Origin of the sequence: Lactobacillus leichmannii, assembly GCF_024701915.1 — a bacterium.
GTDB lineage: Bacteria > Bacillota > Bacilli > Lactobacillales > Lactobacillaceae > Lactobacillus > Lactobacillus delbrueckii.
In genome coordinates this window covers 1-57319 of the sequence record NZ_QOCY01000042.1, presented here as the reverse complement: position 1 = coordinate 57319, position 57319 = coordinate 1, and the positions used below count along the sequence as shown (strand labels likewise).

Below are 57319 nucleotides of genomic sequence, written 5' to 3'. Positions count from 1 at the left end.
ACTGCTGCTTGCGTTTTCGTAAACGGCCTTAGCCCCGCTTTCCATCGTGAGATTCATATTCGTGCCAGTGTCGCCGTCAGGAACTGGGAAAACATTTAGATCATTGACGAATTGCACGTTCTTGCTCATCCGGTGAGAGGCAATCCGCACCATGTCTCTAAATTCTTTACTGCTAATTTCACTTAAAACCAATATTGAATCCTCCACTTATCTAGTCGTCGAGAACCTTTACACCTTGAACAACGACGTTGACCGCCTTGGTGTCGATCCCCAGCTGGCTTCTTAAGTTATATTTGACACTGTCTTGTACATTACGACTTACTTCAGAAATTTTCAAGCCGTAGCCAACAATAATATAGACATCAACAGTTACTTGATTTTCGTCAGACTTAACAACGACGCCGCGCTTGTAGTTTGCCCGGCTCAAAATGCTGTCGACTCCGTCTCTGATGGCATTCTTGGATGCCATACCGACAACGCCATAGTTAGACGTAGCTGCACCACCAACAACAGTTGCAATTACACCGTTTGAAATATCAATCAAACCATACTTTGTCTTGATTTTAACAGCCATGTTTATCCTCCGTCTTATTTCCAATATACATCCTTATTTTATCATAACGAGATCAAAAGCTAACAGTTCCAACTTTATTTTCTGGAAAATACTTTTCAAAATAATAATTGAAAAAGGTCAAACTTTATGGTAAAGTCTAATAGTATGATATGACATGTAAAGGGGGTTTAGCAGCATGGCAAAAGATTTCGTAACCGGTAAGAAGACCACTTTTGGTAACACGCGTTCACACGCTTTGAACTCATCAAGTCGTTCTTGGAAGCCAAACCTTCAAAAAGTTCGCATTCTTGTAAACGGCAAGCCTAAGCGCGTTTGGGTTTCAACCAAGACTTTGAAGTCTGGTAAAGTTACCCGTGTCTAGTGACGAAACGAGTCCGGTAGATCAATGATCTGCCGGGTTTTATTTTTGACAAAAATTCATCAACAACAAAAACAGGCGGCTCATTGAGCTGCCTGTTTTGTTACTTCTCGGCTAAATTGACCACCCGGTCAAACATAGCTATTTCTTCATTTGAAATCTTGTGAGCTACTTCGATTACGGTGCCAGGGAAATTCTGTAGAATTGTCTGGTGAATTTGCTTGGACAAGCGGGGATCCAGGGCTGAGGTCGCTTCATCGGCCAATAATACCGGCCGCTTGGCCAGCAGAGCTCTGGCAATTTCCAGCCGCTGCCCCTGACCGCCGGACAAGTTTTTGCCTTCTTTTCCGACTTGGTAGTCCAGACCTTTTTCCTCAATCAAGCTGGTTAAACCGGCTTTTTGACAAACTGCCAGCAGGTCTTCCCGGCTGACTTCCCTGCCTAAAGAGATATTATATTCGATTGTATCGTCAAGAATATAAGGCTTCTGCTGGACAAAGGAGAAGTACTCGTGGTCCTTGCTCCAGTCACCATTGGCGTCTTCACCGTTGATCTCGTAATGTCCATCTGCCAGCTTGATCCGGCCAACCAAGACGTTAAGCAAGGTTGTCTTGCCCCAGCCAGACGGTGCTTCCAGCAAGACTTTTTCACCATTTTTAACAGTCAAATCGAGATTGTTTAAAAGCTTCCGGTCACCTCTTTGCACACTTGCATCGTCTAAAGAGAGTTCCTTAAATTCATCCCGGTCCGCAGCACTTTCTTTTGCTGTAAAATCTGCCACGGCAGTAAACTTTTCCCAGATCGGATTGCTGGTTTTAATGTCATTGACCGAAGAAAAGATACCGACAATAGGATTGATAAAGTTGTTGGCCAGCTGGGAGATCATCATGAAGGTCCCCAAAGTGATCTGCCCTTGAGTCACAAAGTAGATCCCCAGGCTGAAAGGAATGATCATGCTGCAGACGTAGGCAAAGGAAGTGATGACTTCTGTCGTCACCATTTCCGCCTTTTTCATCTTGGCCAGGGCCGTTTCCATTCTCTGGCTGTAGTGGAGCATTCTGCTGTAAATACTGTATTCAGCGTCATAGAGTCTGGCAAAAGCGGAAAAATTGATGGTGTCCGTCATTGCCTCAGTATATTTGCTGTTCTCCCCTTCCCAGGCAGAAGAAGCAGCTTCAATTTTGGGCCCGAAAACATTCTGCAAAAGGCCGGGAGCCAGGGAGGCGACCAGGAAAATCAAGGATAAAGCCCAGGAAGACAGCATGGCTGCCGCAAATGCCGCGATGAACTGCAGGCCATTGAAAATAATGTCCAGTTCAGCTTCCACCCGGTGACTTTCCACTTGCTTGAGGTCATTAGTCATAAAGGACAGGTCAAATTTGGGATCAGAATTATCTGAATACAACAAATATTTTGTTGCCTGCTCCTTGATCTTCAGGTTGACGTCTTTGATAATATTCGCCTGAATAATTTGGTAGATTAAGGCCAGGCAGGCAAAAAGGACAATACCCACAACTGCTTTAATAGTTAATTGTAATAAACTCCCCTTAGGATTTCCGGCAAAATTAATGAATTCCTGGAAGACATAAGCGATAAAAACCGCCTGCAGTGCCTTTGCGGCGGCGAAGACCGCAAAGACCAGCAACTTCCACTTGCTGGCATATTTTAACGTCATTTCTCTCCTCCTCGTAAAATAATAAAGCATTTCCAAATATGCTTAAAATAATACTACTGAAAAATTAAAATGTAAATATACTATTCTAATTTTTTAAAAAAGCTGTATACAAAAAGCGGCTCTGAAATAGAGTCGCTTTTCCAACACTTTTATTGTTTATACAATTACTTTTCGTTCTTCTTACGCCGGCCAAAGGCAAAGAGACTGGCACTGGCCAGCAGTGCCACAATCCCTGCCAAAAAGGCGGACTTATTCTGGCTTTCGCCGGTTTGCGGCAAAGTTGCGCTTGCTTTTTGCCAGTTGCCTTGGTTTCAGTCTTGCCAGCCGGAATTACGATAGTTTCGGTTTCCCCGGAGTCAGCCGGACTTTCACTTGGTTCGTCTTCGCTTGGAGTAGTCGGAGTTTCGCTCGGCTTGTTGTCGCTTGGAGTGGTTGGAGTTTCGCTCGGCTCGTTTGCTTCTTCCAAAGCTTCCAAAATAGCCAGGTGCTTCTTTGCTTCAGTAAGTGCCAAATCCGCTGCTTCCTTGTTTACGCTGGCCAGTTTGCTTTGTGCTGCCTTGTCTGCTGCAGAAGCTTCTTTATCGGCTTCCAATGCCTTTTGGGCATCAGCAGTCTTTTCCTGCTTAGCCGCAGCAAGAGTTTCATTTGCCGTAGTCAAAGCTGCTTGCTTAGCAGACAGGTTGCTTTCGGCGCTTGCGAGTTCTTGTTTGGCTTGAACAAGCTTAGCGTCAGCGGCCTTGAGCGCGTCAGCCTTTTCATCAGCCGTCTTTTGAGCGGCAGAAGTTGCTTCTTGCGCCTTAGTCAATTTTTCCTTTTCAAGGCGTCATTGGCCACTACCTTAGGTAAAGCCTGGTATTCCTGCTCAGCTTCGCTTTCGGCTGCCTTCTTTGCAGCTAAGTCTTTATTTGCGGCGTCGCTGGCAGCCTTAGCCTCGTTATCCGTGTCGGTCAGTTCCTTAACCTGGCCGTTTACCTGGTCAACTTCCTTTTTCTCTTGATTAACCTTATCTTGAGCTTGGCTTACCTTGCCTTCTTGGTCAGCCAAAGCTGCTTGAGCTTCATCATCAGCCGTCTTGGCTGCTTGCGCCTTCTGGCTGGCTGAGTCTGAGTCTGCCGTCGTTTCAGCTGCACTTGCTTCATCTTTTTTTCGCTTTATTTTCCATATGACTTACCTCTATAAACACACAATAGTTTGAGATAATATCCCTTAACTTTTATTATACAAATAAGCTATTTATCGATAAGCGATTTCACGGAGGAATATTTGCATTTCTTTGTAAAATCACGTCAAAGGCGCGAAAAAGTCCCGCTTTTCAGCGAGACTTTTTTATAATATTAATTAAACTATCTTTTGCAAATCAAGCCATTTGGTAGCGGTCTAAATCTTTAGAATAAACAACCGCTACTAAGCCTTTCTTCAAGGATAACCGGCAGCTATCCTTATCTGGCAAAAACTCATTAGAAGTAAAGGAGCGTAGATAGTCGCCGCTATAAGGAGCCAGGTCATACAAGGCCCCCTCAATCGTCAAATCTTCTACCGGCAGAAGGCAGGTCACCCCAAAGTAGCTATAGTCCTGCTGCTTAATCTCGTAGCTGCCAGCTTGCCGGTAAAAAATCAGATTCTGCTTGTCAATCAAGGTCAGCTGGTTGGCATACTTGCGCAGGTCCGGGTTCAAAATGCCAAAAGCATTGATCGCCGCGTGGTCAAGCCGGCCGCCAGTAGCCCCGTAAACCTTTAGCTGGTCAATCTTATAATCGCCAAAAGCAATCCCCAGCATCAATTCTGAATCAGTCCAGTCCTTCTTGGGCACCGAATAGCGGATATCCGCGACCGTCCCTTCTACCCAGGCCAGTTCATCAGCCTTCAGCGAGTCAAAATCCCCGATTGCCAAATCCGGCTTAAAACCTAATTCCAGCAAAAGCAGCGCTCCCCGGTCGACCCCAATCAAAAGGTCACCCTTAGCTTGCGCCTGCTTCAGCTGCTCCTTCAAATCAGCCGGCCATTCTTCCTTTGGCCCGCCAAGCAACACTGCCGCGTCCATCACAAAACACCCTACCCTAACTTATTTCATCACTTCAAATATTCCGGCATCCGGCCTTCCTCGATTTCCGTCCGCATGGCCAGATAGTCATCATAGCGGAAAGCTGCGATTTCACCTAGAGCCAGCTGGTCCTTGACCGCGCACTTCGGTTCGTGCAGGTGCTGGCAGCCCCGGAACTTGCAACCCGTACTCAAGGCCTTAAATTCCTTAAAATACGTACACAGTTCATTCAGCTTGATCGGGGTCAGATCAATTGCCGAAAAGCCTGGCGTGTCTGCTAAAAAGCCTTCCCCTAATTTGAAAAGGGTAACCGTCCGGGTTGTATGTTTTCCCCGGTTCAAGCTGGTTGAGATCGCGCCCGTCGCCTGGCCCGCGTCTTCCTTGATAAAGTTCAGCAAAGTTGACTTCCCCGCCCCTGACTGGCCAGCCAGAGTCCAGATCTCGCTTTCCCCGATCTGTTTGGGAAGTTCTGCTGCCAGGCTTTCCCTGTCCAGGTAAACCCGGTAGCCGATCTTTTGGTAGTAAGCCAGCTGGCTTTCAATTTCTGCCAATTTTTCCTTTTCCAGCAGGTCGCTCTTTGACAGGTAGATCGTTACCTCTACTCCCTGCCAGGCAAAAAAGACCAAGAAGCGGTCCAGAAGAGCGGTGGAGAAATCTGGTTCAACTGCCGAAATGACCAAAAGCACGTGATCGACATTAGCCACCGCCGGCCGGCCGATCCGGTTCTTCCGGGGCAGAATCTTCACCAAATAAGCCAAGCCCTGTTCATCCAGCTTGACCTGCACGCTGTCACCGACCTGGGGCTTCTCCCGGTTCTTGCGGAAAACGCCCCGGGCCCTGGTCCGCACGACTCCTGCCGGCGTTTGCACGTCGTAGTAGCCGGCAATTAAAGAAACTACCGTTCCTTGTACTATTTCTGCCATTTAATTCCCGCTTTCACTGTCATCTGCCGAAATCGTCTCATCAACTACAGTTTGGTCATCACGGACAATCTTAATCTTACCGTCACCCTTAGTAACAGAAAAGGTGATCGTAAAGTCCGTGTCCTTGGTGATGTAAAGGTCCCGGTAAATATTGCCGAGACTGTGGTTGTCATCCTGGATATAAATCCGGACATGGTTGCCCTGGCTGGAGGAAGAGCTGGAGCTTGACTCACTTGAGCTTGATGAGCTCTCTGCAGCCTGGTAGTCAACCGTGAAGGTCTTCTTGACCTCTTTCTTCTCAGCCCCCTTGGAGACCGTAATCGTCAAAGTATCACCCTCAGAGACCTCACTGCCAGCGGCAGGATCAGTGGAAATCACGTCACCGCTGTCCACGCTGTCCGAGTGGTCCTTCTCAACCTTGACGTTGAGCTTCTTGCTCTTGGCGTAAGACTGGGCGTCTTCCAGGCTCTTGCCCGTCAGATCGGCCAGTTTAAAAGTTGCCTTCTTGCTGCTGGAGGAGCTTGAAGGCTTAGGCTGGTCTTCTAAAGCCACGGCCACCACCAAAGTGATCGTTGTCTTAGAGGCATCTACCTTGCGGCCGGCCTTGACGCTTTGGGAAATGATCAAGCCTGGCAGGTACTCATTTGATGGCGCCTCCCGGCTCTTGACCTTGAAGCCCAGCTTGTTCAGCTTCTTTTTGGCGATCGACAAATAAAGGCCCTCAACATCGGGCACCTTGGTCAAGTTTGGTCCCTTAGACACCAGCAGGTTGACCTTTTTCCCCTTGTCAACGGGACTGTTGGCCTTCGGCGTGGTCGAAATCACCTTGCCTTTTTTAACATCGCTGGAGTAAGTCCGCTTAACAGCGCCTACTGCCAGGCCCGAGCTCTTCAAAGAAGTCTTGGCTGCCTTCTCCGTCATGTTCACGACGTCCGGCACCCGGACATTGTTATGGTCAACTGCCAAAAACATGAAGAGCAGGATGGCAAAAACCGGGAATAATGACCCAATCCACCACCACTTATATTTCTTGATACTAGCCCAGAAAGACCGCTTCTTTGGCTCTTCAGCCTTGCCTTCCTTGGCCTTCTCAGCCTGCATGACCTTGCCATTCAAGGCTGGCAGGATCTTAGTTTCATCATTATTGCCGTGGCTTGGCCGGTAAATTGCTTCGCCTGCCCTGCTCGGATCCAGACTAGAGTCCAGGTCTGCCTTCATTTCAGCCACGGAAGCATACCGGTCCCGCGGATCCTTGGCCGTCGCTTTTAAAACAACGTTTTCCAGGGCCTGGGGAATGGCCTTGTTTTGCTTTCTAAGGGACGGAATATCGTCTTCAGCATGCTTGAGGGCAATTGCCACCGGCGTTTCTCCATTAAAGGGTACATGGCCAGTCAAGGCCTCATACAGGATGATCCCCAAAGAATAGATGTCAGACTGCTTGGTGACCATCCCGCCCCGGGTCTGCTCAGGAGACATATAGTGCACCGAACCCAGGACCGAGTTGGTCTGGGTGATCGCGCTTTGGTTCAAGGCGACCGCGATACCGAAGTCAGCAATTTTGATGTTGCCTTTTTCATCCATCAAAATATTCTGCGGCTTCAAATCGCGGTGAATCACATTGTGCTTGTGGGCCAGTTCCATCGCTGACAAAATCTGGTCCATGATCTTGATGACCTGCGGGAGGGGAATCGGGCTGTTTTCCCGGATATAGTCCTTTAAGTCAGGTCCCTTCACGTATTCCATGACCATATATGGCAGGCCATGGTCGGTCCCCACGTCAAAAACGGAGACAATATTAGGATGGCTCAGTTCACTGGTGGCCAGGGCCTCTCTTTGAAAGCGGGCCAGAACCTGGGAGTCCTTCTGCAAATCAAGGCGAATAATTTTAACGGCGACCTGTCTCTTCAAAATTATGTCATCAGCCAGGTAGACGTTGGCCATTCCGCCTTCACCCAGGGTGTCGACGATCCGGTAACGGTCTCCAAGCAAATAACCTTTATTGATCACTCGCGCCATCCTCCTCATTTACGGCCAGGCAGACGGTGATATTGTCGCCGCCGCCCAGACGATTGGCTTCATTGACCAACTTGTTGCACCTCTCCTGCAGGTTCAGGCCCTTGGTCGCCAAAACCTGTTGAATCAAAGGATCCGATAGGGAATTGGTCAAGCCGTCAGTGCAGAGAAGGAGCACGTCGTCAGTCTTCATTTCAAGTTCATTATATTCCGGATCAATAGTGCTTGAAACGCCTAAGGCTTGCGTAATGATATTTTTCTGCGGGTGGGTCTTCGCCTGTTCTTTGGTGATCTGCCCCATCTTGACCAGTTCATTGACTAAAGAGTGGTCTTCAGTGATCTGGCGGAAATTCCCTTCAGAGTAGCTGTAGGCCCGGGAGTCACCCAGGTGGGCAAGCAAGACTTCCTGGTCAAAGAACATGGCCAGGACAATCGTCGTGCCCATCCCGTTCAAGTCCGGGAAGCGGTCTGCGGCCTTCAGAATCGTTTCGTTTTCTGAGCGCAGCTGGACGTCCAGCCATTTTCTGGCCAGATTCTTGTCGTGCAGGTCGGTGTTAGCGAAATTGTGGCCCAGGTGGCTGACTGCCATCGTGGAAGCAACGTCGCCGCCCTGGTGGCCCCCCATCCCATCACAGACGATGGCCATGGTTGCCCCAACGCGATTCTGAAAAATCTGAACGAAGTCTTGATTGCTCTCTCTAACTCTACCAATACTTGAAGCAAATGCCGTTTTAATCACAAGTACTAACCTCTTGTCGTAAACTTGGCAATGAAAAATCCATCACTATTGTAGCTGTCGGGCAGGATCTTCAGCATCCCCTTGGGCGCGGAGATCTTGGCCGTTTCAAATGGTTTCAATGCAAAATCTGGATGCGCGGCTAAAAATTTCCGCACGTTTTCTTCGTTTTCTTCTACAGAGATTGAGCAGGTGGAGTAGACTAACTCCCCGCCCTTTTTCAGCAAGCCGGATACTTCGTTCAAAATGTCCAGTTGGATTTCAGCCAAATGGCTGATGTCTTCCGCTGTTTTCGTGTAGCGGATTTCCGGCTTGCGGCGCAGCAGTCCCAGACCGGAACATGGTGCGTCTATCAATATCTTATCAAATTCTTGCCCGGAAAAATACTCCCTTGCCTTCCGCGCGTCCAAAGCTTTGACCTTGACCCGGTCAGCAACCCGCATTCTGGCGGCATTTTCCTTGACCAGACGCAATTTCTTTTCATGGATATCCAGAGCAGTCACTTGCCCGTCAGGCAATTGCTCAGCTATTTGAATGGTCTTGCCGCCTGGGGCGCTGCAGGCATCAAGGGCCTGCTCATTTCCCTTAAAGTCAAAGGCTTCTGCCACCAGGCTGGCTGCTTCGTCTTGCACCGTCACTTCACCATCTTTGAAAAAGTCGGTCATCACGATCCCGCCCCGGCTTAAGGCATAGCTGCGGCTGGCCAAAGGCGACTCCTGAGGGGCAAAATGGGCCCGGTCCAGGTCCCGGACGACCCGCTTTTCATCAGCCAAAGCCGAAATCCGGATTTCGTTTTTCGCCTTGCTGTTGAAGCTGGCCATGATTTTTTCTGCCCTGCTCTTGCCCCAGTTGGCTACGAAATAGTCGCTCAGCCAAAGGGGCATGCTGCACTTGACGCTGAGATAGTCTGGCGCGTCTTTTTCCGGCAGGACCTCTCCTCGCCGTAAAAGCGAGTGCAAAATCCCGTTAACCAGGCGGTAGCCGCTAGATTTTGGCCGGCCATAGGCCTTAGCCAGCTTGTTGGCCTCGTCTAAGACTGCCCGGTTTGGCACCTTGTCTAAAAAGAAGATCTGGTAGGCCGACATCAATAAAAGGGGCTTGATATATGGCTCTCTCAGCCGGGCCTTGACCAGGTCCTTGAGCTGGTATTCCAGGTAAAGCTGGTATTGGATGGTCCCATAGACCAGGTTGGTGGCCAGCCGGCTCTCTTCACCCGGCAGCTTAGCCGCCTTTAACGCGTGGTTTAAGCTGATATTTGAATATGAGCCCTGGTTAATCACCTTCATCAAGGTGGCCAAAGCCACGGTGCGGGCGTTAGTCTTCATCTACGATCTTTTCTCCTGCTGCAAACTTCTTCCCCTGCCCGTTCAAAAAGTCCTTGATGGCCATAGCCTTCTTGCCATTTGGCTGGACTTCAAGCAGGTTCAAGACCGTGTTGCCGGCAAAGCTGATAGCAAAGCGGCCCTGGTTGGTCAAAAGGTGGCCAGCTGGCAGACTGGTGTTGTCGTCAGCCACTTCTGCCTTCCAAACCTTTAAGCGCTGGCCCTTGATGACCAGGTAGGCGCCTGGGTCCGGATTGAGGGCCCGGATCAAGTCCTTGGCCTCCTTGGCCGTCAATTTCAAGGAAATTCTTTCTTCAGCCTTGCTGATGGTTGGGGAAAAGACTACCTGGCTTGGATCCTGCGGCTTTTTGACAATTTCGCCACTGGCAATCTTTGGCAGAGTTTCCAAAAGCAGGTCCCGGCCAAGCGGAGCCAGTTCTTCGAAGACTTCCCCGCTGGTCTCATCTGGTCTGATCGGCAGGCTGGCCTGGGCATACATGTCGCCGGCGTCCATTTCCTTGACCATTTCCATGATGGTGACCCCGGTTTCCGCATCCCCGTTTCTGACCGCATACTGGATCGGTGCCCCGCCCCGGTATTTCGGCAAAAGGGATCCGTGCACGTTAACAGCAGCGATCTTAGCGGACTTCAGGAATTTGGTCGGCAAAAACTGGCCAAAGGCCGCGGTGATGATGAAATCGGCGTCAAGCTGCAGCAATTCGTCAAGTTCAGCTGACTTGGACAGGCGGACTGGCTGGTATAAAGGCAAGTCGTTGGCCAAAGCCACTTCCTTGACCGGGGAGTAAACGACCTTTTGCTTGCGGCCAACCTTCTTGTCCGGCTGGGTGACCACGGCCAAAATATGATAACCGGCCTTGATCAGGCCTTCCAAAACTGTAGCGCCGAATTGCGGCGTTCCTAAAAAGATTACTGAATTCACGTTTTTATTCCTTTACATAATTCTCTCTGGCTCTGAATCGATCTCAACAGTCAGGCCGTACTTTTTCACTTCCTGGGCCTGGTCCTGGATCTGGTGCAGGAGCTCATTTAAGTGTTTTTCTCTTTTATATTTTACCAGTATTTGGTAATAATACTGGCTCTTTAAGCGGCTGATCGTTGCCGGAGCCGGACCTAAGATAATAGTCGGCGCCCGCAATTCCCTCTGCAATTGCCGTTTGATTTTAAAAGCCTCCCGGGCCGCGTTTTGCTCATTTTTGGCTGAAACGGAGACCAGGACCGTGTAAAAGTAAGGCGGGTAGTCGCCGGCATGGCGAACCTGCATTTCTTTAGCGTAAAAAAGCTCATAGTCCTGCTTTTGCGCCAGGTGGATAGCGTAGTGGTCCGGATTATAAGTCTGGATCATGACCTGCCCTTCCTTGTCGGCCCGCCCTGCCCGGCCAGCTACTTGCGTGAGCAGCTCAAAAGTCCGCTCAGAAGCGTTGTAGTCGGGCAGCCATAAACCAGTGTCGGCATTGATTACCCCAACCAAAGTTACATTAGGGAAGTCCAGGCCCTTGGCGATCATCTGCGTGCCCAGCAAGATGTCGGCTTCTTCTTGGCCAAAACTGGTCAAAATCTTGTCATAGCTGCCCTTCCTCCGGGTCGTGTCCACGTCCATGCGGAGGATTTTAGCTTGCGGAAAAAGCTCAGCCAGCTCTTCTTGCACCTTCTGCGTCCCCGTCCCCAAAAAGCGGATCTGCCGGTCCCGGCAGTTGGGACAAATTTCCGGAACAGCTTCTTGGTAGCCGCAATAGTGGCACTGCATAGTACAAGTGTCCTTATGCATGGTCAAGGACAAGTCGCAGTTAGGGCACTTTAAAACAAAGCCGCAATTGCGGCAGAGCATGAAGTTGGCAAAGCCCCGCCGGTTTAAAAGCAGGATTACCTGCTCTTTTTTCTCCAGCCGCTTTTGAATCGCCTCAGCCAATGGACAGGAGATGTCAAACTGGCTGCCGGCAAACTGCACGTGCTTTAAGTCAAGCAGGTCGACTCGCGGTAAAGGCTGGCTCTTGGCCCGCTTTTTTAAGCGCAAAAGCTGGTAGACCCCCTTTTGGGCCCGGGCCCGGCTGGCCAAAGACGGCGTCGCGCTACCCAAAATCAAGGGACAGTGGTGGTAGCGGGACCGCCAAATTGCCACGTCCCGGGCATGGTAGCGGGGATTGTTGTCCTGCTTGTAGGAGCCTTCATGCTCTTCATCGATAATGATGAGGCCTAAATTGTCCAAGGGGGCAAAAACCGCGCTTCTAGCGCCTACGACCACCTGGGCCTGCCCCCGGCGGATCCTGCGCCATTCGTCATAGCGCTCACCTTCCGACAAGGCCGAGTGTAAAACCGCCACCTGCTGGCCAAAGCGGGCCTGGACCTGCTTGACCATCTGGGGGGTCAGGGAAATTTCCGGCACCAGCATCAAGGCTGCCCTGCCCAAGGCCAGGGCCTGGCTGATCGCCTGCAGGTAGACTTCGGTTTTCCCGGACCCTGTCACTCCTTCTAAAAGAAAGGTCTGGCTGACCCGGCCCTTGATGTCCTGGCTGACCCGGCTCAAGGCCGCGGCCTGCTCGTCATTTAGGTCTAAAGGCCGGCTGGGAGCAACCGGCTTGGTTGGCCGCCGGTATTTTTCCTGGTCTTTTTCCTGCAGCCATTTCTTGCTAACCGCCGTTTTTAAAGTTGCTGAACTGATGCCCAGACTGGTCAATTCTTCCCGGCTTTTAGGATAAGCCGCAAAGTCCCCGGCCAAATCTGCCAGCAATTTTCTTTGCTGGCTGGCCGTTTTTCTAGTTTCTAAAAAAATCTCCTGGTAGTCAGCGGCCGATAGAAGCGGATAGTAGACTGAAACCAGCTTCTTTTTCGCCTTATTTTCAACCAGGTATTCTATCCTGGCCTCCCCCTTATTCAGGAGCTGCTTGACCAGCTTGATCAGACGCGGCTCTTCTAAGTTAGCCAAATCCACCGGGTCTCCCGCAAAAAGAGGCATTTGCTCTGCCCGCGGGCTGTTTGGCAGGAGGATTTTCCGGTAATTGGCCCGCATTACCCCCGGTAGCATGGTCTTGAGGATACTGATCCGGTAGGCAAAAATCTGCCGGGCCAGGTCGCTGGACAGGGCGACCAGCTCGGGAGTCAAAGGCGGCATTTCATCGACCACTAAGAGCAGGTCCTTTAACTGGCCGGTAAAGTCGCTGCTTTTTTTCACGGCGACGACAAAGCCCTGGACCTTGCGGCGGCCAAAAGGCACCACTACCCGGCTGCCAATTTCAACTTCCAGGTCATCAGGGATATGGTATTCAAAAACGCGGTCAGTCTGGTGGGCGGCCACATCGACAATAACTTCTGCGATCAAGTCCTTCTCCCTTCCTTTACGCTAAAAGAGGAGCGGGCTTCTGGTCCGCTCCTCTTCAAGGATTATTTGTCAGCTTCACCGTGAGGGTCAGCGTCAATCGTTACCTTGCCGGCAGCAATTTCTTCCAATGCCTGGCCGACCGGCTTCAAGTTGTGGTAGTTGTCCAAAGCGCCCGGCTTGCCGGCTTCCAGTTCACCAGCCCGCTTGGCAGCCAGAACTGACAGTGAGTATCTTGAATCAACTTCATCTAGCAGCTTGTCAATTGATGGATAGGTAATTCTCATCTTAGTCCTCCTTAACCATTTTCCGATAATCGCCGATCACGCGCTTGACGCTGACGTGTTCAGCGTCAACGATTGCTTTAATGTGGTTGACGGCGTTGGCGACAGTGTCGTTGACTACCGCATAATCATAGTCCTGCATCACCAGAATTTCCTTGCGCGCTTGGGCAATTCTGCCCCGGATCACGTCTTCGGATTCCGTGCCCCGGTGTTCCAGCCGGTCTCTTAAAGTGTGCAGGTCAGGCGGCGTCAAGAAAATAAAGACGCCTTCTGGCATTTGTTGGCGAACCGTTCTGGCCCCGTTGACATCGATTTCCAGCAAGACGTCCTTGCCGGCAGCCAACATTTCCTTGACCGGGCCCAAAGGGGTCCCGTAAAGGTTGCCGACGTATTCGTTGTATTCCAGCAGCTGATTGTCAGCAATCGCCTGCTTGAATTCTTCCCTGGTCACGAAGTAGTAGTCTTTCCCGTTCACTTCGCCTTCACGGGGCTTGCGGGTAGTCATTGAGACTGAGTATTCGAAGGGGAAGACCTTGTGTTCAACAATTGCGCTTTTGACGGTTCCCTTGCCCACCCCGGACGGGCCGGACAAAACCAACAGTAATCCTTTATCTGCCATGATAGCTCCTTTTTTGACTAGTAATTCTATTTTGGACCATAAGCGCCTTCTGATCAAGTCTTAAGGCCGAAAAAAGCTTTTTTAAAAAAGGGGCTTGCTTTTTCGAATACTTGTTCGTATAATATGTTTACAAACAGGCGTTCGAAAATGATTTACTTAAAGGAGTATTCACCATGTCCAAATTTCAAAACTTTGCCAGCCGAGCCGCTCAGCCCCTTAAGAAGGCCTTTCACTATCTCTTTGCTTATGACGAAGACCGGCTCACCCTCCGCGGCGACAGCCTGGCAGTTAACTTAGCTAAATTGCAGCTGGCCTTCTTGAAGAGGCAGTATCTCCTGGTCACCTTAAATGACGGCAGCTGGCGGGTTGGCAAGATCACCAAGCGGATTTCACCCAGCCGCTTCGTTTTCCGCGATGCCGACAACAAGATTTTTTACTTGCTTGACATTAATGACATTTTAACAGTTGAGCTGCCTTAAAGCAAAAAAGAGCCTGGCTTTTCCAGACTCTTTTTGCAGTTATGTTCTCTTACGCTTTTCGTTATTTCACGCTGGCGTACTTGAACTGCCAGCCGCCGAGGTTGTCGTTGTAGACATTATTGATTTCCGGTCTGATCAAGTAAGCAGTTGAGATAGTACTTATTCTTGACCATCTTCCAAGACAGGTTGGACCCCGTCCAGCCCTTTTACATATACGGCCAGTTATAAAGCATGTACTTTGAAGCCGTCCCGTAGTTGGACCCGTACTTCTTGACCGCCTTTTCTGCCTGCGGGAAGAAGAGGGCGAATCTGGGAGTATGTTTAAACTTAAATTAAAACAGCAATTATCCATTGTCGACGCTTTTCACCTGCAATTAAAGCAGAAATTGCGTATTCTTCCCATGCGCATGCAAAAAACTCTCCTGCCTTCTGGCAAGAGAGTTATTTTTTTGATAATTATTTTCTAATCTTGTTTCTGCTGACTGGCAATCAGGTCGGCCGCGTTTTGCTCAGCAGCTTCGCTGACATTAGCTCCGGCCATCATCTGGGCGATCATCTTGATGCTGCTGTCTTCATCAAGTTCCTTGACCTGTGTAAAGGTCTCACCGGCTGCAACCTGCTTGGCGATGGCAAAGCGGTGGTCGGCGCTGGCCGCTACCTGCGGGGAGTGGGTGATGGCGATAACCTGCTTTTGGCCGGCAATCGCGTGCATCTTCTTGCCGATGGCCGCTGCCACCCGGCCGGAAACCCCGGTGTCAATTTCATCAAAGACCATGGTGCCAACCGGCTCAACCCGGGAAAAGATAGCCTTTAGGGCCAGGATCAGCCGGGACTGTTCCCCGCCGGAAACGATCTTGACCAGTGGCATTAGCTCTTCGCCTGGGTTTGGCGCGATGTAGAAGGCCAGGTCATCAGTCCCCTTGACCGTGAAATTATCAGTCTTGGCGAAGCGGATGGAGAAACGGGCTTTGTCCATGTACAGGTCAGCCAGTTCATGCTTGATCGCTTCTTCCAGCTTCAAGGCGGTAGATTCTCTGGCCTGGTGGAGGTCAGCCGCCATGACTGACATTTTTTCCTCAACAGCGGCTATCTGCTTGACCAGTTCTTCTTCGTCAAGGCCACCAGTTTCAAACTGGCTGAGCTCCTTGGAGACTTTTGCATAGAAGTCAAAAACGTCTGCCAGGCTTGGTCCATACTTCTTCTTCAAGTTGTTCAAGAGGTCCAGGCGGTTTTGCACGTACTGGTAGCGTTCTTCATCAAATTCCAAGCTGTCCATGATGTCGCCCAGTTCTGAGCGGGCATCGCTCAGCGAATATACCCCGTCAGTAATGGACTGGGCCACATTCTTGAAGTCCTTGTCCAGGTCGGCCAAATCTTCTGCCGTTCCTTGGGCATCCCCCAGCAGGCTGGTTAAGCCATGCTCGTCATCGTCAAAAAGCTGGATCATGAAGTTGGCGGATTCAGCAATCTTCTGGTAATTGTTCAGCTTGTTGAACTCGTCTTCCAAGTTCTGGTCTTCCTGCTCATCCGTCAAATCCGCTTGGGTCAACTCTTCGACCTGGAACTGGAGGATGTCCTGGCGCTGGGCCAGTTCCCGGCTGTCCCGGCGCAGGTGCTCCAGGCGCTGGTTAAGGCTTTGCCAGGTCTGGTATTCAGCCTGGTACTTGCATAAAAGGGTCTTGAAGTCCTTGCCCGCGTATTCATCGACTAGGTCAATCTGCCGGCTTTGGTCCATCAGCATCTGCTGGTCGTTTTGGCCATGGATGTCGACCAGGTACTCACCAATTTTTGCCAAAGCGGTGATGGTGGTCAGTTGCCCGTTGATCCGGATGACGTTCCGGCCCTTGCTGGAAATCTCCCGGCTGATGATCAGGTCATCACCGTCCATCGGCAGGCCGTAGTCATCCGCGATTTGTTCAACTTCCCGCATTTCCTCATCTTGCAGGGTAAAAAGGCCCGTCACCACTGCCTTGCTCTGGCCAGACCGGACCATTTCTTTTTGGGCCCGGTGGCCCAGCAAAAGTGACAAAGCATCGATCAAGATGGACTTGCCGGCCCCGGTTTCCCCGATCAGGACTGTCATTTGCGGCTGAAACTTGATTTTCAGACTCTTAATGATAGCAAAATTCTGGATATCCAATTCGACAAGCATAAGCGTCTCACAGCATCCTTTCTACAGACCCTGGGCAGCCCGGTCAACCAGCTCGCTGACTGAGCTGGACCAGAGATTCTGCCCTGGATTTGCCTGGTCCTTCTTCAAGTGAAGCAAAAATTCAATATTCCCCTTGCCGCCCTTGATTGGTGAATAGTCAACGCCCAAAATGGAAAAGCCAATTTCCAGGGCCTTGGCCATAGTGTGCTCGATCACTGCCTGGTGAACCGCGTGGTCCCGGACGATCCCGTGCTTGCCGACATTTTCCGGACCGGCCTCAAACTGGGGCTTGATCAAACAGACGGCATCCCCCTGGTCTTTCAAGATTTCATACATCGGCGGCATGATCAAGTCCAGGGAGATAAACGACACGTCGGTCATGGCGAAGTCCGGCAGGCCTTCGGTAAAGTCGGCGGGAACCGAGTAGCGGAAGTTCTGCCGCTCCATCACCACCACCCGGGGGTCATCCCGCAGCTGCCAGGCCAGTTGGTTATAGCCCACGTCCAAGGCATAGACCAGCTTGGCCCCATTTTGCAGGGCTACGTCGGTAAAGCCACCAGTTGAAGCCCCGATATCCAGGCAGACCTTGTCTTTTAAGTCAATGTTCCAGACCTTGACCGCCTTTTCCAATTTGAAACCGCCCCGGGAAACATACTTGAGCTTATCCTTTTTAATGAAAAATTCCTCGTCAACGGGAAACTTCTCCCCGGCCTTATCGATCCGCTGGTGGTTGTGGTCAGTTACAAGACCCGCCATGATGGCTCTTTGGGCCTGAGTTCTGGAGTTAAAAATTCCCTTGGCGGCCAATAATACGTCCGCGCGTTCTTTACTTGCCATTACAGTACCTTCTGATATAAATCCAAAAAGCCCAGCAAAATTTCTGCCTTTTCCCCGGCCAGGTCAGCCTTGCCTTTTTCAATCAGCTGCTTGAGTTCATTTCTGGTTGCCTCTGCCCCCAGCATGGTCAAGCTGTTTTTCTTGCCCACTTCCTGGTCCTTATGGGTCGCCTTGCCCGCTTCTTCCTGGCTTTCAACGATGTCTACCAGGTCGTCATAGAGCTGGTAAGAGCGGCCAAAGTGCTTGGCGAAGGCCAGGTACTTTTGGGCCTGCTGGTCAGGGCAAGCAGCTAATGCCGTGGCCATCTGAACGCTGGCCAAAATCAAGCAGCCGGTCTTCAGCCATTCCATGTGGTCAATCACTTCTTCACTGCTGTCTTCATTGTTGGTGGTATCGATGTCCAGATATTGGCCAGCCACCATCCCCTTTGGACCCACAGCTTCAGTAATGATCTCGACCAGCTTCCAGTTATGTTCAGCCTGGGCGATCCACTGGATACCTAAAGGCTGGAGGGCATCCCCGGCCAAAATAGCTTCAGCTTCGCCCCATTTCTTGTGGCTGGTCAATTCCCCCCGCCGGTAATCGTCATTGTCCATGGCCGGCAGGTCATCGTGGATCAAAGAATAGGTATGGATCAGTTCAATCCCGCAGGCGGCCTGGACTTCTTTTTCGGTGATCTCAACGCCCAAGGCGTCTAAAGTTGCCAAAAAGAGCAAAGGCCGCAGGCGCTTGCCCCCAGCCATAACTGAATAAGCCATGATTTCAGCAAAACGGGGGTCATCGCTTTCTTTTGCCAGTTGTCCTTCTAAAAAATCATTGATGATTGGCGTGTACTTAGCTTGAAATTCTTTAAAAGTTGTCATGGCTTTATTCCTTTGGTGCTGAAGCATCGGTTGGATCAAGTTCCTTCTCGCTGCCATCAGACTCGATCAACTTGGCCACGGTGTTTTCGGCCTTGGTCAATTCCTGCTTCAATTCCCGGCTCAGCTTGACTCCGGTCTGGAACTGGGCCAATGATTCTTCCAGTGACAACTGGCCATTTTCCAGCTGGCCAACGATTTCCTGCAGCTCCTTGAGCTGGCTTTCAAAATTGTTCTTCTCAGTCATTCTTTCCTTCCTTAATCTCTTCAATCCGGCCGATGGCCTGGCCATCCTTTAAGTGCAGGCGAACCTGGTCGCCTGGAGCCAATTGCTGAACTGACTTGACCACGTTGCCGCTCGCGTCAGTCGTGTAGCTATAGCCCCGGGCCAGGGTCTTTAAAGGACTGTAGTCGTCCAGCTGCTGGACGGCCTGCCGGCAGGCAGCCTGCTTTTGTTCCAGAATCCGCTTGATCCCCATTTCCAGGCTCTTGGCCAGGTAGCTGTTTTCCTGCTTAAGCTGCTTGATTCTCCGGTCTGGGGCCTGGTGCTGGAGGCGCTGGGTCAAAAGGCTGAGCTTTTGCCCCTGGTCTTTGACAATTACTTCCATCATCTGGCTCAGCTGCTGGGACAATTGGTCGACCTGCTGCATCTTCTGCTCATAGAGGCGCTGGGGCTCTTTCATGATAAAAGAATTCTCCAGCTGGGCCAGGGCCTGGGCCCGGACCTGGATCACGGCCCGGATGTCGGTCAAAAGCCGGGTCTGCAGCTGGCCAATTTCAGCCAGGACCAGGGTCAGGGCCGGCGTCGCCATTTCAGCGGCTGCCGTTGGCGTAGCCGCCCGGCAGTCAGCTGCCAGGTCACAGAGGGTGGTATCTGTTTCGTGACCAACTGATGAAATCACCGGCATCTTCATAGCATAAACCTGGCGGACCACTTCTTCTTCGTTAAAAGGCCACAGGTCTTCTAAAGACCCGCCCCCCCGGCCGATAATGAGCACGTCATATTCATCTGCCCGGGCTTGGATCTGCTGCATAGCAGAAACCAAGCTGCCAGCTGCGCTTTCCCCTTGCACCTGGGCTGGGAAAAGGTCAATTTCAGCGTGCGGGAAGCGGCGGTTAGCCGTTACCATGATGTCGTGGATGACCGCCCCGGAGGCTGAAGTCACAACAGCGATCTTATCTGGAAAAAGGGGCAGAGGGCGCTTGTGCTCTTGGGCAAAGAGGCCTTCTTTAGCCAGCTTCTCCTGCAGCTGCCTAAAGCGTTCATACAAGGCACCAAGGCCGGCCGGTTCCATGCTTTTGGCATAAAACTGGTAGCTGCCCTGGGCTTCATAAGTTGACAAGCGGCCGGTCACGTAGACCTTCATCCCTTCTTCCGGCTCGAACTTAACCTTGTCAAAGTCTCCGCGGAACATCACCACATTGATTTTAGACTTGTCGTCTTTTAAAGAAAAGTACTGGTGACCACCTCTCCGGAAGCGGAAATTCGACAATTCCCCTTGGAGAAAAATTTGCCGCAGGTAGGGATCCCGGTCAAATTTCAGCTTAACATACCAATTTAATTCGCTGACAGTCAGGTACTTTTCGTCCGTCCCCTTAATCGAGTCCATGCTGTCTCCTCGTCAATTTGATGACTTCTTCCATTAAAAACTCTACCGTCAAAGGGCCAACCCCGCCAGGCACAGGCGTGATCCAGCTGGCCTTTTCTTTAACGGGGGCAAAATCAACGTCACCGACCAGGTGGCCGTCCACCCGGTTGATGCCTACATCAATCACGACCGCCCCTTCTTTAACCATGTCCGCCTTGATCATTTTCGCCTTGCCGACCGCGCAGACCAGGATGTCGGCCTGCTTGGTCAAGTCAGCCAAGTTCCGGCTGCGGGAGTGCAGGATTGAGACAGAAGCGTTTCTTTCCAGCATCAAGGCAGCCAGGGGCTTGCCGACAATGTTTGACCGGCCGACAATCACGGCGTTCTTGCCAGTCAAGTCAATTTGGTAGTGGTCCAAAAGGGCAATGATGCCGGCAGCCGTAGCTGGTTCGACAAAGTGCTTGCCCTGCCAGAGGCGGCCGATATTGGCCGGAGTCAGGCAGTCAACGTCCTTCTCCGGATCGATCCTTTCAATGACCCGGTCAGCATTGATCTGCGGGGGAACCGGTAACTGGACCATCAGGCTGGAAACTTCCGGGTCCGCGTTCAAGCTGTCGATCAACTTTAAGACATCCTCTTCGCTTTCATCAGCCGGCAATTGATAAACTACCTGCTTGATGCCCAGCTTCTCAGCCTTCCGCTTCTTGGAGGCGACATAGACCTTGCTGGCCGGATCATCGCCAATATTGATGACGCAGAGCTTGGGACTGACCCCATGCTCTTTTAAGGAAGCCACTTCACTGCCTAACTTTTCCCCTAATTCCCGGGCCAGCTTCTTCCCGTCTAAAATTTCTCCCAAAACTGCCTCCTTAAGAAAAAAAGCCGGCGAAACGCCGGCTTATAAAGATTATTCTTGCACAAAGTTTGCCAATATGCCATTGATGAAGGCCTTTGACTTCGGATCATCAAACTCGTCACACAAGTTCAAAGCCTCGTTGATGGCTGACCGATCTTCAATAACCGGGCTGTACAGCATTTCATACAGGGCTACTTCCAAAATTGCCAAGCTGGTCTTGCTCAGCCGTTCCAAGCGCCAGCCTTGCTTCAAGTTGGCGGAAAGCTTGTCACGCAGTTCAGCCTGCTTGTCGATCACGCCGCTGACCAGTTCCTGGCTGTAGGCCGGCAAAGTATCCAAGTCCAAAGCGGACTTGACATTGTTTTCCAATTCACTGGCCGTCACGCTGGGATCCTGGTTGTACAGATAAATGGCTTGCAGTGCAATTCTTCGACTATCGTGTTGATTCATTACTTATCTTCTTCTTGATCGGGGAATAATGGTTGATCAGCATCTTCAAAGTTCTTTTCATCTTCAGGGAAGACGAGACCAACGACATGAACATCAATGGACTTCAAATTCATATCCGTCATCTGAGTCAACTGCTGCTTCAGAGCTTCTTGAATCTTGCCCGCAACAGCTGGCACGTTGACGCCGTACTTGAGATATACGTAAACGTCAGCCGTCAGTTCGCCGTCTTCATCAACTGAGACGGCAACTCCCTTGCCCCGATCCTCGCGGCCAAAGACACGGCTCAAGCCTGACTTCAAGCCAGCGCGCATCCCGGCAACACCGTCGACCTTCTGAGCTGAAATGCCCAGAATGACTTCGAGTACCTGCAGGTCGATCTTGATTTGATCGCCCTCATCATTGCCGCTTAAAACGATTGTTGAATTATCAGCCATTTTTCCACCTCGAAAACTACTACTTAGAACGTGATACGTATGAACCGTCACTAGTGTTAATCGTCAGCACGTCACCAACATTGATAAAGAATGGCACAGTGACAACCAAACCGGTTTCCATCGTAGCTGGCTTACCACCACCTGATGAGGTATCGCCGCGGATGCCTGGTTCGGTTTCAACGACTTTCAGGTCAACCGTGTTTGGCAGGTCCAGACCCAAGGTTTCACCATTGTGGGAAATAATGTTCACAATCATGTTTTCCTTCAAGTACTTGGCTTCCTGGTCGATCTGAGCGTTTGGCACTTCCAATTGCTCGTAAGTTGCCGTGTCCATGAAGACATAGCTTGAACCGTCGTTGTAAAGGTATTGCATTTGCCGAGTTTGAATGTCAGCCGTTTCGACCTTGGCAGTTGAACGGAAAGTGTATTCTTGAACGGCGCCAGTCCGCAAGCTCTTCAGCTTTGAGCGAACGAAGGCACTGCCCTTACCTGGCTTAACGTGCTGGAATTCAACGATACGCCACAGGTCGTTGTTGTATTCGATCGTGAGGCCGTTCTTGAATTCGTTAACAGAAATCATTGTCATCTGGTAAATCCCCCGTTTCTACATCTTAAATTGTACCAATAAACACTAAATTTTACCATAAAAATAATCTTACAGGTGAATGAGTTCGTCCTTTGGTAAAGTGGACAAAACTTTCGGAGTGTCGCCATTAACCAGAATATCATCTTCGATCCGGACCCCGCCTTGCGGCAGGTAGATGCCTGGTTCAACCGTGTGCACGATCCCGTTTTCCAGGGTCGTCTGACTGAACAAAAATTCCGGCTGACACATTTCATGGATTTCCAGGCCGATTCCGTGTCCAATCCCATGGCCGAAGTATTGGCCGTAGCCGGCGTTATTGATGTAGCCCCGGGCTGCCTGGTCAACGTCCTTGCCAGTTGCCCCGGCAACAGCGGCGGCAATCCCCCGCTTTTGTGCTTCCAGAACGATCTTGTAGATCTTTTCCAGTTCATCTTCCACGCTGCCCAAAGCGTAGGTTCTGGTAATGTCGGCGGTGTAGCCGTTATATGAAGCGGCCGCGTCAATTACGACCAGTTCGTGCTCTTGCATCAAGCGGTCGCTGGCCACCCCGTGGGCCCAGGAAGAACGGGGACCAGAAGCGATAATTGAGTCATAGCCCGGGCCGTCGCCGCCGTAGAGCTTGAAGAGGTAGTCGAGCTTGGCGCCCACGTCTCTTTCCTTGGCACCTGGCTTAAGCATTGGCAGAACTTCTTCAAAGGCTCTTTCTGAGATTTCAACAGCCTTTTTTAGAGTGGCCAGTTCCAGGTCATCCTTGACATTGCGGACCCGTTCAACGATTTCAGCAGCCATCACCAGGTCAACATCTGGCAGCTGGGATTTGATCGCGTCATATTCATAAGCAGAAACAAATTCTGCTTCGACTAAGAGTTTCTTGACCCCCAGCTTCTTGACTTCTGCCGCGATTTCGGCCGCTTCGTGGCCATGCTTCATGACTACCTTCAGTTCACCCACTGCCTGGGCTTCGATTTGCGGGGCAAAGCGGGAGTCTGACAGAAGCACCCGGTCGCCGTTTTTGGCAATGATCAGCTGGGCTTCTTCACCGGTAAAATTGGTCAGGTAGCGGTAGTTTGCCCGGTTGAAAACCAAGAGGGCATCCGCGTCCTTGTCCTTGATCAAGTCGGCAGTTTCCTTGATCCGTCTGGTCAACAGACTTAACAATTCATTGTTCTTGCTCATAAGCACCATCCTTTTCTGCAGTTTTTAAGCTTTTATTCATGATGCTTTTATTATACAAAAGATCAAGGACTTAAACATGCTTTCCCTGGAAAAAGGGCAAGAAAAAAGCAGGCAGCTGGACTGTCTGCTCCTTTGCCGGCTTGATTATTCAGCGTCTTCTACTGGCAAAACAGAAACTTGCTTCTTGTACTTGCCAAGACGTTCGAACTTAACAACACCGTTAGTCAGTGCGAACAAAGTGTCGTCGCCACCGCGGCCAACGTTCTTGCCTGGGTGGATCTTAGTACCACGTTGACGGTAGATGATTGAGCCGGCGTGTACTTCTTGACCGTCGGCACGCTTTGCGCCCAAACGACGACCAGCTGAGTTACGACCGTTGGTAGTTGAACCACCACCCTTGTGGTGGGCGAGTAACTTTGCGTTTGAAAGAATGTTCATCATCATAGTGTTCACCTCTTACTAAGCTTCGATGCTCTTAACAGTAACCTTGGTGTAAGGTTGACGGTGACCGTACTTAGAATGTGAGTGCTTCTTTGGCTTGTACTTGAAAGTTACAACCTTCTTTTCCTTGCCTTGCTTGTCAACACTAGCAACTACCTTAGCACCTTCAACTAATGGAGTACCAACCTTAACGTCGTCACCATTAGCTACCAGGATAACTTGGTCAAAAACAACTTCTTCGCCAGCTTGTACGTCAAGCTTTTCAACGAAGATACTTTCGCCTTCGGCAACCTTGTATTGCTTGCCACCGGTCTTAATAACTGCGTACATTAGTACACCTCCGTATAAAATTACTTAGACTCGCCATCAAAGGTGCTGCCCAAAGCAGGCTTGTCAACCTTATCTGCGCGGTTGCAGAATCGAGGTATCACTCAAATTGCAACTCTGTTAGTATAGCACGCTTTGCCCGCCTTGCTCAAGTTTTTTTGCCAGGCAAATTCCTGTTTTTGCCAGATTTTTTGCGTTAAACTCAAAAGAGATAATTTAGTAAGGAAGAAATCGAGGGAAAAACATGCCAAAATTCTATGGATACAAGCGCTGCTCCACTTCCCGGAAGGCCCAGAAGTGGTTTGACGACAAGGGCATCAGCTATGACTTCCAGGACCTGGTGGAGACTCCGCCGGAAAAAGACCTGCTCTTGTCCTGGCTGACCAAGTACCAGGACCGCGGCCTGCGATACTTTTTCAACACCAGCGGCCAGCACTACCGGCAAATGGGCCTGAAAGACAAGTTGCCAAATATGACTATAGAGGAAGCCGCTGATCTCTTGTCTAAAGACGGCAAGCTGATCAAACGCCCCCTGGTCGTTGATGACCAGCACTTAACCTGCGGCTTTAAAGAAGAGGTCTACGAGCAGACCTGGAAATAAGCAAAAACAAGTTCCGGCTTCTGGAACTTGTTTTTTTGCTTTTATTCCCCCAAGGCCTGGGCCAGGTCGGCAATCAAGTCGTCCGCGTTTTCCAGGCCCACTGAGAGCCGCAAAAGCCGCGGCGTAATTCCCAGCCTGAGACGCTGGTCTTCTGCAACATCGTCATGGGTCTGGTAGTAAGGAATGGTCAAGAGGCTTTCTGCCCCGCCCAAGCTTTCCGCGAAAGTAATCAGCTTGATGCTCTTGAGAACCCGGTCGACTTCTTCGTCGCTGTCCAAATAGAAGGAGATCATCCCCGCCTTGCCCGGGTAGAGGACTTTTTCCACGTGCGGCGCCTGCTCCAGGAAAGAAACGATCTTTTTCGCGCTGGCCGTGTGCTGCTGCATTCTTAAAGGAAGAGTCTTCAAGCTTCTGGTCAAAAGCCAGCTGTCAAAGGCGGACATAGTGTCGCCAACCGTAATGGTGTACTGGAAGTAAAAGTCGGCCAAAACCGGATCCTTGACCACCACGATCCCGCCTAAAATGTCGTTGTGCCCGCCCAGGTACTTGGTGGCCGAGTGAATGACCACGTCTGCCCCTTGGGTCAGCGGCTTTTGGTAATATGGCGTGTAAAAAGTATTGTCAACGGCCACCAGGATATCAGGATTATAGTCATGAACAGCATCAGCCACGACCTGGATGTCTACGCTCTTCATCATCGGGTTGGACGGGGTTTCCAGCCAAACAAGCTTGGTCTTTGGCGTCAAAAGCCCCAGCAAATTTTCCAAAGTTTCCCCGTTCCAGAGCTTGAACTTGATCTGGAAGTGGTCTTCCAGGTGACGGAAGTAGCGGAAGTCGCCCCCATAAAGGTCGTCTAAGCTGACCACTTCATCCCCGGTCTTCAAAACACTTAAGACCAGCTGGACAGCAGCCATCCCGCTGGCTACAGCGAAACCTTGGCAGCCTCCTTCCAGTTTGGCCAGGGTCTCTTCCACGGTTTTCCGGTTAGGGGTTTCCACCCGGGAATAGGTAAAGCCCTGCAAGCGGTCAAAGTTGACCGCCTGGTCCAAGTCCGGGTGCCGGTAACAGGCCGACAAGTACAAGGGCTGGGCAACCGGATTGGCTCCGTCCTTTATGCTGCCGGCTTCCGCCACGATGGTCTCAAAAGACCGGGTATCTTTTTCTGCCATCTTTTTCCTCCATTTCCTTAAATCCATTATCTTTTAGCTTCGGCCAGGGCCTGGTCAATGTCAGCGATCAAGTCCGCCGCGTCTTCAATGCCCACGGCAAAGCGGATAAGGCCCGGCTTGATGCCGGCGGCCAGCTGCTCATCTTCTGACAGTTCGGCATGGCTCATCTTGCTTGGCAGTTCGACCAGGCTTTCAACCGCCCCTAAGCTTACTGCCAGGCTGAACAGATTTAGACTGTTGACAAAAACTACCGGGTCATAAATATCGTTGTCCAGTTCACAGGAGAAGACCCCGCCCGCCCCCTTGGCCTCTTTGCGCAGGTCATCATAGCCGGCTAGGTCCGGATCACCTGGATAGTAAATCTCGGCGATTCCGGCCTGCTTTTTCAAAAATCCAATAATCGCTTGAACATTTTCCATCTGCCGGTCTAAGCGCAGCGACAAGGTCTTGATCCCCCGGGCAAGTTCATTGGAATCTTCCGGCGACAAAATCCCCCCAATGGCATTTTGCACAAAGTAGACCCGGTCAGCCAGCTCCTCTCCCTTGGCAATAACGGCCCCGGCACTAACATCAGAGTGGCCGGCCAGGTACTTGGTGGCGCTATGAACGACCAGGTCTGCCCCGTATTCAAGCGGGCGCAAAAGATAGGGGCTGATGTCGGTAATAGCCAAGATGCCGTGCTCATGGGCTAATTGGGCAATCCCGGAAACTGGCGTCACCTGCAAAAGTGGATTAGTCACCGGCTCAAAGTAGATTGCCTTGGTATTCGGCTGGATGGCTTTTTCCACTGCCGCCAAATCCCGGGTGTCAACTGCCGTAAATTCCAAGCCCCGGTCTTTGAAGTACTGGTAGACGATCCGGAAGGTGCCCCCATAAATTTGGTCACCGATGACGATATGGTCCCCAGCTGCAAAAATTGCCAAAGCCGCGTGAATCGCCGCCATTCCGCTGGCAAAAACAAAGGCCCGGTCTCCCCCCTCCAAGCAGGCCAGCTGTTCTTCAACGGCATTTCTGGTCGGGTTGCCCGACCGGGAGTAGTCGTACTTTACTTGCGCCCCGATTTTTGGGTAGGCAAAAGTGGTCGCCTTGTAAACCGGCACGGCAACGGCCCCTGTTTGATTGTCATTTTGCCGGGGCTGGTGGACCAGCCGGGTGTTGAATCCCGCCATCTTTTTCCTCCTATTTGTATTAAATCTTATTCCATTATTAACTGTTTTCTTAATCTAAAACTAATTATACCCCAAGGATCAGCCTTTTCCTAGCAGATAAGAACTGAAGAAAAAATAACCTTCGAAAGCAGTTTCCCGCTTTCGAAGGTTATTCTTTTTAACCACCAAGGTAGGCCTTTTGCACGGCCGGGTCGTTGAGCAGGTCCTGCCCGGTGCCGGTCATCTTAACTTCGCCTGAGGCCAAAACGTAGCCCCGGTTGGCAATGCTGAGGGCCTGTCGGGCGTTTTGTTCAATCAAGAGGACAGTCATGCCTTCCTTGTTGATGCTTTTAATAATGTCAAAAATTTCCTGGATGTAGATTGGCGCCAAACCCATGGATGGTTCATCCAGCAAGAGCAGCTTCGGCCGCGCCATCAAGGCCCGGGCCATGGCCAGCATCTGCTGTTCCCCGCCGGAAAGAGTTGCGGCGTCTTGCTTTTGCCGTTCCTTCAAGATCGGGAAGCGTTTAAACATGGCTTCCATGTCCTTTTCCACCCCGTCCTTGTCCTTTCGGAGGTAAGCACCCAGCTGCAAGTTTTCCTTAACCGTCATCCCGGCAAAAATCCGCCGGCCTTCTGGTACCTGGGAAACCCCGGCAGCCACGATCTTAGGCGCGGTCAACTTAGCCAGGGACTGGCCCAGAAAGACGATTTCGCCATTAGCCGGCTTCAAAAGACCGGAGATAGTCTTCAAAATGGTCGACTTGCCGGCTCCGTTGGCCCCGATCAAGGTGACGATTTCGCCCTCCTTAATGTCAAAGCTGACATCGCGGACAGCCTTGATTGCCCCGTAATTGACTGAGAGCTGGTCGACTTCCAAAATTTCTTTAGACATCTGCTCCACCTCCGAGGTAAGCGTTGATAACGGCTTCGTCATTTTGGATTTCACTTGGCGTCCCCTTAGCCAGCAGCTTGCCTTCCGCTAACACATAGATTCTTTCCGCCAGGTTCATGACCAGGGACATGTCGTGTTCAATCAAAAGTACGGCAATCCCATATTCGGTCTGCAGGCGCTTGATCAATCTGGTCAAGTCAGCCGTTTCTTCCGGGTTCATCCCCGCGGCTGGTTCATCCAGGCAGATGATCTTGGGCTCCGTAGCCAGGGCCCGGACGATTTCCACCCGCCGCTGAGTCCCGTATGGGAGACTGCCGGCCGGGAAGTACATGACATCTTCCAGGTCAAAGTCCTTCAAAAGTTCCTTGGCCCGCTCTTCCATGGCTTCTTCCGTCTTATAGTAAGCAGGAAGGCGGAGAACCGCCGTCAGGAAGTTTTCCTTGTAATGGTTGGTCAAGGCGATCAAGACATTTTCCAAAACGGACAACTGGCTGAAGAGGCGGATGTTCTGGAAAGTTCTGGAAATCCCCATCTGGGCCACCTTGTAGGCCTTGGTGTTCTTCTTGACTTCCTGGCCGCCAATCTTGACCGTCCCGGTCGTGGCTGGTCCCACCCCGGTCAGGCAGTTGAAGAAGGTGGTCTTCCCGGCCCCGTTCGGCCCGATCAGGGCAACCAGTTCTTTTTCGCCCACGTGCAGAGAAACATCGTCGACCGCGGTCAAACCGCCAAAGACTTTGGTGATGTGGTCCGCGTTTAAAGCATCTGTCATTTCAGTTCCTCCTCACTACTTGCTTTCTTTTCCGGCCTCTTTCATATCGCCGTCTTGCTTTTTCGTCAAAAGGCGCTTGAAAGAGAATTCCCATTTACCAAACAGACCGCCTGGCTTGAAGATCATGATAATGATCAAAGCGACCGCGTAGAAGACCATCCGCAAAACGCCCAGGCTTTGCAGGGCCGCGTCCAAAACGCCCAAGAGGGTGGTGGCCACGAAGGTCCCGGTAATGCTGCCCAAGCCGCCAAGAACCACAAAGATCAAAATGTTGATTGATTCCATGATCCCGAAGGTGGATGGCACGATCGTCTGCAAGTAAGAAGCGTACAGGGAACCGGCGATCGCTGCCGTTGCCGCCCCTAAAACAAAGGCTGACAACTTCCACTTGGTCGTGTTGACCCCCATGGCTTCAGCCGCGATTTCGTTTTCCCGGATGGAGATAACTGCCCGGCCGTCCCGGCTGTGGATGAAGTTGACGGTCACGATCGTGGTCAAGCAGACAAAGATGTAAACCACGTCCCAGGTCGCAAACTGAGGGATGTTGAACAGACCAGCTGCCCCGTTGGTGATCTTCATGTTGTTGATCACGATTCTGATAATTTCTGCTGCCCCCATCGTCGCGATGGCGAAGTAGTCACCATGCAGGCGCAGGGTTGGAATGCCGACCAGCAAGGCAACAACGATTGAAATGACCACCCCGACCAGAATTGACAGGTAAAAGCCCCCTGCCGTGTTCATCGTCTGGGTCATGATCCCGGTGGCGTATGCCCCCAGGGCCATGAAGCCGGCGTGACCCAAAGAGAATTGTCCTGAAAAGCCGATGACCAGGTTCAGCCCGACCGCCAGAATGATGTTGATCCCAATCGTTACCAGCATGTTTTCAATGAAAGTATTGATCACGCCAGCCAGCATCAAGGTGTTGATCAGGTAAAAGCCTGCCACCATGAGGATCAGCCAGCAAAGATTGTATTTCCAGTTTTTCTTCATCTGACTTCTTCCTCCTAAACCTTTTCAACTTGCTTCTTGCCAAACAGACCGCCCGGCAGGACAAGCAGGATAACAATCAAAACGATGTAGACGGCCGCGTCTCTGAAGGCTGAAAAGCCCATGGCCTGGACAGCCGTTTCCAGAAGACCGATCAAGAAGCCGCCGACAGCCGCGCCTGGGATGGACCCGATCCCGCCGAGCACGGCGGCAACGAAAGCCTTGATCCCTGGCGTCATCCCCATCAGTGGGTCGATTGAGTTGTAGTACAAGCCGATCAGAACGCCGGCTGCTCCAGCCAGGGCACTGCCCAGGGCGAAAGTAATTGAAACCGTGTGGTTGATGTTGATCCCCATCAAGCTGGCTGCATCGTAGTCAGTTGAAACTGACCGCATGGCCCGCCCGGTCTTGGTGTAATTGATGATGTACATCAAGCCCAGCGTCAAGATCAAGGTCGTAACCAGGATGATCAGCTGGATGTTGGAAATCGTCACCCCGCCCAGATCAAAAGTCTTCCGCTTGATAACCTGCGGGAAGTTCCGCGTGTCTGAAGTGACCAGGTAGGACATCCCGTTTTCAAGGAAAAAGGACACTCCAATGGCGGTGATCAAGGCTGCCACCCGGGGGGCGTTTCTTAAAGGCCGGTAGGCAACAGCTTCAATAATCACGCCGGCCAGGCCACAGACAATCATGGCTGTGATCAAGGCGGTGATAAAGCCAAAGTGCAGGTAGTTGATCGTGTAATAACCCCAGTAAGCACCTAGCATGTAGACGTCCCCGTGGGCGAAGTTAAGCAGCTTCGAGATCCCATAAACGATCATGTATCCCAAAGCCAGCAAAGCGTAAATGCTGCCGAGGGAAAGCCCATTTATCAATTGCTGGAAAAATGTTTGCAAGTTTAAAACCTCCTTGACTTGCCTGTGGCATTACCGGCTAAAAATTAATTACTTAACCGTGTAAGCCTTGTTGATCTTGCCGTTAGTCATTTGTTCAACAACGACTGACTTTTGCGGGTTGTGCTTGGAGTCCATAGTGATCTTCCCAGTTACCCCCTTGAAGTTCTTCAGAGTTGCCAGACCCTTTTGGATAGCGCTTGAAGATACTTCGCCTTCCTTCTTGGCCGCGTCGACGATCATGTAAACTGAATCGTAAGCCAGGGAGCTGAAGGTTGCCGGTTCTTCACCGTACTTAGCCTTGTAGGTCTTCAGGAACTTAACAACTTCAGGTTCCTTGGACTTGATTGAGAAGTGGGTGGTGTAGTAAACGTTAGTGGCGTTCTTCTTACCGGCGATTTGGGCCAGTTTTGGTGAACCCATCCCGTCAGCACCAACAACTGGAACGTTTAAGCCCATTTCCCGGGCTTGCTTGAGGATCAGGCCGATTTCAGTGTAGTAGCCTGGCAGGTAGAGGGCATCTGGCTTCTTGCCCTTGATCGTGGTTAGGGTTGAGTTGAAGTCCTTGTCGCCTGATTGGAAGTATTGAGTAGTTACAACCTTGCCGCCCAACTTCTTGAATTCCTTGGTGAAGGACTTGGTCAGACCAGTACCGTAGTCAGTGGAGTTGTCAGCCAGGATAGCCACGCTCTTCTTCTTTAAAGTGTTGTACACGAAGTCAGCTGCCTTCTTACCTTGGAATGGGTCAATGAAGCAGGCACGGAAAGCGTACTTTTGCGTCTGCCCGCTCTTGGTTTGGGTAAATTCAGAGGCAGTGGCTGATGGACCAACCATTGGCACGCCGGCCTTGGTTAGGTTGGCGATTGAAGCAGTCGCGTAAGCCGTGGCTGCCGGGCCGACTTGGGCAACGATCTTGTCGCTGTTGGCCATTTGAGCGGCTACTGAAGCTGCGGTTGAAGTGGATGACTTGTTGTCGCTGATAAACAGCTTAACCTTATAAGTCTTGCCGCCGATCTTAACGCCCTTCTTGTTGATTTCCTGGGCTGCTAATACGACACCCTTCTTTTCTTGCTGGCCGTAGCTGGCAACTGAACCGGAAAGTTCCAGGTTAACCCCGATTCTGATCGTATTGTCGCTGGACTTGTTGCCGGCAGTTGAGCTGGTCTTAGCGGTTGCACAGCCAGTCAGGGCTGCGGCGGACATCATAGTTGCGGCGGCTACGCCGAAAGCTTTCTTAAAATTCATGACGGTTTTCCCCATTTCAATTAAATACATTAGACTTCAACTTCTGTTTTTAACGCTTAAACCTAAATTAAAAAGTCTTCACTCATCCAGTGAGTGAAGACTCTTAATCCGGATCATTGAGCTCACTCACAAATGCTGACGAAGAAGAGCTCATTCAGAGCTCTACATAATTTGCAAGAGAGTAATGACGGCAGCTGAGAACAGCATGGCATTATTCATTTGTTGACACATTTGACATTTCATAATTCTCAGCTCCTTTTAATTTTAAGTTGCTTTTATTTTATTTAACTTCCTCCTTAATGTCAAGCTCATTTATCATTTTTGCTTAATTTTCCAGCTTTAAAAGCGCTTGCCGGTTGCCCGGTAGCCGATATCACGCCGGTAGAATGTCTGCGGGATATCCAGCTTGGCCAGGTAGGCATAAACGTGTTCTTGGGCTTCTTTTAAGTCAGCTGCCTCAGCCCGGACCATCAAGATCCGGCCGCCGCTGCCGGCCAAATCAGCAGCCGGGCCGGTTACGTTGGCACAGTCAACGAAAATGCCATCTTCAGCTGGCAATTGGCCCAGTTTTTGCCCCTTAAGCGGCTTCTTCGGATAGCCTTCAGCGGCCAAAATGACGCCGAGGACTGCCTCAGCCTTTTCTTCAACGGCTGGCATTTCCTCATCATTTACGCAGGCAGCAACCAGTTCCGCAAAATCGCTTTTCAAGCGCGGCAAAACAACTTCCGTTTCCGGGTCACCCAGGCGAACATTGTATTCGATCATTTTCGGCCCCTGCTTAGTCATCATGAGGCCCAGGTACAAAACGCCGTGGTAGTCATAGCCGCCAGCCAGCAGACCCTTGGCCGTCGGTTCAACCAACTGGTCAACGATTTCCTGGTATTCAGCCTGGCTCAATTGCGGAACCGGGCTGTATGAGCCCATCCCGCCGGTGTTCGGCCCCTTGTCGCCGTCATAGGCCCGCTTGTGGTCCTGAGCCAGAGGCAGGAGGCGGTAATTGCCCCCCTGCATAACGGCAAAGACGGAGTATTCCGGGCCAGTCAGGAATTCTTCAAGAACTACCTGCTTTTGCCCCTTGGCAAACATTTCCGTCAAAGTACTTTCCGCCGTTTCCTGGTCTTCAGCGATGATCACGCCTTTCCCGTCGGCCAGGCCGTCTTCTTTCAAAACGACTGGCAAGCCAAAGTCTAGCAAGGCACTAATGGCAGTTTCTGCACTCTGGAAGGTTTCATAACGCGGGTGCGGCACCTGGTACTTTTCCATGAACTGCAGAGCATAGTCTTTTGACCCTTCCAATTGGGCTGCTCTGGCATTAGGCCCGAAGATCTTCAAGTCAAAAGCATGGAAGTAGTCAACAATCCCGGCTACCAAGGCATCTTCCGGACCCACAAAGGTCCAGGCAATGTCTTCCTTAATAGCAAAGTCCTTCAAGGCCTTGAAGTCGTCTTCTGCAATACCGGTAGCTTTAACGCCGATCGCGGCCATGCCGGAGTTGCCCGGCGCGCAGAAAACTTCTGCAACGTGCGGGCTCTTCTTCAAAGCGCGGGCGACGGCGAATTCCCGGCCGCCAGACCCGACTACCAAAATTTTCAGCTTGTCTTTCATTTTTTATCAGCCCTTTTAGTGTCTAAAGTGACGGACGCCAGTGAAGACCATGGCAATGCCGTACTTGTTGGCCATGTCGATGGATTCCTGGTCACGGACAGACCCGCCTGGCTGCACGATGGCCTTGATGCCGTGCTTACCGGCATATTCAACGCAGTCGCTGAACGGGAAGAAGGCATCGCTGGCGATGACTGCCCGGTCGTCCAGGGCTTCTGCCGCGTGGTCGATGGCAATCTTTTCAGAGTCGATCCGGTTTGACTGGCCGGCCCCAACACCCAGGGTGCGTTCATTGTTAGCGACAACGATCGCGTTGGACTTGGTGTGCTTGACTGCCTTCCAGGCAAAGAGGAGACTTTCCAGCTGCTCTTGCGTTGGCTTGGCTTCAGTTACGCATTCCCAGTCAGCGAAGTCTTCGTCCAGAACATCCTGGTCTTGCACCAGCAAACCGCCCATGACGGATACAGTTTCCTTGCTGGTTGCTTCGTCCTTCTTGCTGAAGTCCAGCTTAAGGATCCGGAGGTTCTTCTTCTTGGTCTTCAAGGCTGCCAAAGCATCATCATCGTAGTCTGGTGCGATGATGATTTCCAGGAAGATCTTGTGCATCTTTTCAGCAGTTGCCAGGTCAACCTTCCGGTTCAAGGAAATTACCCCGCCAAAAATTGATACAGGGTCAGCAGCGTAAACCCGGTCCCAGGCTTCTTCTAAAGTATTCCCTTGGCCGATCCCGCATGGGTTCATGTGCTTCATGGCCACGACAGTTGGCTTGCTGAATTCGCGGACGCATCTCAAGGCTTCGTCAGCATCCTTGATATTGTTGTAAGACAGCTGCTTGCCGTTTAATTGTTCAGCCTGCAAAACTGAGAAGGCCTTTGGCAGGGCATCTCCGTAGAGCCAGGCCTTTTGGTGGCTGTTTTCCCCGTAGCGCATGGCTTCCTTTAAGTCGTAAGTTAAAGTCAGCTTTTCCGGAGCAGTTTCGCCGGCCTTTTCAGCCAGGTATTGGGAAATCAAGGCATCGTATGAAGCAGTCAAGCGGAAGGCCTTAGCCGCTAAGCGGGCCCTGGTTTCCAGGCTGGTAGAGCCGTCTTTTTCAATTTCAGCCAAAACCTGGTCGTAGTCAGCCTGGTCAACCACGATCGTTACATCGCGGTAGTTCTTGGAAGCTGACCGCACCATGCTTGGGCCACCGATGTCAATGTTTTCGATAGCTTCAGCCAGGGTCACGTCAGGATTTTCAATGGTCTGCTTGAATGGGTAGAGGTTAACGCAAACCAAGTCGATTGGCGTAATCTTGTGTTCCTTCAAAGTTGCCACGTGTTCCGGCAATTCCCGCCGGGCCAGGAGGCCGCCATGGATGTAGGGGTTCAAGGTCTTGACCCGGCCGTCAAGAATTTCCGGAAAGCCAGTCACATCTTCAACTGAAATAGTTGGGATGCCGGCTTCATCCAAAACGCGCTTGGTACCGCCAGTCGACACGATTTCGTAATCATTGGCCACCAGGCCCTTGACGAAAGGAACCAAGTTGGTCTTGTCTGAAACACTTACAAGTGCACGCTTCATTTATTTGTTCTCCTCTTCAAATTTCAGCAAAGCTTTTCTCAAGGCTTCCGGATACAGGTGGTGTTCACATTCGTGAATTCTTGCTTCCAGAGTATCAACCGTGTCGTCGTCATAGATCGGCACGTGCTTTTGGGCAATGGCCGGACCAGAGTCCAGGCCAGAGTCGATATAGTGAACCGTTACCCCGGTTTCAGCCGGGTGGTCGGCAAAGGCCCGTTCAATTGAGTGCAGGCCTGGGTAAGCCGGCAAATAAGCCGGGTGAAGGTTGACGATTCTGCCTTCATATTTGCTCAAAATCGTTGGCCCGATCACCCGCATGTAGCCAGCCAGGGCAATAAAGTCGATTTGGTAGTCCTTTAAGACTTGAAGGATCTTTTCTTCGTACTTTTGCTTGCCGCCGCAGGACTTGACCGTAAAAGTCACTACCGGTGTGTGGAATTTTTCTGCCCGCTTGATCACCGGAGCGTCCGGGTGGTCACAAAAGAGCAGGGCAAGGTCGCCGGGCAGGTCGCCCTTTTGAAAATGTTCGGCCAGAACTTCATAGTTAGTTCCGTTGCCGGATGCAAAAATTGCTACTTTCATTATTCTACCTATTTAATAATGATCTTCTCGCCGTCAGTTCTCTCACTCAAGTGGCCAACTTCAAAGACCTTTTCGCCACTTGCCAAAAGCAGCTGCTTGGCTTCTTCTTTCTTGTCAGCCGGTACTGCCAGGATCATCCCCAAACCCATGTTGAAGGTCTGCCAGCAGTCATCATCTGACAAATTGCCGACTTGCTTGAGGTAGTTGAAGATGTCCAGGACTTCCCAGCTGCCAGCGGCAATTTCTGCCCGCAGGCCGTCATTGAACATCCGCGGCACGTTTTCAATGAGGCCGCCCCCGGTAATGTGGGCCACGCCGTGAACCAGCCCTTGCTTGATCAAAGGCAGGACAGACTTGATGTAGATTCTGGTTGCAGCCAGCAGGCTTTCACCCACGCTCTTGCCCTTCAGTTCAGCTGGCTTGTCAGTCAGCTTGACATCATGGTCCTTAAAGAGAATCTTGCGGACCAATGAAAAGCCATTGGAGTGGACCCCACTTGAAGCCAGGCCCAAGAGAACGTCACCAGCTTGCGGAGTGTCAACTGACAAAAGGCGGTCTTTTTCCGCTACCCCAACTGTAAAGCCGGCCAGGTCGTATTCGTCTGGGGCGTACATGTCAGGCATTTCCGCGGTTTCCCCGCCGATCAAGCTGGCCCCGGCCTGCTTGCAGCCCTCAGCCACGCCTTGGACAACTGAAGCCAGGAGGGCTGGATCGTTGTGCCCACAGGCAATGTAGTCCAGGAAAAAGAGCGGTTCAGCCCCTTGAGCCAGGACGTCGTTAACGCACATGGCCACTACATCGATCCCAACGGTGTCATTCTTGTCCATCTTTTGGGCGATCATCAGCTTGGTGCCGACCCCGTCAGTCCCGGAAACCAGGACCGGGTGGTCATAGCCCAGGGAATCAAGGTCAAACAGGCCGCCAAAGCCGCCAATATTGCCCACGTAGCCTGGCCGCTTGGTTGAGGCTACCGCCCCCTTGATCCGGCGCACCAGTTCATAGCCGGCATTAACGTCAACGCCCGCATCCTTATAGCGATTCACGATCATTCACCTCTGTTTTGCTTCTTTAAAATTTCCTCAACCGGTTCCACATTCAGCGGTTCCTTGATTTGTTCTTCGTAGTCGTACAAAGGAGTCGGGTACTTGCCGTCAAAGTAAGCAACCGTAAGGCCCCCGTTTGGCGCGTCACCGGCATCTGGCATGTCGACTGCCTTGATCAGGCTTGGAATGCTCAAAAAGCCCAGGCTGTCGGCCCCGATCAGCTTGCACATGTCGCTGACGCTGTACTTGGCCGCCATCAAGTCTTTTCTTTCAGAAATATCAATCCCGTAGAAGTGCGGGTATTTGAAAGGCGGAGAAGCAATCCGCATGTGGACGGACTTGGCCCCGGCTTCTTTCAGCATCTGCACGATCTGCCGGGAAGTCGTCCCGCGGACGATTGAATCGTCAACGACCACGATATTTTTGCCGCTGACCACCCCGCGGACAGGAGCAAGCTTCATTTTAACCCCCTGCTCACGCAGAGCCTGGGTCGGCTGGATGAAGGTCCGGGCAATATATTGGTTCTTGATCAAGCCCATTTCATAAGGCAGGCCGGCTGCTTCAGCATAACCAGTCGCGGCTGACAGTGAAGAGTTTGGCACCCCGATAACCATGTCCGCTTCTTCTGGAGCTGGCTGTTCCTTAGCCAGCAGTATCCCCATCCGCTTTCTGGCGGTGTGGATGTTAACCCCGTGGATAATGGAGTCTGGCCGGGCAAAGTAGATGTATTCCATTGAGCAGACGGCCAGCTGTGTTTCAGTCGTGTAGTAGTCAATCTTGATCCCGTCTTTGTTGATGATGATGAGTTCACCTGGCTGCACATCCCGGACCAGCTTGGCGTGTACCGCGTCAAGGGCGCAGGATTCGCTGGCTACGACATAGCTGCCGTTGTCCATTTGCCCTAAAACCAGGGGCCGGAAGCCGTTAGGGTCAAGGGCGGCATAGAGGGTGTCATTGGTCATCAAGAGGAAGGTAAAGCCCCCTTTGACTTCGTTCAAGCTGGCCTTCAAGGCTTCGATAAAAGGCATACGGACCTTGCGGCGGATCAAGTGGATCAAGACTTCCGTGTCAGAGCTTGACTGAAAGACTGACCCGGAATCTTCCAGGCGCTTTTTCAGCGTCTTGGCATTGGTCAAGTTCCCGTTGTGGCAAAGGGCGATTTCACCGTCCTGGAAGTGGAAGAGGAAGGGCTGGACATTGGCCAGGGAGTCTGAACCGGCAGTACCGTAGCGGACGTGGCCGATAGCCATGTTCCCTTTTAAAAAGTCCAGGTCAGCCGGGTTGGAGAAGACTTCTGACAAGAGCCCCCGGTCACGGAACTGGCGGAGCTTCTGGCCATCGCTAGCCACGATCCCGGCCCCCTGCTGGCCCCGGTGCTGGAGGGCATGGAGACCAAAGTAGGTCACGTTGGCCGCGTCAGGAACATTGTAGATCCCGAAAACGCCGCACTCTTCATTTAATCCTTTGATTTCATAAGGCATGGCAGGGCTTCCTCCCAAATTTGCTTCAATTCCGCTACCGGCAAGTCGGCTGCTTGGTCCTTCAAGGTCAGCTTCAGGCTATCGCCAGCAGTTTGGCCGATCTTAACCGCATTAGCTGCCAAAGCTGCAGCAAATTCAGCTGAGTATTCGCTTGGCACGCTGACCAGGAAGCGGCCTGGAGTTTCGCTGAAGAGTTCGGCACTGGTCAAGTCGCAGGCAACTTCTGCCCCGATCCCGTGGCCAAAGCTGCTTTCAGCCAGACTGACAGCCAGGCCGCCTTCGCTTAAGTCGTGGGCGCTGGCCACGTGGCCGGCTTCCATTTGGGCCAAGAGGCGCTTCTGGTAGTCCTTAATGTGGTCTAAGTCCAAATCGTTCAAGGACCCGAAGATTTCCCCGGTCAGCATCTTTTGCAGTTCTGAGCCGGCGTAGTCTGCCCCGGTTTGGCCGACCAAGTAAAGATCGTCGCCTTCTTCTTGGAAGCTGTCTCTGACCAGGTGGTCCAGGTTCTTGACCAGACCAACCATGCCGACCATTGGGGTTGGGTAGATGGACTTGTCGTCAGTTTCGTTGTAAAGGGAAACGTTACCGGAAACAACTGGAGTTTCTAAGACTTCACAGGCCTTGGCAATCCCCATGACTGAGTGGTGGAGTTCCCAGAAGACTTCTGGTTCGTTCGGGTTACCGAAGTTCAAGCAGTCAGTGATGGCCAGAGGTTCTGCCCCGCTGGCGATGATGTTGCCAGCTGCTTCAACAACGGCCCGCTTGCCCCCGATTTCCGGGTCCAGGTAGATGAAACGGCCGTTGCCGTCAGTGGTCATGGCAATCCCCTTGTGGGTGCCGCGGACCCGCAAAACGCCGCTGTCTTCACCAGGCCCGACGACCGTGCTGGTTCTGACCATGGAGTCGTAGGTCTGGGTGAACATTTCCTTAGAAGCGATGGTTGGCTGGGCCAGCATCTGCTTGTAGGTCTTTGTCAAATCAGTAATCTCAGGTTCCCAGGCCGGCTTAGCCGCGTCATCGATCATGTGCTGCGGCTGCTTTTCTTCGCTTGGCTCTTCCAAGACGTCTTCAGTCAGGCTGGTTACCGGGATGTCGCAAACAACTTCGCCGTGGTGGCGCAAAACGTAGTTGTGACCGCTGGTAATCCGGCCGATAACAACGGCGTCAAGGTCGTAGAAGTCGAAAATCTTCTTGACGTCTTCTTCGTGGCCCTTCTTAACGCAAAGCAGCATTCTTTCCTGGGATTCACTCAGCATGATTTCGTAGGCTGACATCCCGCTTTCTCTTTGCGGTACCAGATCCAGGTTCAGTTCCATGCCGGACTTGCCTTCTGAAGCCATTTCTGAACTTGAGGAAACGATCCCGGCTGCCCCCATGTCCTGGATGCCGACCAGCCAGTCAGCGTGCTTTTGGGTCAATTCCAGGCAGGCTTCAAGCAGCAGCTTTTCCATGAAGGGGTCACCAACTTGGACAGCTGAGCGTTGGCTTTCGTGTTCTGAGTCAAAGGCGTGAGAAGCAAAGGTTGCCCCGTGGATCCCGTCACGGCCAGTCTTGGCCCCGACGTACATTACGGCATTGCCTTCACCTTGAGCCAGGCCCTTTTGCATGTCCTTAATGTCCAAAAGGCCGACGCTCATGGCGTTCATGACTGGGTTGCCCTTGTAGATGTCGTCAAAAGTGAGTTCGCCGCCAATAGTTGGTATCCCCATGCAGTTGCCGTAGCCGCCGATTCCGGCGACAGTTTCGTTTAAAAGCCAGCGGGTGTGGGCGTCATCTAATTCACCAAAGTGCAGAGAGTCCAAAGTAGCAACTGGCCGGGCCCCCATGCTGAAGACGTCACGCAGGATCCCGCCGACACCAGTAGCTGCCCCTTGGTAAGGTTCAACAGCAGTTGGGTGGTTGTGGCTTTCAGCCTTGAAAACGACAGCTTGGCCGTCACCGATGTCAACAACCCCTGCCCCTTCACCAGGCCCTTGCAAAATGCGGGGACCCTTGGTTGGGAAGAGACGGAGAACCGGCTTAGACTTCTTGTATGAGCAGTGTTCGCTCCACATGGCTGAGAAAAGGCCGGTTTCAGTGTAGTTTGGCAAGCGGTGCAAAAGCTTGTCACAGATGTAGTCGTATTCTTCTTCAGACAAGCTCCAATCGAGATAAGGCTTCTTTTCTTTGATTTCTTCTGGAGTCATTTCCTGCATCATTACGCTTTTACCTCCGCGTGGTCCAAAATTGACTTAAACAGATGCAAGCCGTCGGTGTCGCCCAAGAGGGCTTCGACTGCCCGTTCCGGGTGAGGCATCATCCCTAAGACATTGCCTCTTTCGTTGGTGATCCCGGCAACATTGTTCAAAGAGCCGTTCGGGTTTTCCTTTGAGTAGCGGAAAACGACCTGGCCATTGTCTTCGATCTTCTGCAAGGTTTCCGGGTCGGCGTAGAAGGAGCCGTCAGCGTGCGCGATCGGCAGGTTGATCTTCTCGCCCTTTTGGTATTCAGAAGTAAAGATGGTGTCGTTGTTGGCTACTTCCAGTTCAACCGTCTTGCAGACAAACTTCAAAGAGTCATTTCTCTTCAAAGCGCCTGGCAAAAGGCCAGCTTCGGTCAAGATCTGGAAACCGTTGCAGGTCCCGAAGACCGGCTTGCCGGCCTTGGCCATTTCGACAATAGCGGGCATGATATTGGTAAAGCGGGCAATAGCGCCGGCTCTCAAGTAGTCCCCGTATGAGAAGCCACCTGGCAGCATGACAGCGTCAAAGCCGCCCAGGCTGCTTTCCTTGGAAGGAACGTAGGCCACGTCAGCTCCACAAACCGTGTGCAGGGCTTCGTAGAGGTCGATGTCGCAGTTGGAGCCCGGGAATTGGATTACCGCAAACTTCATTATTTTTCCTCCAAGATCTTGTAGCTGTAGGTTTCCATGTTGAAGTTGACCAGCAGCCCTTCAGAAATTTCCTTGACAGTTTCGGCTACAGGCTTGTCTCCTTCTTCAATAGTTACATCGAAGAACTTGCCGACCTTGACGCCCTTGACTTCATCGTGGCCCAAAGAGTGAATTGAGTTGGTGATGGCTTCACCTTGTGGGTCGAAAACTGATTGCTTGTAAGTAACGTAAATCCGTACAGTAGTCATTTGCTTAATCCTTCTTGGCCAAAGCATCCTTCAAACGGGCCAAAACTCTTTCGTAAACATCGATCAGGTTGCCGATTTGCCGGCGGTAAACGTCCTTGTCCATATGGTCCTTGGTTTCCATGTCCCACAGGCGGCAGTTGTCTGGTGAGAATTCGTCAGCCAGGACGACTTCACCGTTTGGCAGGGTCCCGAATTCAACCTTGAAGTCAACCAGCAGCATGCCAGCATCGGCAAAGAGCTTGGTCAAAAGCTGGTTGACCTGGCGGGAGATTTCCCAGATCTGTTCATGTTCTTCATGAGTCAGCAAGTGGAAGGCAATGGCGTCTGATTCATTCATCAGCGGGTCGTGCAGGGCGTCGCTCTTCATGAATAGTTCTTCAACTGGAGTGTCCAGCTTCTTGCCTTCTTCTTTCAAGCCATAACGCTTGCAGAATGATCCAGCCGCGATGTTCCGGGTAACGACTTCCAGGTCGATCATCTTGACCTTCTTGACCAATTGTTCGTTTTTAGACAAGCGCTTGATAAAGTGCGTCTTCACCCCATGCTTCATCAAATATTCGAAAACCAGGCTGGAAATTTCCGCGTCAAGTTCACCCTTGTTTTGGAAGACATCGTGCTTCAAGCCGCCCAAAGCGGTAGCATCGTCCTTGTAAACAGCGCGGAGCACTTCTGGATCGTCAGTGGTCCACATTTCCTTAGTCTTACCCTGATAAAGCAATTCTGCCATTTTTTACCCTCCGATTAACACGAACTATAATAATATAAACAGGAATTACTGTTCGTAATTTCTTTCTTGAACTAAGGATAACAACTTAAAAAAGTTTGGTCAAGAGGTTAGCGAACATTTTTTAGATATCGTTCCGCTTACAATCGGATATGCCCTCATTCTTTTTGAACAAAAACTTTAACAAGCAAAAATCAAGGGATAAAATCCGAACAAAAAAGCGGCTCATTTTATGAGTCGCTTTTAATTATCTAGATTTCTCTATTCTTTTATATATTGGCAATCGCATTGAAAATAATTGCCCTTTTACACTTATTCCAAACCTAGGCGCTTGTAGATGTCGTCAACGTGGCGCAGGTGCCAGTGGTAGTCGAAGGCATCGTCAAGATCAGCCTTAGTCAGTTGCTTTTGAATGGTTGGGTCTGCTTCAAGGAGAGGCCGGAATGGAACTTGTTCAGCCCAGCACTTGGCCGTGTATGGCTGGATCAAGTCGTAGGCAGCTTCCCGGCTCATGCCGCTTTCAACCAGCTTGAGCAGAACGCGGCCGGAGTAGATCAAGCCCAAAGTCTTGTCCATGTTCTTCTTCATGGTTTCCGGGAAGACATCCAGGTTGGCCAGGATCTTGCCCATCCGGTTGAGCATGTAGTCAAGACCGATGGTGCTGTCTGGCAGAATTACCCGTTCAGCACCTGAGTGGGAGATGTCTCTTTCGTGCCACAGGGTTACATCTTCGTAGGCAGTTACGACATTGCCGCGGAGAACTCTGGCCATCCCGCAGATGTTTTCTGAACCGATCGGGTTGCGCTTGTGCGGCATAGCGGAAGAACCCTTTTGCCCCTTGGCGAAGTGTTCTTCAACTTCGTGGATTTCCGTTCTTTGCAAAGAACGGATTTCCGTAGCGATGTTTTCCAAAGAAGTTGCAACCAGGGCGATGGCAGCAATGTATTCAGCGTGCAGGTCACGTGGCAGGACCTGGGTTGAAATTTCCTGGGCGTGCAGACCCAGCTTCTTGCAGACATATGCTTCAACTTCCGGGTCAACTTCAGCGAAAGTCCCGACGGCACCGGAAATCTTGCCGGCTTCCACTCCGCGGGCAGCGTGTTCAAAGCGTTCCTGGTTCCGCTTCATTTCTGAGTACCAGCGGGCGAACTTCAAGCCGAAAGTAGTTGGTTCAGCGTGAATGCCGTGGGTGCGGCCCATGCAGACCGTATCCTTGAATTCAAGGGCCCGCTTGGCCAGGACGTCGATAAAGTCCTGGATGTCCTTGCGAAGGATGTCGTTAGCCTGCTTCAATTGGTAGCCCTGGGCAGTGTCAACCACGTCAGTACTGGTCAAGCCGTAGTGCACCCACTTCTTTTCCGGCCCCAATGATTCAGAAATGGTCCGGGTGAAGGCAATAACGTCGTGGTGAGTCACGGCTTCAATTTCGTTGATGCGGTCAACGCTGAACTTGGCGTTTTGCTTAATCTTTTCCACGTCTTCTGCCGGAATGTAGCCAAGCTTGGACCAGGCTTCATCAGCAGCGATTTCTACTGCCAGCCAGCATTCATACTTCTTTTCATCAGTCCAAATGGCACCCATTTCTGGTCGGGTATAGCGTTCAATCATTTATTTTCCACCTTTAAAAAATCAACAATAATCTGCTTTTTAATTATACATCCCAAACTTTGGTTGCGGCAATCTCGGCCAAAGTCTTGTCGACATCATCAGTCAGGATCGTCACATGCCCCATCTTCCGGTCTCTGCGGACCTCGCCCTTGCCATAGTCATGGAAGGACCACTGCGGCTTTTCGGCGATCAGATTTTCCGTGCCGGCCACGTGCTGGCCTAAAACATTGACCATGACGACCGGGCTGAGCAGCTTGATCTTTGGCAAAGGCCAGTTGCAAATTGCCCGGTTGTGGACGGAAAACTGGGAGAAGTTGCAGGCTTCAATTGAGTAGTGGCCGGAATTGTGGGGCCGAGGGGCCAGTTCATTGATGACAATTTTGTCATCTTTAGTAACGAACATTTCTACGCCTAAGATCCCCTTTAGGTCAATGGCTTCAGCGATCTTAACGGCAGCCTCCTGGGCCTTTTGGGCCAAGTCCGGGGAAATCCGGGCCGGGACGATACTTTCATGCAGGATTTCGCCCTGGTTGATGTTTTCGCTGACCGGGAAGACCGTGACTTGGCCATCAGAGTTGCGGCCAACCATGACGGAGGCTTCCATACGGAAGTCGACAAATTTTTCCAAAATGCAGTCACCGCAAGCTAAGACATCAGCAGTCTTGTCCAAGTCGGCAGCTGCTTTTAAAACAACCTGGCCCTTGCCGTCATAGCCGCCTTCACAGGTCTTCAAAACGACTGGCAGGCCCAAGTCACTGACGGCTTCTTCCAGGTCAGCCCGGTTCTTGACCGCTCTGAACTTGGCCACTTCACAGCCGGCACTTTTGATAAAAGTCTTTTCCCGGATCCGGTTGTTGGTCGTGCATAGAAGCTTGGTCCCTTGCGGAATAAAGACCTGGTCCTTGACGCTCTCCAGGGCATCCAGGTCCACGTTTTCAAATTCGTAGGTCAAGACATCGCTTCTAGAGGCCAGTTCATGGATGGCGTCGATATCACTGTATTCAGCGACGATCTGATCATCTGCGGCCTGGCCAGCCGGGCAAGCCGGAGTTGGGTCCAGGATGATGACCTTCATCCCGCTGGTCTTGGCATCAAAAGCCAGCATTTGCCCTAATTGCCCACCGCCAATGATGCCGATCGTTTGGCCGGGCTTGATTTTAATAGACAAGGTCTGCACTGCTTTCTTTGGCTTGGTCGTGCATTTCCTTGCGGTAGTCCACGATCTTTTGCTGGAGTTCTTTATCTTCGATGCCTAAGATCTGCATGGCTAAAAGAGCCGCGTTCTTGGCGCCGGCCGGGCCGATGGCGGTCGTCGCTACAGGGATGCCTGCTGGCATTTGCACGATGGAAAGAAGGGAGTCCATCCCGCCCAAAGCGCTGGTCTTGGCCGGGCAGCCAATTACTGGCAAGGGAGTGTTGGCGGCAATCATGCCTGGCAGGTGGGCAGCCCCGCCAGCACCAGCGATGATCACCTTAGTGCCATTTTCCGCTGCCTTTTGGGCAAAGGCGAACATTTCCTCCGGCATTCTGTGCGCTGAAATAACCTGCTTGTCGTAGTCGACCCCGAACTTGTCGAGCAGCTTGCAAGCTTCCTGCATATAGCCCCAGTCTGACTTAGAGCCCATTACAACACTGATTCTACTAGTCACGATTATTCCTCCTGTCTGCTTTCCCTTAGGATAACAGAAAACGGGACTTTTTTAAAGAGAAAGATGAACTATTTGCCAAGAGTTTCTTATTAACATTCGCTTTTAGTTTAAAAACAGTAAAAAAAGACCACCACGTGGTGGTCTTAAATGCCATAAAATCAATCTTCCTTTTCTGCCCGCCAGTAATGATGACCATAAGGGTCCCGTTCCAAGCGGCCCGTGTCAACCAAGTAGCGGCGCAAAATAGCGTAGTCGTCATAGACTGCTGCCAATATCTCATTGACTTCCTTTTCAGTATAATCCCGGCCAAATTCAAAGCGGTCAATCAGCGCGTCAAACAAGGCATCTTTCGCCTTTTGCTTGCGGGGAATGACCTGCAGGCGGCCATCCTTGAAAAATCCTGTAATATCCATTTAAATCTCCTCAACTTCCAATTTTTTACTCTGCATGCCAAAAATTGCCAGCAAAAAGATAACTAAGCCCAAAACAGCCAGACTTACCCAGGCAAAGCCGATGCCATAGCGGTCAGACAAAAAGCCGTTAATTGCCAAAATCACGACTTCGGCGCCAGCGTCCAAGGCATTGGCAACAGACATAATCGTCGCCCGGCGGTTCTCTGTTTGAATCGTCGTTTGCAAAACAATCCCGCCCAGCATGTTTTCCAAGCTGCCAAACATGGTATGGAACATGAACAAGGCGAGAGACCCATAATACCAGTTTTTCAAGCCAACCACGCCGAGCAAAGTAGCAGCCATCATTACCGTGCTGACAACAATCAAGCGGGTCTGTCCTTTATTAGACAGCGGCTTTTTGGACACATAGCGGTTGTAAAGGGAAATCGCCAGCATCCCGGACAGACTCATCAAGACAGAAATCGTCCCGGAATTAACAGTCTTGCCCCTTTGAAAGTACATCTGCCACTGGTCAAGCGGGCCGGCTGAAATAATTGCCACGGGAAGCAGAAGCAAGATCCAGGCAAAAGTTTTCTGTTCTTGCTTGACCGTGTATTTTACATTGGCAACCAAGTTCAGCTTTGGCATCCCTTCTTCCGCCTCAGCCAAGTTTTGGCTGTCATATTTCAAGAGCGGGATGATGGTCAAAATGGTCGCGAGCAAAAAGGCCGCGCCGATCAGCAAGGGCAGGTCCAGGCGGATACTGCCTAAAATATTAGCCCCAACGAAGGTGGCAGCCATGGTCAAAGGCGTGCCAATAAGACTGTAGCCAGAGAAAATCGCGCCAAGCTGGTCTTTTTCGCCATGCTCAACGGCCTTGTTGGCAATCCAGGAAGTCATGGTGCCCGATTGCAGGGAATCCCCCAGCGCGGTCAAGACCCCGCTGACTGTCATCCACAATAAATTCATGGGACTGAGTGCCAAAATTATTAAACCTAAGGCTCTGATGATCCCGCTGGCCATGATCGTTTTTAAATAACCAAATTTGTCAGCAATGTAGCCGGATGGTATTTCGGCAAAAAAGGTGACTAGCCAGAAAATCTCCAAGAAAAGATTGATCAAGCTATAGCTGTAGCCGTTATGCCGCATAAACAGGTAAATCGTTCCGCTCCATAGCGAGGTCCCCACCGTATATAAGATGCTGCTGTAGTAAAAATATATTTGTATTTTTTCATCGCTCCTCCAGTTTGTTATCTCCATAAATCCGCTCTTACCGCGACTAAGTATACCTCCTTAATTTACCATCTTTCTAAAAAAATTCCATCTTTTCTTCATATTATATTAATAATAATGTACTCCTTTATCATCATCCCGCGCAAAATAAGCTTTCACTTATTATTTTTAGATAAAAAATGCACCAGGCAGTTATCCGCCTAGTGCATTTCAGTAAGAATATTTATTTTTTAAGAGCCTGCTCTTGAGGCTGTTTCGCCATATTCGAGTCAAAAACTTCTGCCCGCTTGTTCATGGCTATATAGATCTTTGACTTGTAAGAAGCCAGGCCCTCTACTTCCCGCTTGGCATTGAAGTGGTAGTAGTTGACCAAGTTACCCTTGGCATCAATCTTAAACAGGTAATCGTTAAAAGCAATGTAATAGCACTTGTGGGCAACATTATAAGAAGTGGCGGTTGTTTTCCCGCTTGCCGTTGCTGACGGCAAAAGTCCAGATCCGCTTGACCTGCATGTCCTCTTGTCAATATGCAAAAGCTCGTTTGACCGCAACTTTTTGGTATGGTTCCAGTTGGCCAGCTCATAGATATAACGGGAAGTTGACCCAACAGACTATGTGCCCCCGGGCTCCGTCCTTGGATGATTCAAGCCCGCCATAAAAGTTGGTCGTGACCATATCCTGACCATACACATCCAAACCCTGAACATTTCCCCGGACATTGGTCTCCTGGCTTCCTTCCAGCAGGCTAAAAGAATTTTGCTCATAAAACTTAGTGGTCAATTTAGCCGTCTTCTTGCCATGCTTGTCAGTCCCAACGTAAGTGTGCGAGCTAACCTGGGCATTGTAGTTGCCTCTAAAAGCCAGTTCATGCGGGAACCAGGTCTTGCCAACATTGCCGCCCTTGCCCAGCTTGGCATCAGTCTTGGAAATCCCTTCATTGACATCGCTTCTGACCGTCACCGCGACCTTTCCGCTGGCCTTGCCGTAGCGGTAAGTCACCACGTACCGGCCCGGCGTCTTTTCAGAAATCCGGTCGGCCGACCGCTTCACCGAATTAACGTCAACCACACTGCCGTGCTTGTCTGTCACGTAGTTGATGGCATCAGTCGTCACGAAGCCGTTGGTATCCAGCTCGTTGTTGACCAAGCTGACGCTCTTAACTAAAGACATCTCGCTTCTGGCAAAGGTCCGCTCGCTGACATAGCCGACCCCGCGGCCGTCAACTTAGACATAGTAATACCGTCTGCCCCGGGCGAGTTTGTAGGATCGGGACTGGACATGGGCCAACTTTAATTCTTTAGTAGTGGCCATCTTCTTGCCAAACTTCCAGACCAGCTTGGTCTTTTTCTCCTTGCCCTTGCCGGTCTTGACCTTACCTGCTTCAAGCTGGAATAGATCCCATAGTTCTTCTTCCCGTCGATCACCTTGGTCGACAGCTTCTCACTCGCGGCTGCAACTGGCTGACCATCTTTAAACAAACAGGCAATGGCCATAAATGCGGCTGAAAAGGCCAGCCCCTTCTTTAATTTTATTCTTCCTATACCCACAATCATTAGACTCAACTATTTTGTAATATGATTCACTTTCAAAGTTTCCGTTGGATGATTCAAGTTGAGGTAGAGTTCGGGCCCGTAGCTGCTCAAACCTTCAAATTCCCGGCGGCCAGTGTCAAACTTGTAGTAGTTCAATAGCTTGCCAGCATCTGTTTTGCCATCTAAGCCTGCCCCGATCTTAAAGAGGTAGTCGTTAAAGGCAATATAGTAAACGTCATAGGCACTATTCCAGACAAAGCCCTGGACTTCAGCGGAATTGCTGATGAGGTCGCTGCCAGTTGCCCCAACTTCCTTAGCCTTAAAGCTGTCACCGTTTCTGCTGATCTTCCAGTATTCATAGCGGTGCTTAGAAGCATTGTGGAAGAGAGCAAGCAAAGTGTTGTCGTCAATCACGTCCGCGTTGAGGAAAATCCGCGGATACTTGGCTGACCCGTTCCAAACCTTGAAGGTCCAGATCTTGTCAATTTCCATGGTGGATTTCTTGACCCGGATCAGTTCCTGGGAGTTGGACCAGTTGTTGGACCGGTTCCAGTTGGCCAAAACGTAAACATACTTCTTGGTGCTGCCAACTGACTGGCCATGGCCCAGCTTCATATATGGGCTGACCTTGATGTTCTTGATATAGCTCAGCCAGGTGTTGAAGCTCAGCATCTTGCTTGGAATCAGCTGCCAGTTGTACTTCTTGACCTTCCGCATATTATAGTAGACCATGTGCCCCCGGGCTTCCCAGTTGTCTGCCTGGCCTAAGTCAAGGTTGCTGGTCACCAGGTCATTGTCATAAAAATCAATCCCTTGCACAGCGCTTGACACCTTGGCCTCCAGGTTGCTTGAACCTGGCGCGCTCAAAACTGCCGGATGATAGAAGATGGTTTCAATATCCGCGCCCTTAGCGTTGCCGGACATGTCGGTAGCCCAGTACTTGTGGGAGCTGGAAACCGCGTCTTTTGAAGTAATAGTTGAAGATGAGGACAGGCTGGCCCCGTCGCTGGCTGACCAGGTCTCAATCTCTGGCAAATCAGTTTTCACCGGCGTTACATCGGCCGAGCTGATCCCTTCTTTGGCATCCCCGCGTACCGTCAGCTTGCTGGTCGCCTTGGCCTTGCCGTACCTGAAGGTCAAAACCGCCGTCCCGGCCTTGCGGCTGGATACATAGCCAGTATCAGAAATATTCAATTCAGCAGACTTGCAACTGATCTCAACTGAATCATTGTCAACCAGACTGCCGTGCTGGTCAGTCACGTAGTTAATCGCGTCTTCGGCATTAAAGCCAACTGAGTCAGACGGGTTGTTGACCAGGCTGACCTGGGAAACCACATTAGCTTTCGAAAGGGCAAAAGCCTTCTCATTCACGTAGCCAACTGGCCGGCCGTCAACGTAGATGTAGTAGTAGCGCTTGCCACCCTTAACCTTGTAGGACTTGGACTGAACGTGAGCGTATCTGAAGTCAGCCGAGGCCGTCAATTTCTTGCCGAACTTCCACTCCTTCTTCTTCACGTTCTTGTAGGCCGTCTTAGTCACCCACTTGTACTTGACCTGCTTAACCGTCTTGTACTTGGTCTTGCCCTTCTTACTATTCTTCTTGACGGCGACCTTCTTCTTGACCGTGTACTTCTTCTTTTCCTTGGACTTTGCCTTGACCTTCTTAGTTACCTCTTCCAGTTTGAGCGAAGAATAGACCTGGTAGCTCTTGTTACCCATGATCTTGGTCACAAGATCGGTCTTCGTGCTCTTACTATAGTCTTTGCTGCTTGCTTGCACCTGACTGGCCAGGCCAGCCATCAGTGCCGCACTGGTCATCATGCCCAGGGCAAAACGTCTCATCAAACTCTTCCCTTCACTTCTAAAAATACAAAACTCATAAATCTACGGTTATTAACAAAAAGCACCCAGATAATTTACACTTTTATCACGAAATGCCTTTTCATACTTTACCACAGTTTTTGGGCACTATTTCATTTGTAACAGATTTGTTAACTCATTTTAAGAAATATTGCTTTTGCAAAAATCAGTCAAAAACCAAAGAGAGCTTGTCCCCTTCCAGCTGCAGCTTGGCTGAATACCGCTGCCCGCTCTTTTTAGAGACAAAACCGTCCAGCTTGTCAGTCTTGCCCTTGCTGATCAAGGTCTTCACAATCCGCTTGCCCATATTCTTGCCGGCAAACTTCTTGGGCAAGGTGAAATGGCAGCCGCCCCGGTAATTACTGCAGCCGTAAAACTTGCCCTTGTCAGTAATTTCCCCTTGCTTGCAGACCGGGCAGGGGCCGATTGCCGCGGTTTTGGCTTGCCGGGTCTGGGCTTCTTCCTGCAAGCCCTGATCAACCTGGATCTTGCCTGGCACTTCTGTAATCATCTTTGAAATGAATTTCTTGATCTGCCCTAAAAAGTTATCCTGGCTCCGCTCTTTGGCCCCGACTTGCTTTAAGGCCTTTTCCCACTGGGCCGTCATCTGCGCGCTGACTAAGAGTGGCTCAGCTTCCGCCGTCTTGCAGAGGATGGTCCCTTCCGGGGTAACCGACAATTTGTTTTGCCGGCTTTGCATGTAGCCCCGCTTCTTCAAAATTTCGATGGTGCTGGCCCGGGTAGCTTCCGTCCCGATCCCTTCAACGTCCTTTAAAATAGCCTGGGCCTCTTCATCATCCAGGGTCTTGCCGGCCGTCTTCATGGCCGTGATCAAGCTCCCTTCCGTAAACTTAGCCGGAGGCTTGGTCTCTTCTTCTTGCTCTTTCAATTTCGCCGTCAGTTCCTGGCCGACTTCCAGGGGCGGCAGCTGGGCATCTTTAACCGGCCCTTCCAGAATCTTCCAGCCCAGATTCACGCTGACATTGCCGTTGGCTTTAAAAGTCAATTGGCCGACATTAATCAAAGCCGTGGTCTTCTCATAGACATAGGCCTTTAAAAACATCTCCAAAGTTCGCCGCAAGACCAGGTCATAGACCTGCCCTTCCAGCTTGGACATTTTGCCCATTTGTGCCTGGCTGGGCACGGTCTTGGTCATGATGATGGCGTGGTGCTCCTGGACCTTGCCGGAGTCGACATAGCGCTTCTCCGCCTTTAAGGGCTTCATTTGCTCTTTGACTTCTGCAGAATTTGGTAAAAGCCCCTGGTAGCGGTCCAGGTTCTGGGCCAGGTAGTCATACTCATTGTCCGTAATATAATTGCAGTCTGTCCGCGGATAGCTTAAAAACTTATTTTCATACAAATTCTGCACAGCCTGTAAAACCTGGCTGGCTGAAGCATGGTAGCGGCGGTTGGCTTCCGTCTGCAGGCTGGACAAGGAGAAAAGGCGGGGGCTGGCCTGGCTCTTTTGCTCCTTGTCCACCTTGGCCACCTGGCCAGTTTGTTTGCCCAGACTCCCCCCTTTAGCCAGCAAAAACTGCTCCAGTTCTGCCGGGCTCTTAAATTTCGTTTCCGGCAGCAAGCGGCCGGTAAATTTCTTTCTTCCCTGCCAAAAATCTGCCATAAGCAGCCAGTACTTCTCCGGCTTAAAATTGGCAATCTCCTGGTCACGCTTATAGACCATGTACAAAGTTGGCGTCTGCACCCGGCCGATTGAATAGGTCCCCTTGATCCCCTGCTTTCTTAACAGCAAGGTAAATAAGGGACTGCCGTTCATCCCGACCAGCCAGTCACTGATCTGCCGGGTCTGGGCTTCCTTATAGCGGTAGTAGTAGTCCCAGCCTGGCCGCAAGTTCTGGAAGCCTTCCCTGATCGCGGCTTTTTCCAGTGAATTGATCCAGAGTCGGAAAAGGCGCTTCTGTTTCAAATCGATCCCCGCCTGCCGCATAATGGACCAGGCGATGTTTTCCCCTTCCCGGTCACTGTCCGTGGCAATCACGATCGTATCTGCCCGCTTGAGCAAATTAGCGACAATATTGAACTGCTTCTTCTTGTCCCGAGGAACCAGGTACTTGTACTGGTCGGGAAAAATCGGCAGCTTCTTTAAAGACCAGCGCTTGTAGCTGGCGTCATAGGCTTCCGGCAGGGCCATTTCCACTAAATGGCCAAAACCATAAGTGATCACAGTGTCTGCCGGCAAGATCGGGTCCGCCACCTTAATTTGCCCTTCCCCCTTCTGGCTTTGGGCGAAAGCGGCCGCGTATGCCCGGGCCTGGCTGGGCTTCTCTGCTAAAATTACCGTCGTCATTACATTTCCTACCTTGTGTTAAAAAATCCCGAGCAAATAAAAAGGCCCCGGCCAAGTGGCCAGGATTGCTCGAACAAACGTTTAATATTTATTCCATTATAGTTTACTTTTGCCGGCTTGGCAAATTTTCTGCGGATATAACAAAAAAATCACCGAGGCAAGCCTCAGTGATTTCTCTGGTTGCAATCATGATTCGGGTGAGATTCGAACTCACGACCCACGGTTTAGAAGACCGTTGCTCTATCCAGCTGAGCTACCGAACCGTTATACTCCGACGCAACAAATTAAGTATATTAGACCAGGGATAAATTGTCAAACACATTTCAGAAAAAAAGTTGCTTTTTTTCTTGGTCATTTTTTCCTTGACAAAAAGGAAGCGGTTTGCTTGCATTAACTTGAGAACTTGCTTAAAAAACAGCTAAAAAAACTGGATAAAGCAAAAAGATACAATATCCCATAGATGTAAAGATATAAAGATGAGGTAAAGCATGAAATACAATCAATATGCCTACGTTGAAACCAGTCCGGAAAAGGCAACTGAAGAGCTGCTGGCAATCAACTTCTTGCCGGAAAACTACTCTTCTCTTTCCTTCAGTGAGCTCCTGGCCGTCTTGACCGGCAATGTCCTGGCGGAAGCCACGACCCGCCAGGCTAAAGACGCCAAATTGGCGGAATTTGCCGTGGACGACCAAACTGACCTGGCCGCCTTTCTTTTGGACACGCCGACTGCCATCACGGCCAGCCAGTTCGCTAATGTTGCCCTGCAGCTTTTAGGCTACCACCCAAACTACGACTACAGCCTGACTGATCCTTTGACTTGCGGGAAAAAGCATGCCCTGCCGGCCTTTAAGGACTTGACCAGCAAGGAAGAATTGATTTTTGCCTTCTACCGCCTGCTCAACACCCGGAGCAAAAACGGGCAGATCCTCTTGGACGTCATGGCCGGCAAGGGCTACTTCACCCAGTTCTGGGGGGAAGGCAAGTTTATGTTCTTCAACGGCAAGTCCCTGCCAGTTTTTGACACAAGCCAGGTCATCCGCGAGGTCGTTTACGTGCAAAGCGACCTGGACACGGACGGCGATGGCAAGGGCGACCTCTTGCCGGTCACGGTCTTCCGGCCAGTTGAAAGCCAGGACCAGCTGAAGGTCCCAGCCCTCTATACGGCTTCACCTTACTTTGGCGGGATCATCGACAATGTCAAGACTAACCATAATGTCGACGAGAACCTGACTGACGCGACCACTTGGACCAATCCCAAGTACGTGGCCAAGCCTTTAGTTAAAAGCCCTGCCCCCAGTGGCCAGGACGTGCCGGCCACTGAACTGGCAACTGGGCAATCTTCTTACGGCTTAAACGAATACCTCCTGGCCCGGGGCTTTGCCTCTGTCTTCTCCGGGGCCATCGGCAACCGGCACGGGGACGGGATCCGGATCACCGGGTCACCGGAAGAAACCATCTCCCAAAAAGAAGTCATTGAATGGCTGACTGGGGACCGAGTGGCTTATACTGACCGGACCCGCCGCTTTGAAACCAAAGCCAGCTGGTGCAGCGGCAATGTCGGCATGACTGGCCGCTCTTACCTGGGGACCTTGCAGATCGCCATCGCGACGACCGGAGTCAAGGGCTTGAAGACGGTGGTTTCTGAAGCCGCTATTTCCTCTTGGTATGACTACTACCGGGAACACGGCCTGGTTGTCGCGCCAAGCGAATGCCAGGGCGAAGACATGGACAAGCTGGCTGAAGTCTGCCAGTCCAACCTCTGGGACGGGGGCAATTTCACTGCTAAAAAGGCTTATGAAGCAGAGCAAGCTGAACTTTTAGCCGCCCAGGACCGGGCAACCGGCCAGTACTCTGATTTCTGGGAGTCCAGAAACTACCGCCACCACACCGATGGCATCAAGTGCTCCTGGATCTCCGTTCACGGCTTAAACGACTGGAATGTCAAGCCGAAGAACGTCTACAAGATCTGGCAAAAGGTCAAGCAGCTGCCGGTGGAATCCCACCTCTTCCTCCACCAGGGTCCGCACTACAACATGAACAACCTGATTTCCATCGACTTCACCGACCTCATGAACCTCTGGTTCGTCCACGAGCTTTTGGAAGTGGAAAACGGGGCTTATGAGCAATGGCCAAAGGTCATGATCCAAGACAACCTGGAAGCTGACAAGTGGCACGCAGAAAGTGACTGGGCCAACGACCTGGGCCAGGCCAGCCTCTATTCACCAACGGCTGACGGGGACCTGTCAACGGTTGAAAACGGGACAGGCCAGCTAACCTTCACCGACTTGGGCGGGACAGAATTCAAGAAGGCCGGCATTAGTGAAACTGACTGGGAATACCAGTTTATCAGCGGGGAGGAAAAATGGGCCAAGGCCAGCCTCCGCTTTGAAAGCGAGGAATTCCTCCACCCGACTACCCTGGTCGGCCGGCCAAAGGTCCGGGTCCGGGTAGCAGCTAATAAGACTGTCGGCCAGCTGTCTGTTGCCCTGGTTGACCTGGGGACCCGGCAGCGGCTGACGGCTACGCCGAAGATTTTTGCCAGAGGAAACCAGCCCTTTGGCTACCGCTTCGAGGCAGACTCCTTGCAGGAATTCGTCCCGGACAAGGCCACTAAGGCCAAGCTGATTACCAAGGCCCACATGAACCTGCAGAACTACCAGGACATGAAGCAGCCAAGCAAGCTGGAAGCCGGCCAGTTCGTCGACCTAGAATTTGAACTGCAGCCGACCTACTACACCCTGCCAGCTGGAGCAAAATTGGGTCTGATCATCTATTCAACCGACCAGGGGATGACCAAGCGGCCGCTGGAAACCGAAGACTACACAGTTGACTTAGCCGGAACTGCTCTTTTGCTCTACCGGAAATAATGCCTGGGCAAAAATTGGCGGTTTATGCTAAAATAACTTTATCGCAAACAAAGTAAAAGGCTGTCGCGGAGCTACCGCTGACAGCCTTTTTGTGTTCTTAGAAAGGTCCTTATGGAAAAATCAAGCAAAGTCAACCTCGCTATTTTCAGTGCGGGCCTGATGACCTTCATCGGTATTCTGAATGAAACCTCCATGAACGTCACCTACCCGCTTTTAGTCAAAGAGTTCCACCAGCCCCTGGCAACCGTCCAGTAGATCACTACCGCCTATCTCTTGACAGTGACCATCGTCATGGGAACTACCGCCTACCTGCTCAAGCAGGTCCCGGCTCGCTGGCTGCATTTAGGAACCACCCTGGCCTTTATTTGCGGTTGCATCATCTGCGCCTTAACTTCCAGCTTTCCTTTAATGCTGGCCGGACGGATTGTTCAGGGGATCGCCACCGGCTTTTCCACCCCGATCATGTTCCAGCTGATCTTTACCCAGGTCCCTAAGCAAAAACTCGGCCTCATGACCGGTTTTGCCGGGACGATCATCTCCTTTGCCCCTGGCTTTAGTCAGCTTAATCGGCGGTCAGGTCTACATCCGCAACCAGGTAAGCGGGCAAAAGGAAAAATTTGATGCCCCCTCCCTGCTCTTGCTGGGTCTGGCCCTTTTTGCCATTATCTATGCGGGACCAGCAGCTTGTCCTGGCTTCTGCTTTTAGCCGGAGGAGTCCTATTTACCCTCTTTGTTTTTGTCAACAAGCGGGGAAACAGCCACTTGCTCAACCTGGCAATTTTTAAAGAAAAAACTGTCTGCCTGGCGGCTTTAACCTACTTTTTCCTGCAGCTGGTCAACATCGGCCTGTCTGTCGCCGTTCCGGTCTATGCCCAATATGCTCCAGCAGCTTGATCAGCGGCCTGGTCCTTTTGCCAGGCTCCTGCGTGGGGGCCGTCATCTCGCCTTTTGCCGGGAAACTGGCCGACAAGCGGGGCTTCAAGTTCCCGCTGACCCTGGGCGGCTGCCTCTTTCTTTTGGACAACTGCCTGCTTTTGGTCCTGCAGCCCTTGCTGACCCCGGTCTTGATCGTTGTCTGCCATATCGTGATCCGGTCCGGCTTCAACTTGAGCTTTGCCAACACCATCTCCAACGCCTCAACTTTGGTTGACCGGAAAAACGTGGCTGACGTTAACTCCTCTTTCAACATGCTCCAGCAGTTTGCCGGTTCAGTCGGCGTCAGTCTGGCCACGGCCCTGATCTCCCTGGCCCAGAAAACGGGGCAAGGGGCTTTGGCCCAAAGAAGCTACCAGGGCGGGAGATACGACTTTATCATGTTCAGCTGCCTAGCTTTGGTGACCCTTTTGGCCATCTGGCAGAACTTCCGCCTGCAGAAGCAGAAAAATAAAGAAAATTAGTTTTCTGTAACTTTTTTCTTAATCCTGCTTTTATCGGCGGCAAACATTTTCTCCCCATCTTGCCCAATTGTCCATTTTTCACTAAAATATCATTAGGATAAAAGTTTTTACTTAAACTTCCCACACCAAAAAGAACTATGAAGCCTTGAAAACTCAATAGTTTAGCCAGTAGATATTCAATTAAGCTGCTAGTGATGGCTATATAGCCTCTTGCATGTACTTCGGGAGGCGTGAAATGAAAGCGTTGGTGAACCTTTCCATCTGCTCTTCTGTCGGTTGGAAGATCTCTTTCACACTCTCGAACATGGCTTCCACCAGGATTTGTAGGGAGTGATTGAAAGTGATGTCCGCAAGCTCGTCTACCATGCAATAAAAATTGCCTAAAATCATTGATAACACTTGACTTAGAGTAGAAAAGAGCTCGCCTATTGTCCTATCATCTTCATCATCTCGCTTCTCAGTTGAAGATCTGCTTGACGTTCATCCGCTTTCCTTCGAACTCGTATGTGATCTTGGAGTCTTTCTTCACCATGGCGATTACGTTCAAACCACGTTGACTGATTTGGACAATCTGATGAGGATTGGAGAACCAAGT

The 57319-nt window shown here is 51.2% G+C and carries 55 protein-coding genes, 1 tRNA gene, 3 pseudogenes and 1 other annotated feature (1 of these 60 cut by a window edge); of the genes and pseudogenes, 5 read left to right on the top strand and 54 right to left on the bottom strand.

What is annotated here, in order from left to right; all coding sequences use genetic code 11:
* Both fakA and DS743_RS04670 read right to left on the bottom strand, forming a co-directional pair.
* A protein-coding gene (gene fakA / locus DS743_RS04675; protein ID WP_035184656.1) for a DAK2 domain-containing protein crosses the window boundary here: on the bottom strand, positions 1-192 show its 5' portion. Its footprint begins 1473 nt before the window's first position; only the first 192 of its 1665 coding nucleotides appear in the window; it begins with the start codon at positions 190-192; its stop codon lies beyond the left edge, outside the window.
* A gap of 19 nt (positions 193-211) precedes the next feature.
* A complete protein-coding gene (locus tag DS743_RS04670; RefSeq protein ID WP_002879711.1) occupies positions 212-574 on the bottom strand; it encodes an Asp23/Gls24 family envelope stress response protein in 363 nt (120 codons plus the stop codon).
* Positions 575-749: 175 nt separating this feature from the next.
* Between DS743_RS04670 and rpmB the strand changes: the two genes are divergently transcribed.
* Complete coding sequence (gene rpmB / locus DS743_RS04665; protein ID WP_003615500.1) at positions 750-935, top strand: 50S ribosomal protein L28; 186 nt, start codon at positions 750-752, stop codon at positions 933-935.
* Positions 936-1035: 100 nt separating this feature from the next.
* Here the strand turns inward: rpmB and DS743_RS04660 are convergent, their stop codons facing one another.
* The 12 genes from DS743_RS04660 to gmk form a co-directional block, all read right to left on the bottom strand.
* Positions 1036-2607, bottom strand: a complete 1572-nt coding sequence (locus DS743_RS04660) for an ATP-binding cassette domain-containing protein (protein ID WP_035184658.1) — start codon at positions 2605-2607, stop codon at positions 1036-1038.
* A gap of 85 nt (positions 2608-2692) precedes the next feature.
* Complete coding sequence (locus DS743_RS09275) at positions 2693-3412, bottom strand: hypothetical protein (protein WP_035184660.1); 720 nt, start codon at positions 3410-3412, stop codon at positions 2693-2695.
* On the bottom strand, positions 3409-3651 hold the full coding sequence (locus DS743_RS04650; protein ID WP_035184661.1) for a hypothetical protein: 243 nt from the start codon (positions 3649-3651) through the stop codon (positions 3409-3411). Before DS743_RS04650 ends, DS743_RS09275 begins: the two co-directional genes overlap by 4 nt.
* A gap of 313 nt (positions 3652-3964) precedes the next feature.
* On the bottom strand, positions 3965-4648 hold the full coding sequence (locus tag DS743_RS04645) for a thiamine diphosphokinase (protein WP_035184662.1): 684 nt from the start codon (positions 4646-4648) through the stop codon (positions 3965-3967).
* A 29-nt stretch (positions 4649-4677) separates the two neighbouring features.
* Positions 4678-5571 carry a ribosome small subunit-dependent GTPase A gene (rsgA, locus tag DS743_RS04640; protein WP_016396451.1) on the bottom strand — a complete coding sequence of 298 codons (894 nt, stop codon included), beginning with the start codon at positions 5569-5571 and terminating at the stop codon, positions 4678-4680.
* The gene (gene pknB / locus DS743_RS04635) at positions 5572-7578 is read right to left on the bottom strand and encodes a Stk1 family PASTA domain-containing Ser/Thr kinase (RefSeq protein WP_181406061.1); all 2007 of its coding nucleotides are present in this window, start codon (positions 7576-7578) and stop codon (positions 5572-5574) included.
* Positions 7568-8323, bottom strand: coding sequence for a Stp1/IreP family PP2C-type Ser/Thr phosphatase (locus DS743_RS04630; protein ID WP_002879694.1), 756 nt, complete (start codon positions 8321-8323; stop codon positions 7568-7570). Before DS743_RS04630 ends, pknB begins: the two co-directional genes overlap by 11 nt.
* A gap of 5 nt (positions 8324-8328) precedes the next feature.
* Positions 8329-9645, bottom strand: a complete 1317-nt coding sequence (rsmB, locus tag DS743_RS04625) for a 16S rRNA (cytosine(967)-C(5))-methyltransferase RsmB (RefSeq protein WP_013439847.1) — start codon at positions 9643-9645, stop codon at positions 8329-8331.
* Entirely contained in the window at positions 9635-10582 is a 948-nt protein-coding gene (gene fmt / locus DS743_RS04620; protein ID WP_003611980.1) for a methionyl-tRNA formyltransferase, read from the bottom strand. The genes rsmB and fmt overlap by 11 nt, the downstream gene beginning before the upstream one ends.
* A gap of 12 nt (positions 10583-10594) precedes the next feature.
* A complete protein-coding gene (priA, locus tag DS743_RS04615) occupies positions 10595-12976 on the bottom strand; it encodes a primosomal protein N' (RefSeq protein ID WP_035184666.1) in 2382 nt (793 codons plus the stop codon).
* A gap of 62 nt (positions 12977-13038) precedes the next feature.
* Positions 13039-13260: a DNA-directed RNA polymerase subunit omega gene (gene rpoZ / locus DS743_RS04610; RefSeq protein WP_002879690.1), complete on the bottom strand. Its 222-nt coding sequence runs from the start codon at positions 13258-13260 to the stop codon at positions 13039-13041.
* A 1-nt stretch (position 13261) separates the two neighbouring features.
* Complete coding sequence (gene gmk, locus DS743_RS04605) at positions 13262-13876, bottom strand: guanylate kinase (RefSeq protein ID WP_002879689.1); 615 nt, start codon at positions 13874-13876, stop codon at positions 13262-13264.
* Positions 13877-14049: 173 nt separating this feature from the next.
* Between gmk and DS743_RS04600 the strand changes: the two genes are divergently transcribed.
* Complete coding sequence (locus DS743_RS04600; protein WP_003615513.1) at positions 14050-14355, top strand: hypothetical protein; 306 nt, start codon at positions 14050-14052, stop codon at positions 14353-14355.
* Between the two features lie 209 nt (positions 14356-14564).
* On the opposite strand, the pseudogene DS743_RS04595 reads toward DS743_RS04600, so the two are convergent.
* The 13 genes and pseudogenes from DS743_RS04595 to rplU form a co-directional block, all read right to left on the bottom strand.
* Positions 14565-14663 (bottom strand): annotated as a pseudogene (locus DS743_RS04595) (ABC transporter substrate-binding protein); the annotation flags it as partial.
* A gap of 155 nt (positions 14664-14818) precedes the next feature.
* Entirely contained in the window at positions 14819-16507 is a 1689-nt protein-coding gene (recN, locus tag DS743_RS04590) for a DNA repair protein RecN (RefSeq protein ID WP_035184668.1), read from the bottom strand.
* Between the two features lie 21 nt (positions 16508-16528).
* Positions 16529-17344, bottom strand: a complete 816-nt coding sequence (locus tag DS743_RS04585) for a TlyA family RNA methyltransferase (protein ID WP_016396442.1) — start codon at positions 17342-17344, stop codon at positions 16529-16531.
* Positions 17344-18207 carry a polyprenyl synthetase family protein gene (locus DS743_RS04580; protein WP_035184670.1) on the bottom strand — a complete coding sequence of 288 codons (864 nt, stop codon included), beginning with the start codon at positions 18205-18207 and terminating at the stop codon, positions 17344-17346. Before DS743_RS04580 ends, DS743_RS04585 begins: the two co-directional genes overlap by 1 nt.
* A 4-nt stretch (positions 18208-18211) precedes the next feature.
* Positions 18212-18451 carry an exodeoxyribonuclease VII small subunit gene (locus DS743_RS04575; protein ID WP_002879682.1) on the bottom strand — a complete coding sequence of 80 codons (240 nt, stop codon included), beginning with the start codon at positions 18449-18451 and terminating at the stop codon, positions 18212-18214.
* Positions 18444-19814 (bottom strand): exodeoxyribonuclease VII large subunit, encoded by a 1371-nt coding sequence (xseA, locus tag DS743_RS04570; RefSeq protein WP_035184672.1) that lies wholly within the window; start codon positions 19812-19814, stop codon positions 18444-18446. Before xseA ends, DS743_RS04575 begins: the two co-directional genes overlap by 8 nt.
* Entirely contained in the window at positions 19801-20652 is an 852-nt protein-coding gene (locus DS743_RS04565) for a bifunctional methylenetetrahydrofolate dehydrogenase/methenyltetrahydrofolate cyclohydrolase (protein WP_035184674.1), read from the bottom strand. Before DS743_RS04565 ends, xseA begins: the two co-directional genes overlap by 14 nt.
* A gap of 48 nt (positions 20653-20700) precedes the next feature.
* Complete coding sequence (gene nusB, locus DS743_RS04560) at positions 20701-21099, bottom strand: transcription antitermination factor NusB (protein ID WP_002879679.1); 399 nt, start codon at positions 21097-21099, stop codon at positions 20701-20703.
* A complete protein-coding gene (locus DS743_RS04555; RefSeq protein WP_002879678.1) occupies positions 21099-21533 on the bottom strand; it encodes an Asp23/Gls24 family envelope stress response protein in 435 nt (144 codons plus the stop codon). Before DS743_RS04555 ends, nusB begins: the two co-directional genes overlap by 1 nt.
* Positions 21534-21552: 19 nt before the next feature.
* Positions 21553-22119 (bottom strand): elongation factor P, encoded by a 567-nt coding sequence (efp, locus tag DS743_RS04550; RefSeq protein ID WP_025895739.1) that lies wholly within the window; start codon positions 22117-22119, stop codon positions 21553-21555.
* Between the two features lie 69 nt (positions 22120-22188).
* A complete protein-coding gene (locus tag DS743_RS04545) occupies positions 22189-23295 on the bottom strand; it encodes a M24 family metallopeptidase (RefSeq protein WP_004560635.1) in 1107 nt (368 codons plus the stop codon).
* A gap of 144 nt (positions 23296-23439) precedes the next feature.
* Positions 23440-23739, bottom strand: coding sequence for a 50S ribosomal protein L27 (gene rpmA, locus DS743_RS04540; RefSeq protein ID WP_002879309.1), 300 nt, complete (start codon positions 23737-23739; stop codon positions 23440-23442).
* Positions 23740-23754: 15 nt separating this feature from the next.
* Positions 23755-24066: a 50S ribosomal protein L21 gene (gene rplU / locus DS743_RS04535; RefSeq protein WP_003618434.1), complete on the bottom strand. Its 312-nt coding sequence runs from the start codon at positions 24064-24066 to the stop codon at positions 23755-23757.
* Positions 24067-24082: 16 nt separating this feature from the next.
* Positions 24083-24159, bottom strand: a sequence feature (ribosomal protein L21 leader region).
* 148 nt (positions 24160-24307) lie between these two features.
* Here rplU and DS743_RS04530 point away from each other — a divergent pair.
* The gene (locus DS743_RS04530) at positions 24308-24664 is read left to right on the top strand and encodes an arsenate reductase family protein (protein ID WP_013439856.1); all 357 of its coding nucleotides are present in this window, start codon (positions 24308-24310) and stop codon (positions 24662-24664) included.
* Between the two features lie 41 nt (positions 24665-24705).
* Here the strand turns inward: DS743_RS04530 and DS743_RS04525 are convergent, their stop codons facing one another.
* The 26 genes from DS743_RS04525 to DS743_RS04400 all read right to left on the bottom strand — a co-directional run bounded on the left by DS743_RS04525 (position 24706) and on the right by DS743_RS04400 (position 52723).
* Positions 24706-25833, bottom strand: coding sequence for a trans-sulfuration enzyme family protein (locus DS743_RS04525; protein WP_035184676.1), 1128 nt, complete (start codon positions 25831-25833; stop codon positions 24706-24708).
* 26 nt (positions 25834-25859) lie between these two features.
* Complete coding sequence (locus DS743_RS04520; RefSeq protein WP_035184677.1) at positions 25860-27002, bottom strand: trans-sulfuration enzyme family protein; 1143 nt, start codon at positions 27000-27002, stop codon at positions 25860-25862.
* A gap of 157 nt (positions 27003-27159) precedes the next feature.
* The gene (locus tag DS743_RS04515) at positions 27160-27864 is read right to left on the bottom strand and encodes an ABC transporter ATP-binding protein (RefSeq protein WP_219995254.1); all 705 of its coding nucleotides are present in this window, start codon (positions 27862-27864) and stop codon (positions 27160-27162) included.
* A 4-nt stretch (positions 27865-27868) separates the two neighbouring features.
* Positions 27869-28645 (bottom strand): ABC transporter ATP-binding protein, encoded by a 777-nt coding sequence (locus tag DS743_RS04510; protein WP_002879303.1) that lies wholly within the window; start codon positions 28643-28645, stop codon positions 27869-27871.
* 15 nt (positions 28646-28660) lie between these two features.
* On the bottom strand, positions 28661-29635 hold the full coding sequence (locus DS743_RS04505; protein WP_025895976.1) for a branched-chain amino acid ABC transporter permease: 975 nt from the start codon (positions 29633-29635) through the stop codon (positions 28661-28663).
* 14 nt (positions 29636-29649) lie between these two features.
* Positions 29650-30528 (bottom strand): branched-chain amino acid ABC transporter permease, encoded by an 879-nt coding sequence (locus DS743_RS04500; protein WP_004560604.1) that lies wholly within the window; start codon positions 30526-30528, stop codon positions 29650-29652.
* Between the two features lie 48 nt (positions 30529-30576).
* On the bottom strand, positions 30577-31770 hold the full coding sequence (locus DS743_RS04495; protein ID WP_035184834.1) for an ABC transporter substrate-binding protein: 1194 nt from the start codon (positions 31768-31770) through the stop codon (positions 30577-30579).
* A gap of 339 nt (positions 31771-32109) precedes the next feature.
* On the bottom strand, positions 32110-33375 hold the full coding sequence (gene purD / locus DS743_RS04490; RefSeq protein ID WP_035184681.1) for a phosphoribosylamine--glycine ligase: 1266 nt from the start codon (positions 33373-33375) through the stop codon (positions 32110-32112).
* Between the two features lie 15 nt (positions 33376-33390).
* Entirely contained in the window at positions 33391-34932 is a 1542-nt protein-coding gene (gene purH, locus DS743_RS04485; RefSeq protein WP_035184683.1) for a bifunctional phosphoribosylaminoimidazolecarboxamide formyltransferase/IMP cyclohydrolase, read from the bottom strand.
* Positions 34933-35514, bottom strand: coding sequence for a phosphoribosylglycinamide formyltransferase (purN, locus tag DS743_RS04480; RefSeq protein ID WP_013439861.1), 582 nt, complete (start codon positions 35512-35514; stop codon positions 34933-34935). It lies immediately after the preceding gene.
* An 8-nt stretch (positions 35515-35522) separates the two neighbouring features.
* Positions 35523-36557: a phosphoribosylformylglycinamidine cyclo-ligase gene (purM, locus tag DS743_RS04475; RefSeq protein WP_035184836.1), complete on the bottom strand. Its 1035-nt coding sequence runs from the start codon at positions 36555-36557 to the stop codon at positions 35523-35525.
* 2 nt (positions 36558-36559) lie between these two features.
* Positions 36560-38038, bottom strand: coding sequence for an amidophosphoribosyltransferase (purF, locus tag DS743_RS04470; protein WP_035184685.1), 1479 nt, complete (start codon positions 38036-38038; stop codon positions 36560-36562).
* Complete coding sequence (purL, locus tag DS743_RS04465; RefSeq protein WP_035184687.1) at positions 38014-40236, bottom strand: phosphoribosylformylglycinamidine synthase subunit PurL; 2223 nt, start codon at positions 40234-40236, stop codon at positions 38014-38016. The genes purF and purL overlap by 25 nt, the downstream gene beginning before the upstream one ends.
* Positions 40236-40910 (bottom strand): phosphoribosylformylglycinamidine synthase subunit PurQ, encoded by a 675-nt coding sequence (gene purQ, locus DS743_RS04460; RefSeq protein WP_035184689.1) that lies wholly within the window; start codon positions 40908-40910, stop codon positions 40236-40238. Before purQ ends, purL begins: the two co-directional genes overlap by 1 nt.
* Positions 40910-41158 (bottom strand): phosphoribosylformylglycinamidine synthase subunit PurS, encoded by a 249-nt coding sequence (gene purS / locus DS743_RS04455; RefSeq protein ID WP_013439866.1) that lies wholly within the window; start codon positions 41156-41158, stop codon positions 40910-40912. The genes purQ and purS overlap by 1 nt, the downstream gene beginning before the upstream one ends.
* Before the next feature lie 4 nt (positions 41159-41162).
* Positions 41163-41885, bottom strand: a complete 723-nt coding sequence (gene purC, locus DS743_RS04450) for a phosphoribosylaminoimidazolesuccinocarboxamide synthase (protein WP_141372430.1) — start codon at positions 41883-41885, stop codon at positions 41163-41165.
* Positions 41886-42194: 309 nt separating this feature from the next.
* Positions 42195-43490, bottom strand: a complete 1296-nt coding sequence (purB, locus tag DS743_RS04445; RefSeq protein WP_003611961.1) for an adenylosuccinate lyase — start codon at positions 43488-43490, stop codon at positions 42195-42197.
* Between the two features lie 43 nt (positions 43491-43533).
* Positions 43534-44658 (bottom strand): 5-(carboxyamino)imidazole ribonucleotide synthase, encoded by a 1125-nt coding sequence (gene purK / locus DS743_RS04440; RefSeq protein ID WP_035184838.1) that lies wholly within the window; start codon positions 44656-44658, stop codon positions 43534-43536.
* Positions 44648-45115, bottom strand: a complete 468-nt coding sequence (gene purE / locus DS743_RS04435) for a 5-(carboxyamino)imidazole ribonucleotide mutase (protein WP_004560842.1) — start codon at positions 45113-45115, stop codon at positions 44648-44650. Before purE ends, purK begins: the two co-directional genes overlap by 11 nt.
* A 182-nt stretch (positions 45116-45297) precedes the next feature.
* On the bottom strand, positions 45298-45552 hold the full coding sequence (locus DS743_RS04430) for a DUF2087 domain-containing protein (protein ID WP_013439870.1): 255 nt from the start codon (positions 45550-45552) through the stop codon (positions 45298-45300).
* Positions 45553-46680: an MFS transporter gene (locus DS743_RS04425; protein WP_231128286.1), complete on the bottom strand. Its 1128-nt coding sequence runs from the start codon at positions 46678-46680 to the stop codon at positions 45553-45555.
* A 307-nt stretch (positions 46681-46987) separates the two neighbouring features.
* On the bottom strand, positions 46988-47251 hold the full coding sequence (locus DS743_RS04420) for a hypothetical protein (protein ID WP_231128285.1): 264 nt from the start codon (positions 47249-47251) through the stop codon (positions 46988-46990).
* Positions 47252-47342: 91 nt separating this feature from the next.
* Complete coding sequence (locus DS743_RS04415) at positions 47343-47933, bottom strand: hypothetical protein (protein WP_231128284.1); 591 nt, start codon at positions 47931-47933, stop codon at positions 47343-47345.
* A gap of 392 nt (positions 47934-48325) precedes the next feature.
* The gene (locus DS743_RS04410) at positions 48326-50137 is read right to left on the bottom strand and encodes a hypothetical protein (protein WP_035184696.1); all 1812 of its coding nucleotides are present in this window, start codon (positions 50135-50137) and stop codon (positions 48326-48328) included.
* 184 nt (positions 50138-50321) lie between these two features.
* Entirely contained in the window at positions 50322-52460 is a 2139-nt protein-coding gene (locus DS743_RS04405; RefSeq protein WP_035184697.1) for a type IA DNA topoisomerase, read from the bottom strand.
* A gap of 189 nt (positions 52461-52649) precedes the next feature.
* A tRNA-Arg gene (locus tag DS743_RS04400) sits at positions 52650-52723 on the bottom strand.
* Between the two features lie 225 nt (positions 52724-52948).
* Between DS743_RS04400 and DS743_RS04395 the strand changes: the two genes are divergently transcribed.
* On the top strand, positions 52949-55327 hold the full coding sequence (locus DS743_RS04395) for a Xaa-Pro dipeptidyl-peptidase (RefSeq protein ID WP_035184698.1): 2379 nt from the start codon (positions 52949-52951) through the stop codon (positions 55325-55327).
* A gap of 111 nt (positions 55328-55438) precedes the next feature.
* A pseudogene (locus DS743_RS09225) lies at positions 55439-56724 on the top strand (MFS transporter).
* A 198-nt stretch (positions 56725-56922) separates the two neighbouring features.
* Here DS743_RS09225 and DS743_RS04375 read toward each other — a convergent pair.
* Positions 56923-57319, bottom strand: a pseudogene (locus DS743_RS04375) (hypothetical protein); the annotation flags it as partial.

Excerpts from the sequence above, each read along its gene's own strand:
- DS743_RS04670 (WP_002879711.1), bottom strand. The coding sequence starts at position 574 with ATGGCTGTTAAAATCAAGACAAAGTATGGTTTGATTGATATTTCAAAC.
- rpmB (WP_003615500.1), top strand. The coding sequence starts at position 750 with ATGGCAAAAGATTTCGTAACCGGTAAGAAGACCACTTTTGGTAACACG.
- DS743_RS04660 (WP_035184658.1), bottom strand. The coding sequence starts at position 2,607 with ATGACGTTAAAATATGCCAGCAAGTGGAAGTTGCTGGTCTTTGCGGTC.
- DS743_RS04645 (WP_035184662.1), bottom strand. The coding sequence starts at position 4,648 with ATGGACGCGGCAGTGTTGCTTGGCGGGCCAAAGGAAGAATGGCCGGCT.
- rsgA (WP_016396451.1), bottom strand. The coding sequence starts at position 5,571 with ATGGCAGAAATAGTACAAGGAACGGTAGTTTCTTTAATTGCCGGCTAC.
- rsmB (WP_013439847.1), bottom strand. The coding sequence starts at position 9,645 with ATGAAGACTAACGCCCGCACCGTGGCTTTGGCCACCTTGATGAAGGTG.
- rpoZ (WP_002879690.1), bottom strand. The coding sequence starts at position 13,260 with ATGAGAATTACCTATCCATCAATTGACAAGCTGCTAGATGAAGTTGAT.
- gmk (WP_002879689.1), bottom strand. The coding sequence starts at position 13,876 with ATGGCAGATAAAGGATTACTGTTGGTTTTGTCCGGCCCGTCCGGGGTG.
- DS743_RS04600 (WP_003615513.1), top strand. The coding sequence starts at position 14,050 with ATGTCCAAATTTCAAAACTTTGCCAGCCGAGCCGCTCAGCCCCTTAAG.
- recN (WP_035184668.1), bottom strand. The coding sequence starts at position 16,507 with ATGCTTGTCGAATTGGATATCCAGAATTTTGCTATCATTAAGAGTCTG.
- DS743_RS04585 (WP_016396442.1), bottom strand. The coding sequence starts at position 17,344 with ATGGCAAGTAAAGAACGCGCGGACGTATTATTGGCCGCCAAGGGAATT.
- DS743_RS04580 (WP_035184670.1), bottom strand. The coding sequence starts at position 18,207 with ATGACAACTTTTAAAGAATTTCAAGCTAAGTACACGCCAATCATCAAT.
- DS743_RS04575 (WP_002879682.1), bottom strand. The coding sequence starts at position 18,451 with ATGACTGAGAAGAACAATTTTGAAAGCCAGCTCAAGGAGCTGCAGGAA.
- xseA (WP_035184672.1), bottom strand. The coding sequence starts at position 19,814 with ATGGACTCGATTAAGGGGACGGACGAAAAGTACCTGACTGTCAGCGAA.
- nusB (WP_002879679.1), bottom strand. The coding sequence starts at position 21,099 with ATGAATCAACACGATAGTCGAAGAATTGCACTGCAAGCCATTTATCTG.
- DS743_RS04555 (WP_002879678.1), bottom strand. The coding sequence starts at position 21,533 with ATGGCTGATAATTCAACAATCGTTTTAAGCGGCAATGATGAGGGCGAT.
- efp (WP_025895739.1), bottom strand. The coding sequence starts at position 22,119 with ATGACAATGATTTCTGTTAACGAATTCAAGAACGGCCTCACGATCGAA.
- DS743_RS04545 (WP_004560635.1), bottom strand. The coding sequence starts at position 23,295 with ATGAGCAAGAACAATGAATTGTTAAGTCTGTTGACCAGACGGATCAAG.
- rpmA (WP_002879309.1), bottom strand. The coding sequence starts at position 23,739 with ATGATGATGAACATTCTTTCAAACGCAAAGTTACTCGCCCACCACAAG.
- rplU (WP_003618434.1), bottom strand. The coding sequence starts at position 24,066 with ATGTACGCAGTTATTAAGACCGGTGGCAAGCAATACAAGGTTGCCGAA.
- DS743_RS04530 (WP_013439856.1), top strand. The coding sequence starts at position 24,308 with ATGCCAAAATTCTATGGATACAAGCGCTGCTCCACTTCCCGGAAGGCC.
- DS743_RS04525 (WP_035184676.1), bottom strand. The coding sequence starts at position 25,833 with ATGGCAGAAAAAGATACCCGGTCTTTTGAGACCATCGTGGCGGAAGCC.
- DS743_RS04520 (WP_035184677.1), bottom strand. The coding sequence starts at position 27,002 with ATGGCGGGATTCAACACCCGGCTGGTCCACCAGCCCCGGCAAAATGAC.
- DS743_RS04510 (WP_002879303.1), bottom strand. The coding sequence starts at position 28,645 with ATGACAGATGCTTTAAACGCGGACCACATCACCAAAGTCTTTGGCGGT.
- DS743_RS04505 (WP_025895976.1), bottom strand. The coding sequence starts at position 29,635 with ATGAAGAAAAACTGGAAATACAATCTTTGCTGGCTGATCCTCATGGTG.
- DS743_RS04495 (WP_035184834.1), bottom strand. The coding sequence starts at position 31,770 with ATGAATTTTAAGAAAGCTTTCGGCGTAGCCGCCGCAACTATGATGTCC.
- purD (WP_035184681.1), bottom strand. The coding sequence starts at position 33,375 with ATGAAAGACAAGCTGAAAATTTTGGTAGTCGGGTCTGGCGGCCGGGAA.
- purH (WP_035184683.1), bottom strand. The coding sequence starts at position 34,932 with ATGAAGCGTGCACTTGTAAGTGTTTCAGACAAGACCAACTTGGTTCCT.
- purN (WP_013439861.1), bottom strand. The coding sequence starts at position 35,514 with ATGAAAGTAGCAATTTTTGCATCCGGCAACGGAACTAACTATGAAGTT.
- purF (WP_035184685.1), bottom strand. The coding sequence starts at position 38,038 with ATGCCTTATGAAATCAAAGGATTAAATGAAGAGTGCGGCGTTTTCGGG.
- purL (WP_035184687.1), bottom strand. The coding sequence starts at position 40,236 with ATGATGCAGGAAATGACTCCAGAAGAAATCAAAGAAAAGAAGCCTTAT.
- purQ (WP_035184689.1), bottom strand. The coding sequence starts at position 40,910 with ATGAAGTTTGCGGTAATCCAATTCCCGGGCTCCAACTGCGACATCGAC.
- purS (WP_013439866.1), bottom strand. The coding sequence starts at position 41,158 with ATGACTACTGTACGGATTTACGTTACTTACAAGCAATCAGTTTTCGAC.
- purC (WP_141372430.1), bottom strand. The coding sequence starts at position 41,885 with ATGGCAGAATTGCTTTATCAGGGTAAGACTAAGGAAATGTGGACCACT.
- purB (WP_003611961.1), bottom strand. The coding sequence starts at position 43,490 with ATGATTGAACGCTATACCCGACCAGAAATGGGTGCCATTTGGACTGAT.
- purE (WP_004560842.1), bottom strand. The coding sequence starts at position 45,115 with ATGGGCTCTAAGTCAGACTGGGGCTATATGCAGGAAGCTTGCAAGCTG.
- DS743_RS04430 (WP_013439870.1), bottom strand. The coding sequence starts at position 45,552 with ATGGATATTACAGGATTTTTCAAGGATGGCCGCCTGCAGGTCATTCCC.
- DS743_RS04425 (WP_231128286.1), bottom strand. The coding sequence starts at position 46,680 with ATGCGGCATAACGGCTACAGCTATAGCTTGATCAATCTTTTCTTGGAG.
- DS743_RS04415 (WP_231128284.1), bottom strand. The coding sequence starts at position 47,933 with ATGTCTTTAGTTAAGAGCGTCAGCTTGGTCAACAACGAGCTGGATACC.
- DS743_RS04410 (WP_035184696.1), bottom strand. The coding sequence starts at position 50,137 with ATGAGACGTTTTGCCCTGGGCATGATGACCAGTGCGGCACTGATGGCT.
- DS743_RS04405 (WP_035184697.1), bottom strand. The coding sequence starts at position 52,460 with ATGACGACGGTAATTTTAGCAGAGAAGCCCAGCCAGGCCCGGGCATAC.
- DS743_RS04395 (WP_035184698.1), top strand. The coding sequence starts at position 52,949 with ATGAAATACAATCAATATGCCTACGTTGAAACCAGTCCGGAAAAGGCA.